The sequence below is a fragment of the Campylobacter sp. VBCF_01 NA2 genome (assembly GCF_027797205.1).
Classification (GTDB): Bacteria; Campylobacterota; Campylobacteria; order Campylobacterales; family Campylobacteraceae; genus Campylobacter_B.
On record NZ_CP115607.1, the window covers coordinates 976,962 to 1,034,632 of the forward strand.

Annotated in this window: 62 protein-coding genes and 1 tRNA gene (2 of these 63 cut by a window edge); 13 read left to right on the plus strand and 50 right to left on the minus strand. The window is 39.8% G+C overall.

Annotated elements, in window-relative coordinates; all coding sequences use genetic code 11:
* The 6 genes in view from napA to PF027_RS05060 are tightly spaced (at most 55 nt apart) and all read left to right on the plus strand, a layout consistent with a single transcriptional unit that may run on beyond the window.
* Positions 1-1,777, plus strand: the 3' portion of a protein-coding gene (gene napA / locus PF027_RS05035) for a nitrate reductase catalytic subunit NapA (RefSeq protein ID WP_270868046.1). It extends 1,001 nt beyond the left edge of the window; the window shows 1,777 of its 2,778 coding nt (coding positions 1,002-2,778); the start codon falls outside the window, past its left edge; its stop codon occupies positions 1,775-1,777.
* Positions 1,778-1,779: 2 nt separating this feature from the next.
* The gene (gene napG, locus PF027_RS05040; protein ID WP_270866451.1) at positions 1,780-2,520 is read left to right on the plus strand and encodes a ferredoxin-type protein NapG; all 741 of its coding nucleotides are present in this window, start codon (positions 1,780-1,782) and stop codon (positions 2,518-2,520) included.
* Positions 2,517-3,296: a quinol dehydrogenase ferredoxin subunit NapH gene (gene napH / locus PF027_RS05045; protein WP_270859415.1), complete on the plus strand. Its 780-nt coding sequence runs from the start codon at positions 2,517-2,519 to the stop codon at positions 3,294-3,296. Before napG ends, napH begins: the two co-directional genes overlap by 4 nt.
* Positions 3,293-4,012, plus strand: a complete 720-nt coding sequence (locus PF027_RS05050) for a nitrate reductase cytochrome c-type subunit (protein ID WP_270872380.1) — start codon at positions 3,293-3,295, stop codon at positions 4,010-4,012. Before napH ends, PF027_RS05050 begins: the two co-directional genes overlap by 4 nt.
* A 55-nt stretch (positions 4,013-4,067) precedes the next feature.
* Entirely contained in the window at positions 4,068-4,970 is a 903-nt protein-coding gene (locus PF027_RS05055; protein ID WP_270872381.1) for a WD40 repeat domain-containing protein, read from the plus strand.
* Entirely contained in the window at positions 4,967-5,305 is a 339-nt protein-coding gene (locus tag PF027_RS05060) for a chaperone NapD (protein ID WP_270859412.1), read from the plus strand. Before PF027_RS05055 ends, PF027_RS05060 begins: the two co-directional genes overlap by 4 nt.
* Before the next feature lie 50 nt (positions 5,306-5,355).
* Here the strand turns inward: PF027_RS05060 and PF027_RS05065 are convergent, their stop codons facing one another.
* The 42 genes from PF027_RS05065 to PF027_RS05270 form a co-directional block, all read right to left on the minus strand.
* Positions 5,356-5,781: a hypothetical protein gene (locus PF027_RS05065; protein WP_270872382.1), complete on the minus strand. Its 426-nt coding sequence runs from the start codon at positions 5,779-5,781 to the stop codon at positions 5,356-5,358.
* A 14-nt stretch (positions 5,782-5,795) separates the two neighbouring features.
* Entirely contained in the window at positions 5,796-6,185 is a 390-nt protein-coding gene (locus PF027_RS05070; protein WP_270872383.1) for a hypothetical protein, read from the minus strand.
* Positions 6,160-6,744, minus strand: a complete 585-nt coding sequence (locus PF027_RS05075) for a hypothetical protein (protein WP_270872384.1) — start codon at positions 6,742-6,744, stop codon at positions 6,160-6,162. The genes PF027_RS05070 and PF027_RS05075 overlap by 26 nt, the downstream gene beginning before the upstream one ends.
* Positions 6,745-6,889: 145 nt before the next feature.
* Positions 6,890-6,975, minus strand: a tRNA-Leu gene (locus tag PF027_RS05080).
* Positions 6,976-7,007: 32 nt separating this feature from the next.
* Positions 7,008-7,346 carry an ATP synthase F0 subunit C gene (gene atpE / locus PF027_RS05085; RefSeq protein WP_270859398.1) on the minus strand — a complete coding sequence of 113 codons (339 nt, stop codon included), beginning with the start codon at positions 7,344-7,346 and terminating at the stop codon, positions 7,008-7,010.
* 146 nt (positions 7,347-7,492) lie between these two features.
* Positions 7,493-9,010: a 2-isopropylmalate synthase gene (locus PF027_RS05090; RefSeq protein ID WP_270872385.1), complete on the minus strand. Its 1,518-nt coding sequence runs from the start codon at positions 9,008-9,010 to the stop codon at positions 7,493-7,495.
* An 82-nt stretch (positions 9,011-9,092) separates the two neighbouring features.
* A complete protein-coding gene (gene pssA / locus PF027_RS05095) occupies positions 9,093-9,830 on the minus strand; it encodes a CDP-diacylglycerol--serine O-phosphatidyltransferase (RefSeq protein ID WP_270859396.1) in 738 nt (245 codons plus the stop codon).
* Position 9,831: 1 nt separating this feature from the next.
* Complete coding sequence (gene ftsH / locus PF027_RS05100; RefSeq protein WP_270872386.1) at positions 9,832-11,769, minus strand: ATP-dependent zinc metalloprotease FtsH; 1,938 nt, start codon at positions 11,767-11,769, stop codon at positions 9,832-9,834.
* Positions 11,762-12,598, minus strand: a complete 837-nt coding sequence (locus tag PF027_RS05105) for a 50S ribosomal protein L11 methyltransferase (RefSeq protein ID WP_270859394.1) — start codon at positions 12,596-12,598, stop codon at positions 11,762-11,764. The genes ftsH and PF027_RS05105 overlap by 8 nt, the downstream gene beginning before the upstream one ends.
* A gap of 27 nt (positions 12,599-12,625) precedes the next feature.
* Complete coding sequence (gene hisA / locus PF027_RS05110) at positions 12,626-13,333, minus strand: 1-(5-phosphoribosyl)-5-[(5-phosphoribosylamino)methylideneamino]imidazole-4-carboxamide isomerase (protein WP_270872387.1); 708 nt, start codon at positions 13,331-13,333, stop codon at positions 12,626-12,628.
* Positions 13,333-13,944 (minus strand): imidazole glycerol phosphate synthase subunit HisH, encoded by a 612-nt coding sequence (gene hisH, locus PF027_RS05115; protein WP_270872388.1) that lies wholly within the window; start codon positions 13,942-13,944, stop codon positions 13,333-13,335. Before hisH ends, hisA begins: the two co-directional genes overlap by 1 nt.
* A gap of 2 nt (positions 13,945-13,946) precedes the next feature.
* On the minus strand, positions 13,947-15,737 hold the full coding sequence (locus PF027_RS05120) for a polysaccharide biosynthesis protein (protein WP_270872389.1): 1,791 nt from the start codon (positions 15,735-15,737) through the stop codon (positions 13,947-13,949).
* The gene (gene pglE / locus PF027_RS05125; protein WP_270872390.1) at positions 15,734-16,828 is read right to left on the minus strand and encodes a UDP-N-acetylbacillosamine transaminase; all 1,095 of its coding nucleotides are present in this window, start codon (positions 16,826-16,828) and stop codon (positions 15,734-15,736) included. The genes PF027_RS05120 and pglE overlap by 4 nt, the downstream gene beginning before the upstream one ends.
* A gap of 343 nt (positions 16,829-17,171) precedes the next feature.
* Positions 17,172-17,855: a tetratricopeptide repeat protein gene (locus PF027_RS05130; RefSeq protein WP_270870602.1), complete on the minus strand. Its 684-nt coding sequence runs from the start codon at positions 17,853-17,855 to the stop codon at positions 17,172-17,174.
* A gap of 222 nt (positions 17,856-18,077) precedes the next feature.
* A complete protein-coding gene (locus tag PF027_RS05135) occupies positions 18,078-18,674 on the minus strand; it encodes an acetyltransferase (protein WP_270872391.1) in 597 nt (198 codons plus the stop codon).
* On the minus strand, positions 18,661-19,266 hold the full coding sequence (pglC, locus tag PF027_RS05140) for an undecaprenyl phosphate N,N'-diacetylbacillosamine 1-phosphate transferase (protein WP_270872392.1): 606 nt from the start codon (positions 19,264-19,266) through the stop codon (positions 18,661-18,663). The genes PF027_RS05135 and pglC overlap by 14 nt, the downstream gene beginning before the upstream one ends.
* Entirely contained in the window at positions 19,259-20,386 is a 1,128-nt protein-coding gene (locus PF027_RS05145) for a glycosyltransferase family 4 protein (protein WP_270872393.1), read from the minus strand. Before PF027_RS05145 ends, pglC begins: the two co-directional genes overlap by 8 nt.
* A gap of 1 nt (position 20,387) precedes the next feature.
* On the minus strand, positions 20,388-22,559 hold the full coding sequence (locus PF027_RS05150) for an STT3 domain-containing protein (protein WP_270872394.1): 2,172 nt from the start codon (positions 22,557-22,559) through the stop codon (positions 20,388-20,390).
* On the minus strand, positions 22,552-23,679 hold the full coding sequence (gene pglJ, locus PF027_RS05155) for an N-acetylgalactosamine-N,N'-diacetylbacillosaminyl-diphospho-undecaprenol 4-alpha-N-acetylgalactosaminyltransferase (protein WP_270872395.1): 1,128 nt from the start codon (positions 23,677-23,679) through the stop codon (positions 22,552-22,554). Before pglJ ends, PF027_RS05150 begins: the two co-directional genes overlap by 8 nt.
* Positions 23,676-24,704, minus strand: a complete 1,029-nt coding sequence (locus PF027_RS05160) for a glycosyltransferase (RefSeq protein ID WP_270872396.1) — start codon at positions 24,702-24,704, stop codon at positions 23,676-23,678. Before PF027_RS05160 ends, pglJ begins: the two co-directional genes overlap by 4 nt.
* Entirely contained in the window at positions 24,701-25,720 is a 1,020-nt protein-coding gene (locus PF027_RS05165) for a glycosyltransferase family 2 protein (protein WP_270872397.1), read from the minus strand. Before PF027_RS05165 ends, PF027_RS05160 begins: the two co-directional genes overlap by 4 nt.
* A gap of 4 nt (positions 25,721-25,724) precedes the next feature.
* Positions 25,725-26,966: a glycosyltransferase family 4 protein gene (locus tag PF027_RS05170; protein WP_270872398.1), complete on the minus strand. Its 1,242-nt coding sequence runs from the start codon at positions 26,964-26,966 to the stop codon at positions 25,725-25,727.
* Between the two features lie 13 nt (positions 26,967-26,979).
* Positions 26,980-27,825, minus strand: a complete 846-nt coding sequence (locus PF027_RS05175; RefSeq protein ID WP_270872399.1) for a glycosyltransferase — start codon at positions 27,823-27,825, stop codon at positions 26,980-26,982.
* The gene (locus PF027_RS05180) at positions 27,826-29,271 is read right to left on the minus strand and encodes a lipopolysaccharide biosynthesis protein (RefSeq protein WP_270872400.1); all 1,446 of its coding nucleotides are present in this window, start codon (positions 29,269-29,271) and stop codon (positions 27,826-27,828) included.
* A 150-nt stretch (positions 29,272-29,421) separates the two neighbouring features.
* The gene (locus PF027_RS05185; RefSeq protein ID WP_270872401.1) at positions 29,422-30,540 is read right to left on the minus strand and encodes a DegT/DnrJ/EryC1/StrS family aminotransferase; all 1,119 of its coding nucleotides are present in this window, start codon (positions 30,538-30,540) and stop codon (positions 29,422-29,424) included.
* Positions 30,537-31,049, minus strand: a complete 513-nt coding sequence (locus PF027_RS05190; RefSeq protein WP_270872402.1) for an acyltransferase — start codon at positions 31,047-31,049, stop codon at positions 30,537-30,539. The genes PF027_RS05185 and PF027_RS05190 overlap by 4 nt, the downstream gene beginning before the upstream one ends.
* On the minus strand, positions 31,046-31,447 hold the full coding sequence (locus PF027_RS05195) for a sugar 3,4-ketoisomerase (RefSeq protein ID WP_270866096.1): 402 nt from the start codon (positions 31,445-31,447) through the stop codon (positions 31,046-31,048). The genes PF027_RS05190 and PF027_RS05195 overlap by 4 nt, the downstream gene beginning before the upstream one ends.
* On the minus strand, positions 31,437-32,447 hold the full coding sequence (gene rfbB, locus PF027_RS05200) for a dTDP-glucose 4,6-dehydratase (protein WP_270872403.1): 1,011 nt from the start codon (positions 32,445-32,447) through the stop codon (positions 31,437-31,439). Before rfbB ends, PF027_RS05195 begins: the two co-directional genes overlap by 11 nt.
* The gene (gene rfbA / locus PF027_RS05205; RefSeq protein WP_270862081.1) at positions 32,444-33,310 is read right to left on the minus strand and encodes a glucose-1-phosphate thymidylyltransferase RfbA; all 867 of its coding nucleotides are present in this window, start codon (positions 33,308-33,310) and stop codon (positions 32,444-32,446) included. The genes rfbB and rfbA overlap by 4 nt, the downstream gene beginning before the upstream one ends.
* 9 nt (positions 33,311-33,319) lie before the next feature.
* Positions 33,320-34,309 (minus strand): UDP-glucose 4-epimerase GalE, encoded by a 990-nt coding sequence (gene galE / locus PF027_RS05210; protein ID WP_270859375.1) that lies wholly within the window; start codon positions 34,307-34,309, stop codon positions 33,320-33,322.
* 44 nt (positions 34,310-34,353) lie between these two features.
* Positions 34,354-35,190, minus strand: a complete 837-nt coding sequence (locus PF027_RS05215) for a DNA ligase (protein ID WP_270877216.1) — start codon at positions 35,188-35,190, stop codon at positions 34,354-34,356.
* The gene (locus PF027_RS05220; protein ID WP_270877217.1) at positions 35,183-36,163 is read right to left on the minus strand and encodes a 3'-5' exonuclease; all 981 of its coding nucleotides are present in this window, start codon (positions 36,161-36,163) and stop codon (positions 35,183-35,185) included. Before PF027_RS05220 ends, PF027_RS05215 begins: the two co-directional genes overlap by 8 nt.
* 53 nt (positions 36,164-36,216) lie before the next feature.
* On the minus strand, positions 36,217-37,035 hold the full coding sequence (gene fabI / locus PF027_RS05225) for an enoyl-ACP reductase FabI (RefSeq protein ID WP_270866091.1): 819 nt from the start codon (positions 37,033-37,035) through the stop codon (positions 36,217-36,219).
* Positions 37,032-37,724, minus strand: coding sequence for a triose-phosphate isomerase (locus tag PF027_RS05230; RefSeq protein ID WP_270872406.1), 693 nt, complete (start codon positions 37,722-37,724; stop codon positions 37,032-37,034). The genes fabI and PF027_RS05230 overlap by 4 nt, the downstream gene beginning before the upstream one ends.
* Positions 37,721-38,932 carry a phosphoglycerate kinase gene (locus tag PF027_RS05235; protein ID WP_270869036.1) on the minus strand — a complete coding sequence of 404 codons (1,212 nt, stop codon included), beginning with the start codon at positions 38,930-38,932 and terminating at the stop codon, positions 37,721-37,723. Before PF027_RS05235 ends, PF027_RS05230 begins: the two co-directional genes overlap by 4 nt.
* Before the next feature lies 1 nt (position 38,933).
* Entirely contained in the window at positions 38,934-39,938 is a 1,005-nt protein-coding gene (gap, locus tag PF027_RS05240) for a type I glyceraldehyde-3-phosphate dehydrogenase (protein WP_270861938.1), read from the minus strand.
* Between the two features lie 81 nt (positions 39,939-40,019).
* A complete protein-coding gene (locus tag PF027_RS05245; protein ID WP_270872407.1) occupies positions 40,020-40,277 on the minus strand; it encodes a barstar family protein in 258 nt (85 codons plus the stop codon).
* The gene (locus tag PF027_RS05250; protein WP_270872408.1) at positions 40,277-40,711 is read right to left on the minus strand and encodes a ribonuclease domain-containing protein; all 435 of its coding nucleotides are present in this window, start codon (positions 40,709-40,711) and stop codon (positions 40,277-40,279) included. The genes PF027_RS05245 and PF027_RS05250 overlap by 1 nt, the downstream gene beginning before the upstream one ends.
* A complete protein-coding gene (locus PF027_RS05255; protein WP_333720325.1) occupies positions 40,704-41,267 on the minus strand; it encodes a DedA family protein in 564 nt (187 codons plus the stop codon). The genes PF027_RS05250 and PF027_RS05255 overlap by 8 nt, the downstream gene beginning before the upstream one ends.
* Positions 41,268-41,299: 32 nt before the next feature.
* The gene (locus PF027_RS05260; RefSeq protein ID WP_270861941.1) at positions 41,300-41,872 is read right to left on the minus strand and encodes a lipid-binding SYLF domain-containing protein; all 573 of its coding nucleotides are present in this window, start codon (positions 41,870-41,872) and stop codon (positions 41,300-41,302) included.
* Between the two features lie 19 nt (positions 41,873-41,891).
* Positions 41,892-43,445, minus strand: coding sequence for a ribonuclease Y (gene rny / locus PF027_RS05265; protein WP_270859364.1), 1,554 nt, complete (start codon positions 43,443-43,445; stop codon positions 41,892-41,894).
* On the minus strand, positions 43,378-43,995 hold the full coding sequence (locus PF027_RS05270) for a 5-formyltetrahydrofolate cyclo-ligase (protein ID WP_270869041.1): 618 nt from the start codon (positions 43,993-43,995) through the stop codon (positions 43,378-43,380). Before PF027_RS05270 ends, rny begins: the two co-directional genes overlap by 68 nt.
* An 81-nt stretch (positions 43,996-44,076) precedes the next feature.
* On the opposite strand from PF027_RS05270, the gene PF027_RS05275 reads away from it, so the two are divergent.
* From PF027_RS05275 to PF027_RS05300, 6 genes are all read left to right on the plus strand, one after another.
* Positions 44,077-44,664 (plus strand): TlpA family protein disulfide reductase, encoded by a 588-nt coding sequence (locus PF027_RS05275; protein ID WP_270872409.1) that lies wholly within the window; start codon positions 44,077-44,079, stop codon positions 44,662-44,664.
* Positions 44,664-45,527, plus strand: a complete 864-nt coding sequence (gene ftsY / locus PF027_RS05280) for a signal recognition particle-docking protein FtsY (protein WP_270872410.1) — start codon at positions 44,664-44,666, stop codon at positions 45,525-45,527. Before PF027_RS05275 ends, ftsY begins: the two co-directional genes overlap by 1 nt.
* Before the next feature lie 139 nt (positions 45,528-45,666).
* On the plus strand, positions 45,667-46,455 hold the full coding sequence (locus tag PF027_RS05285) for an ATP-binding cassette domain-containing protein (RefSeq protein WP_270877218.1): 789 nt from the start codon (positions 45,667-45,669) through the stop codon (positions 46,453-46,455).
* Positions 46,455-47,375: an ABC transporter permease gene (locus PF027_RS05290; protein WP_270868082.1), complete on the plus strand. Its 921-nt coding sequence runs from the start codon at positions 46,455-46,457 to the stop codon at positions 47,373-47,375. The genes PF027_RS05285 and PF027_RS05290 overlap by 1 nt, the downstream gene beginning before the upstream one ends.
* Positions 47,372-49,321: a tetratricopeptide repeat protein gene (locus PF027_RS05295; protein WP_270872413.1), complete on the plus strand. Its 1,950-nt coding sequence runs from the start codon at positions 47,372-47,374 to the stop codon at positions 49,319-49,321. Before PF027_RS05290 ends, PF027_RS05295 begins: the two co-directional genes overlap by 4 nt.
* 151 nt (positions 49,322-49,472) lie before the next feature.
* The gene (locus PF027_RS05300) at positions 49,473-50,096 is read left to right on the plus strand and encodes a hypothetical protein (protein WP_270872414.1); all 624 of its coding nucleotides are present in this window, start codon (positions 49,473-49,475) and stop codon (positions 50,094-50,096) included.
* 56 nt (positions 50,097-50,152) lie between these two features.
* Here PF027_RS05300 and rho read toward each other — a convergent pair whose 3' ends face one another.
* The 4 genes from rho to acpP form a co-directional block, all read right to left on the minus strand.
* A complete protein-coding gene (gene rho, locus PF027_RS05305; RefSeq protein WP_270859359.1) occupies positions 50,153-51,508 on the minus strand; it encodes a transcription termination factor Rho in 1,356 nt (451 codons plus the stop codon).
* Between the two features lie 64 nt (positions 51,509-51,572).
* Positions 51,573-52,508: an acetyl-CoA carboxylase carboxyl transferase subunit alpha gene (accA, locus tag PF027_RS05310; RefSeq protein ID WP_270870577.1), complete on the minus strand. Its 936-nt coding sequence runs from the start codon at positions 52,506-52,508 to the stop codon at positions 51,573-51,575.
* The gene (locus PF027_RS05315; RefSeq protein WP_270864609.1) at positions 52,508-53,722 is read right to left on the minus strand and encodes a beta-ketoacyl-ACP synthase II; all 1,215 of its coding nucleotides are present in this window, start codon (positions 53,720-53,722) and stop codon (positions 52,508-52,510) included. Before PF027_RS05315 ends, accA begins: the two co-directional genes overlap by 1 nt.
* A gap of 29 nt (positions 53,723-53,751) precedes the next feature.
* The gene (gene acpP, locus PF027_RS05320) at positions 53,752-53,985 is read right to left on the minus strand and encodes an acyl carrier protein (RefSeq protein ID WP_270859356.1); all 234 of its coding nucleotides are present in this window, start codon (positions 53,983-53,985) and stop codon (positions 53,752-53,754) included.
* Positions 53,986-54,102: 117 nt separating this feature from the next.
* Here acpP and PF027_RS05325 point away from each other — a divergent pair, with 117 nt between their 5' ends.
* Positions 54,103-55,083, plus strand: coding sequence for a helix-turn-helix transcriptional regulator (locus PF027_RS05325; protein ID WP_270872415.1), 981 nt, complete (start codon positions 54,103-54,105; stop codon positions 55,081-55,083).
* Between the two features lie 472 nt (positions 55,084-55,555).
* Here PF027_RS05325 and PF027_RS05330 read toward each other — a convergent pair whose 3' ends face one another.
* The 4 genes from PF027_RS05330 to gpmI all read right to left on the minus strand — a co-directional run.
* Complete coding sequence (locus PF027_RS05330) at positions 55,556-56,170, minus strand: hypothetical protein (RefSeq protein WP_270872416.1); 615 nt, start codon at positions 56,168-56,170, stop codon at positions 55,556-55,558.
* A gap of 127 nt (positions 56,171-56,297) precedes the next feature.
* A complete protein-coding gene (gene fabG / locus PF027_RS05335) occupies positions 56,298-57,041 on the minus strand; it encodes a 3-oxoacyl-ACP reductase FabG (RefSeq protein ID WP_270872417.1) in 744 nt (247 codons plus the stop codon).
* An 80-nt stretch (positions 57,042-57,121) separates the two neighbouring features.
* Entirely contained in the window at positions 57,122-57,280 is a 159-nt protein-coding gene (locus PF027_RS05340; protein ID WP_270870572.1) for a hypothetical protein, read from the minus strand.
* Between the two features lie 18 nt (positions 57,281-57,298).
* A protein-coding gene (gene gpmI / locus PF027_RS05345) for a 2,3-bisphosphoglycerate-independent phosphoglycerate mutase (RefSeq protein WP_270872418.1) crosses the window boundary here: on the minus strand, positions 57,299-57,671 show its 3' portion. The gene runs 1,094 nt beyond the window's last position; 373 of the gene's 1,467 nt are visible here — the last part of the coding sequence; its start codon lies beyond the right edge, outside the window; it ends in the stop codon at positions 57,299-57,301.

Consider the following 57,671-nt stretch of genomic DNA (forward strand, 5'->3'; position numbering starts at 1 on the left):
CGTAACACTATCATACCTTGGTATGAAAGCTGGCGACACGCTAGAAAATAAAAGCAATGGCAAAGCCGACGCTCACTGGCTAATCGGTTTTGAAGATTTCAAAAAAGCCTTAGAGCCTTATACACTAGATTTCGTTGCCAAACTTGCCAAAGGCGATGACAACGAGGATTTAGAAACTTTCAAGAAAAAACTTCAAGGCTTAGTTGATTTATATGTCGAAAAAGGCAGAAAAGTAGTAAGCTTCTGGACAATGGGTATGAATCAACACCAAAGAGGAACTTGGGTAAATGAGCAAAGCTATATGGTGCATTTCTTGCTAGGCAAACAAGCTAAACCAGGCGAAGGTGCGTTCTCACTAACAGGACAACCAAGCGCTTGCGGAACTGCTCGCGAGGTAGGAACTTTCTGCCACAGATTGCCAGCTGACATGGTCGTAGCAAATCCAAAACACAGAGAAATGACAGAAAAAGTATGGCAAATCCCTGCTGGCACAATCAACCCACGCCCAGGCTTCCCTTATGTAAAACTAATGAGAGATATCGAGGATGGTGCAGTTAAATTCGCTTGGGTTCATGTAAATAACCCATGGCACAATACAGCCAACGCTAACCACTGGATCAAAGCAGCAAGAGAAATGGATAACTTCATCGTAGTAAGCGATCCATATCCAGGCGTATCTGCAAAAGTAGCGGATTTGATCTTACCAACTGCTATGATTTATGAGAAATGGGGAGCTTATGGTAATGCTGAGCGTAGAACTCAACACTGGCGACAACAAGTATTGCCAGTAGGCGAAGCGATGAGCGATACATGGCAAATTTTAGAATTCTCAAAACGCTTTAAGATTAAAGATTTCTGGGGCGAGAGAAAAATCGATGATAAGCTAACCTTGCCAGATGTTTTAGAAGAAGCAAAAAAAATGGGTTACGATCCAGAAGATACTCTATTTGATGTATTGTTCGCTAACAAACGCGCACTTGAATACAAAGCAGATGATCCAATCATCGCAGGCTTTGACTGCACCGAAGTTTTCGGCGATAGCAGAAATGTCGTAGGAAGCGACGGAGAGGTATTTAAAGGCTATGGATTCTTCGTGCATAAATATCTATTCGAAGAGTATAGAATTTTCGGCGACGGACACGGACACGATTTAGCTGATTTTGATACATATCACAGAGTTAGAGGTCTTAGATGGCCAGTTGTCGATGGTAAAGAGACTCAATGGAGATTTAATACCAAATACGACACTTACGCTAAAAAAGCTAATCCAGACGGCGATTTCGCATTTTATGGTAACCAAGGCGCACTTCCGACAGGCGATATGAAAAGCGCAACCTCAGGCGATGAGAAAACTTCATTTAAAAACAAAGGTAAAATTTTCTTCCGCCCTTACATGGATCCATGCGAAATGCCAAGCGAAGAGTATCCGTTCTGGCTATGCACAGGTCGTGTGCTAGAACACTGGCACTCAGGCTCTATGACAATGCGTGTTCCTGAGCTTTACCGCGCTGTTCCAGAAGCTCTATGCTTTATGAACAAAGCAGACGGCGATAAAATGGGCATAGCTCAAAATGATATTGTATGGGTAGAATCAAGAAGAGGAAAAGTAAAAGCAAGAGTAGATTTTAGAGGTAGAAATGTTCCGCCTGTGGGTCTTGTTTATGTTCCTTGGTTTGATGAAAATGTATTTATCAACAAAGTTTGTCTAGACGCGACCTGCCCTCTTTCAAAAGAGACAGACTATAAAAAATGCGCAGTAAAAATTTATAAGGCATAATTATGGAAAGACGCGAAGTTTTAGGTTTATTAGGACTGCTTGTAGCAGGCGGAAGTGGATTTTGTGAATTTGCCAGAGCAGAGGATAAAATCCGTCTAAGACCGCCAGGTGCCCTTGATGAAAAAGAATTTATGAGCAAATGTATTCGTTGTGGGCTGTGCGTCGAAGCATGTCCATTTGATACACTAAAACTAGCAGAATTTGGCGATAGCGGAGTGCCAAACGGAACTCCGTTTTTCCAGCCAAGACTAACTCCATGCTATATGTGCCAAGATATACCTTGCACAGTAGCGTGCCCGACTAGCGCGTTAGATAAACAAAAAGTTAGCGAAAATGACAAATTAAATATCAACAAAGCACAAATGGGCGTTGCAGTAGTAGATCAGAAAAACTGCGTTGCATACTTTGGAATTCAATGCGACGCATGTTATAGAGCCTGCCCTGTCATGGATAAGGCACTATTTATCGAATACAAACGCAACACAAGGACAGAAAAACACGCATTTTTGCTACCTGTTGTAGATAGCGATTACTGCACAGGGTGTGGAAAATGCGAAAAAGCCTGTATAACCGAAAAAGCAGCCATTACGGTGCTACCACGAAATTCGGTTTTAGGCAAGGTAAATGACAACTATGTCAAAGGTTGGATCGAAGGCGATGACGCGAAGCTAAAAGACGCTGATAGCCAAATCAACTTAAATTTGAAAAAAGGTATTGATTACTTAAACGGAGGCGAGCTATGAAATACACACTTTTAAGAAGATTAGTTCAATTCCTAATCCTTGGCCTTTTCATAGCTGGAAACTGCTATGGATTTAAAATTTTGCAAGGAAATTTAAGTTCGTCAGTGCTTTTTGGAGTTATAAATTTAAGCGATCCTTTTGCCGTGCTTCAACTATTTTTGGCAAGTTTTAGCCTAGGTGCGCTTAGCATAGTTGGCGCGTTAATCATATTTGCGTTTTACGCTTTGATTGCGCCACGAGCTTTTTGCGGTTGGGTATGTCCTATCAATATCCTAACAGATTTGGCAGCTTGGATAAGAAAAGTTTTAAATATCCAAACCAAAATGTTTAGCGTCAGCAAAAACGCTAGATACTATTTGTTAGTTTTAGTCCTACTTTGTAGCGGATTGTTTAGTATAGCAGCCTTTGAGATACTAAATTTCGTCGGATTTTTCACAAGAGCGGTCGTTAGCCTTAGCGTTAGCGCATTTAGTATAGCCGCAATCATTGTGATATTTGAAATTTTCGCAGGAAATAGAATAATATGTTCCCATATATGCCCACTAGGGGGATTTTGGGCGATAGCAAGTAAATTTAGCTTAATTCGCATTTATCATAATGCAAACAAATGCACCAAATGCAACAAATGCAAGAGCGTTTGCCCTGAGGTTCAGGTACTAAAAATGGTCTCAAAAGAGAGTTTTAAAATCGATTCTGAGTGCATAAGTTGCGGTAGATGTGTCCAAATTTGCGATGATGATGCGTTAAATTTTAGCATACTAGGAGTAAAAAAATGAAAAAGAAATTTGCTTTTTTAAGCCTTGTTGCAGCTACAATTTGTTGTTTGGGTTTGAGCGGTTGCCAAGATGAAAAAGGCAAAGCGAGCTCAAATACAAACCAACCAGTAGCGCAAACACAAGCCGCCTCAGCACCTGCTACTACTAACGAAGTAAAAGCAGAAGCGCCTAAGGCAGAGGTAGCGCCAGCTGCTGCACCACAAGAGCCAGCCGCACCAGCGCCGGTTGTCGAGAAAAAGGAAGATATACCAAATTTAGAGCTTGCGCAAAGTCCTAAATTTAGAGAGGATTACACTAACGAAAACCTAACCTTGCCTACCTATGAGGTAAAAGGTGGCGCACCAGGCGAAAATATGGTATTTGAGAGAAGCTTCGAGAACGCTCCTCCGCTAATCCCACACACTTTGGACGATATGCTACCTATCACAGCCGAAAACAACATGTGCACCACATGCCACCTTCCAGAGGCTGCACAGGCTATGCAGATCAAATCAGTCCCACAAAGCCACTTAGCTGATTTGCGTGATGAGAATCAAAAGAGCCTTGATGGCGCACTTTCTATGGCTAGATATGACTGCGTTTCTTGCCATGTTATTCAAACAAACGCAACCGAGCTAGTTCAAAACAAATTTGAAGCAGATTTTAGTCGCTTTGCAGACTCAAATACTAGCTCAAATTTGCTTGACATTTTAAATCAGGGTGCTGATATCAAATAACCATTTTGTTGTGAGTTTGGATCTCCAAACTCACACAAAATTTACGAGGTAAAAAATGAAAAAATTATTCGTTGCTTTTATCTTTTTAGCAACCTTTCTTTTTGCAAATGACAAAGTCATAGTAGATGGCAACATCGCAATTTTAAAGCAAATGGATGAAAAAATCTATGCTGGCACGGACACCGGAAAGCTTTTTAGTATAAGCGGGAGCGATGAGAACGCTACTCTTGTTTTAGCTCTTCCGCAAGTCAAAAGCTATGTCGATGGAGATATCGATTCTAAGGTCATCGATGTCGATAAACTAGGTGAAAAATTTGCCCTTTTGATAAATGGCGATTATATGCACAAAAAACTCGCCGTGTATGAAAATGGCACGCTTGACACCTTTGATTTGCCGATAACTGGTATCAAAAGACTATTTTTGCTAGATAGCAATACTATCGTTTTACTAGGCGTAGGAAGCGAAATTTTATACTACGATATAGCCTCAAAATCGGTGAAATTTGAGCACAAAATTTCAGATTCGCCTTTTGGTGGCGTGAGCTTTGACCGCGAGAAAAATTTATTGCTTCTTTCAAACGAAGGCGGTATGATTTACTTTTTTGACACAAAAGAGAAAAAATTCTTACGCGAAAAAAGTATCCACAAAGACAATGTCTTCAATGTAGCCTTTGTAGGCGAGAGGGTGATAACTGGCTCAAACGACAAAACCTGCTACTACGAAAACGCAAGAGAGTCTAAGCTTTTCGAAACTGGCTTTATCGTGTATAGCGTGGCATTAAGCGAGGATTTTGGCGCATTTACGACACTTGATGGCATAAATATCATAAACAAAGCTGGAAGCATCATCAAAAAAATCCCTTATGATGGCGAAATCATAAACAACATGACATTTTATGGCGATCACTTAGTTGGCGCAGGATACGACAAAACAATTCATTTTTGGAGTTATAAATGAACATTTCAAGTGTGATAATCTACACAGATAATAAGACGAATTTGGACGAGCTTAGCGCTCTCGTGGCAAAGATAGAGTTTTGCGAAGTCGTGGCTGCACAAGATGGCAAAATCGTAGCGACTATCCAAACCGAGAGCCTAGATCAAGAGCTGGGCGCATTTAAGGCCATGCAAGCCCTAAAAGGCGTAAGCGATGTAGCTATGATATACTCATACCAAGACCTAGACGAACAAATCGACGCCGCGAACAGCAACAATATAGAAGAGATTATGCAAAAAATCGACGAAGAACCAGAAATCAAAAAAATCAAATACGGCGGTAGTTTAAATATCTAAATTTACCTCTTTTTAAAGGCCGAATTTGGCAGAATTTGGCCTTTTAAAATTTAGCGACAATCAGAGAGACCTAGTGTAAAATCCATGAAATATTCATTATCAAAATTATAAGTAAATGTAGCCTTGAAATTTTTATTTTTAATATCTGAATTGCAATATTGTTCTTTTACGCCGTTTTTAAAATTTTGTTTAAACAAATCAAAATCTTGCTCCACGAAATCCCGCCAAGAGATATTTTGCATATTTTGCACATCGTTTAAATCATAAAAATAAATTACTTTCTTTGTTTTTGGATTACACTCTATATTTGTTAAAGTGGTTGCATCATCTAGTCTGGTTGGCAATTTTGTCTTTATTTCATTTTGCAATCTGCAAATTTCCTCATCACCCATAAATTTTTGTTTAAACTGTATATATCCGAATTTTCCCAGCATAAAAGCCATAAAAAATATAACAATACTAAATAAATTTTTCATTTTTTCTCCAAATTTTATTTTTTAATAATGCTAGAAAATAAATTTTTAAAACAATAAACTATATTTTTTTGCCCCAAAACTACTATTTGAAGGACATATACTATACCAAACACTATCGCAGATGTTTTTACTCTACCCAAATAATACCTAGCACTTCCTCTATATTCTGTCAAAGACCAACGAATAAGAAAATAGCAGAAACATACAAACGCAACAAAATATAAAATCCTAAAAATATTTATCACAAAATTTTCATTAAGTTGTAAATTTGAAATTTTCTGCTTAAATTTTTCTGTTTTATCTAAAATTTTAAAATTTTCTTCTTTTTGAGTGTCGGCGACATTGATATATTTCGCTAAGTAATTTGTATCATTTTCTTTAAAATTCTCTTGTTTTTTGCGCACCTGCTCTTGTAAAAATCATAACGACAAACTCGCTCGCAAAAGCTAAAATCAGCAGATACCCCATATACTCCTCGCTCACAATACCCAAAGCAATAGCGAAAAATGGGATATAAAATAGCTTTTGAAGAAGAATTTCAACCATTTCTTTGTAAAAAAGAAAGCAAGTAACACCACATATTCCAGCGACGATAGAAATAGATAAGGCTGATTCTTGCGTTACTAAAATTGCGCCTCCTAGCAAGTTAGACCCTATGCCTGATGCTATGAAAAATGCAAATAGTTTTTTGCTACTTGCAAATTTGCCAATCATATAAATCACATAAATTCTACATAACCCCCCAATGAATAGAAAAAATTTACCTATACTCGTATCATCTGAATTTTCAAAAAACACTTTAAGAACCAAGCCGAAAATCAAAATCGCATTAGCAACTAAAAAATCTTTTTTAATTTTATAAAATTCATCTATTTTTGGAGTTTGCTTAGGTTTTATCGTTTGAAATGATTTTTTATTTTTTATTTCATACACAACATGGCCTTTTTTAAAAAATTCAGCCATTATACCCCCCCCCTTAAATTAGATTTAAACATTAAAACACATAAATTATATTTACATTATTGTTTTTTGACATAGGATAAAAATGTGATTTTTGTTTAATTTTGTTAATGGGTAAATTTGAAATAGTAAATTTGAATAAAATTTATGGTGCGACCAGCGAGATTTGAACTCGCACACGCGAAGCGCACTACCCCCTCAAGATAGCGTGTCTACCAATTCCACCATGGTCGCATGAGAAAGCCCGCGAAGATGCGGGCGAGTGATTACGCAGCTGCTTTTGTAAGAGCGTCTGTAACAAAAGGATTAGCGAAAAGCAAGATAAATGCGATAACAAGCGCATAAATAACTTGTGCTTCGATCATCGCTAGCGAAATATACATTGTAGTTGATAGTTTGCTAGCTACGCTTGGGTTGCGAGCGATACCAAGGATTGTTGCATTAGCTGCATTACCCATACCAACAGCACCACCAAGAGCGGCAAAACCAAGAACGATACCAACAGCGATTGCTGAGTATGATACGATTTGAGTATAAGCGCTAAGCTCCTCACCTGCGAATGCTGCGCCACAAAGCGCGAAAAGTAAAACCAAAACTTTTTTCATAAAAGTCTCCAAAATAAAATTTCAAAACGCCTTTCGGATCTGTCCCCTACTAAGAACATTTTGAGTGCGGTATTCTAGTGAAATTTTGCTTTTAATTAGTTTAAAAAAGTGGCAAAATTCGCCCAAATTTCGCCACTTTATGAATTTTATTTTTTCGAAGCTAAATATGTATTTAGTGCGCCGACATAGGCCTTGGCTGAGGCTAGCATTGTATCGACATCAAGCCCATGCCCCATAATCGCGCCAGTGCCCTCAAATTCGACCTTAACGGTTACTTTGGCAAGAGCATCTTTGCCTTTGGATACGGCCTTGACTTGATAATCTTTGAGCTCACCGCTAACCTTGCTTATGCGATCAATCGCTTTAAAAATCGCATCGACCCCACCATTTCCAAGCGCGCTATCGCTTAGCAAAATTTTATCATGATTTAGCGTAACAGCCGCGCTTGCGTGGCCTTTGTTGCAGCCATTTGAGCTAAGAAGCGCAATCTCGTAAGCTTTGGTTTTCGCACCCATAAATTCGTCATTTACAAGCTCTCTTAAATCCTCATCATAGACATCTTTTTTGCTATCGGCTAAAATTTTAAATTTCTCAAATGCTACTTGCAATTGCTCGTCGTCTAACTCGTAGCCAAGGGAGATTAATTTGTCCTTGAAAGCGTGGCGTCCGCTGTGTTTGCCAAGCACGAGAGAGTTTTTATCCAGCCCGATATCATCAGCCTTCATAATCTCGTAAGTTTCGCGGTGTTTTAAAACGCCGTCTTGATGGATTCCGCTTTCGTGCGCGAAGGCGTTTTTGCCCACGATTGCCTTATTTGGCTGCGGTTCGATACCTGTGATACTTGCGACCAAACGGCTTGAAGGATAAATTTCTTTGAAATTTATATCCGTATAAAGTGGCGAGAAATGGTCATTTCTGGTTTTTACGACCATTGCAATCTCTTCGAGCGCAGTATTTCCAGCCCTCTCGCCAAGGCCATTTATAGTGCATTCGACTTGGCGCGCGCCAGCTTCAATGCACGCTAGTGTGTTTGCTGTGGCAAGCCCTAAATCGTTGTGATTGTGCGCTGATACAATCGCTCTACCATCTATAAATTCGACCATTTCTTTAAAAATTGCGTAAATTTCATTTGGTAGGCGATATCCCACGGTGTCTGGTAAATTTATCGTAGTTGCGCCCACGCCGATAACCGCCTCGCAAATTTCCTTCATAAAGCCCACATCGCTTCTGCACGCATCCTCGCAACTAAACTCCACATCGTCTGTGAAAGTCTTCGCGTATTGCACAGCCGCAACTGCGCGTTTTATGACCTCATCAGGCTTCATTTTTAGCTTAAATTCCATGTGAATCGGGCTAGTGGCGATGAAGGTGTGTATGCGCTGAAATTTTGCCGGCGCAATAGCCTGCGCTGCGGCCTTTATATCGTTTTCGAGCGCGCGAGAGAGCGAGCAAACCCTAATCTTGCTAGTAGCCTTTGCGATTTGATTAATCGCGTCGAAATCCCCCGGACTAGCCGCCGCAAACCCAGCCTCGATAACATCGACGCCGAGTTTTTCTAATTGGAGTGCAAGGCGGATTTTTTCTTCTGTATTCATCGAAGCGCCCGGGCTTTGCTCGCCGTCGCGCAATGTCGTATCAAAAATAATAATTTTATTTTTATCCATAACCTACCCTTTCATTTGATAAAATTTGGCGATTATAGCAATTTTAGGCTTAAATTTAGTTAGAATTGATAAATTTTATTATTTAGTTCTCTTTGCTTTGTTTGTTAAATTTAACCCCGATAAGCGTTAGCCCCGCGCGCACGAGCCCATATCCTATGTATAGCAAAATGATAAATGCAGGGAATTCGAGCTTGAAAAGATACAGACACGAAAAAAACACCACAATGAGTAAAACCAAAATTTTAATCGCATTTGGCCGTTTTAAATTTATCTTTTTAAAGCTTGGGAAGCGGATATTACTAACCATTAAAAACGACAAAATTGCCATGCCAATGATAAATACGCCACCCCACACAGACGAAACCTCGTATTTGAGGTAAATCCCAATCCACACAGCAATCGTAATAGCCGCAGTTGGGATCGGCAAACCGATGAAAACATTTGGCTCGTAGGTGCCCACGGTGACATTAAATCTCGCTAGCCTCACAGCACCGAAAATCACATACAGCGCGCTAATTAGCGTGCCGACCTGCCCATAATCCTTGCCGATGACGAAATAAAACAGCACCGCTGGTGCCACGCCAAACGCCACTATATCGGCAAGGCTGTCAAATTCTACGCCAAATTTGCTTGTCGTGTGCGTGAGCCTTGCCACGCGCCCGTCAAGTCCGTCAAAAATCAAAGAAAAAATTATATACGCAATCGCGCTAGCATAATGCCCGTTTATCGAGGCAAAAATGCTTAGCATTGCCAAAAATATACTAGCCGCGGTGAAAAGATTTGGCAAAATATATACTAATTTTCCTCTTTCTTCTTCCATTTTACGCCTCTTCTTCTGGATTTTCTTTGGCTAAATTTCGCACCAAACGCGTCGGCAAGTTGTTTTCTTTTTCAAATTTATCGATAATCTCCACGATAACCTCACCAGCGACGGTCTCTTTTTCATACAGAGTTTTTACCATTTCCTCGATTGCAGGCGCATAAACTCGCAAGGTCTCTTTCACAGCTTTGTAGCGTTCATCGAGCTTTGTGCGGACATAGTTGTCGATTTTTACCGCTGTTTCCTCGCTGTAATCCTTAATGCTCTGACCACCGTTTAAAAACGAATATTGCTGTTTTTCAAGCACGATTAAGCCTAGCTCTTCTGTCATACCGACCTTGGCTGCCATAAATTTTAGCCAATCAGTCGCGCGCTGTAAATCATTACTAGCCCCGTCTGTAATCTCGCCTAAAAAGACCTCCTCAGCAGCTCGCCCAGAGAGTAAAACATCGATTTCAGCGAAAATTTCATATCTTTGGTGCAAAAATCTATTTTCAAACGGCGAATTTAGCGTATATCCAGCTGCGCCAAGCCCGCGCGGAACAATCGTAACCTTGCTAACTGGCATTGCGCCTTTGGTAAGCTCGGCGATGAGCGCATGACCGCTTTCGTGATAGGCGACGATTTTTTTCTCCACAGGATTTACGCGGCGCGATTTTTTTTCTAGTCCTATCGCCACGCGTTCGATTGCTTCGAGCAGATCTTTTTGCTCGACCTCTTTTTTCGCCTCTCGACCTGCCAAAAGCGCGGCTTCGTTTATGATATTTGCCAAATCCGCTCCCGCAAAGCCCACGGTAAGGCGCGCAATATCTTCGATATCGATATCGCGGGCAAATTTGACATCTCTCATATGCACCTTTAAAATCGCGATTCTGCCGTCATAATCAGGTCTATCGACCAAAACCTGCCTATCAAATCTACCCGGACGCAAAAGCGCAGCGTCAAGCGTCTCTGGGCGGTTTGTCGCTGCTAGGACGATGACTGGGCTAGACTCTGTGCCAAAGCCGTCCATTTCTGCCAAAAGTTGATTTAAGGTCTGCTCCCTCTCGTCGTTTCCACCGCCGATTCCGCCTGAATTTCTACTTTTTCCAATCGCGTCAATCTCATCGATAAAAACAATCGCGGGCGCCTGTTTTTTGGCTGTTTCAAACAAATCTCTAACCCTACTTGCGCCCACGCCCACAAACATCTCTATAAAGCTAGAAGCCGAAATCGAAAAAAACGGCACATCTGCTTCTCCTGCAACAGCCTTTGCAAGCAGTGTCTTACCTGTGCCAGGAGGGCCTACGAGCAAGACGCCTTTTGGGATTTTCGCTCCTAAGCTTATGTATCGCTCAGGGTTTTTGAGGAAATCGACTATCTCTTTGACCTCTTCTTTGGCCTCTTCGACACCGGCGACATCGCTAAATTTGACATTTGGCTTCTCTGCGCTCATTAAATTTTTCGAACTGCCGATTCCTAGCATACCGCTACCCATATTTTTTTGCATACGATTGGCCAAAAACATCCAAATTCCAAAGAAAATCACAAGCGGTAAAACCCAGCTAAAAAGCAAATCTGTGAGTAAATTTGTTTCGTTATATGCGCCATAAGGGATATTTCTGCTCTCTAAAATACTCACGAGCTCGTTATCATCGACCCTTTGAGCCACATACATTGTATCGCCACTTTGAGCTTTTATCGTGGTTTTGCCGATAGAAACCATTGAAATTTGAGCTGTTTTAAGCTGTGATTTTAGCTCTGAGTAGCTGACATTTCTAGTCTGTCCCACGCCCAAATTTCCAAGGGTCGCACCCTCGCCAAAACCGCCACCATTTGGGCTAATTGCCCTAAAAATCACAATTAAAATCAGCGCAAAAACCACAAACATACCAATAGGATTTTTGTTGAAAAAATTTCCTCCGCCGTTTTGTTGATTTTTGTTATTTTGATTATTCATTTTCACCTTTCTCATAAACAAAGCTACACCACTCGTTTTTTTGCTCCATTTTCACGAAGCGCAAATCCGAAAATGCAGATTTTATTCTATCTTTGTAATTTTCTAAAATTCCAGAAAGCACGAGGTGTGCGCCAGGATTTAGCGCGTTTTTCAAATCGCTGGCTAGTATCAAAATCACATCAGCGATTATGTTTGCTACGACTAAATCATATTTTTCGCCCGCTCCTGCGATACTTCCTGTCCAAATTTTATCCAAGCTCACGCCGTTTTTTTGCGCATTTTGCACGCTAGCATCAGTGGCTTGCTCGTCAGTATCGCACGCGCTGACATTTGCGCCAAGCTTTTTCATCGCGATACTTAAAATTCCGCTTCCACAGCCTACATCAAGGGCTTTTGCGCCCTCTTTGGTAATCTCGCTTAAAATTTGCAAACACATATTTGTGCTCTCGTGGTGCCCTGAGCCAAAGGCGAGTGCTGGATCGATTAAAATATCGATTAGCCCTGCCCTGCTCTCGCACCAGCTAGGGCGGACATAAAATTTACCCACCTCAATCGGTTCAACGCCCTTTTTATACTCGTTTATCCAATCTTGATTTTTCTTTTGCGAAATTTCGATTTCTAGCGAAATTTGCGCCCCTGTGGATTTTTGCAAGGCTTCTTTAAATTCGATTAGCGCGAATTTCACCATTTCTAGGCTATCCTCGTCGCGCACGATAAACTCGCCCTCGCGCTCTTCTATGCACGAAATCCCAAGCTCAAAGACAAAATCTTTAAAAAATTCCAAGCCATTTTGGCTCTTTACACTCATTTCATTATAAAATTCTTTCATCTCAAAACCTTAAAAGCCATTACGATATCACAAAATTTTAAACGCTTTTTCTAAATCTATACCGCCCTCGTAATATGCCTTGCCGACAATCACGCCTGCGATTTTGCCGCTGTTTTTGCACGCTAAAATGTCGCTAATGTCCTTCACGCCGCCACTTGCGATTGTATCAATCCCGCTAGCTTCGGCGATTGCTTCTGTGAATTCCACATTTACGCCACATAGCATGCCATCTTTACCGATATCCGTGCAGATTATCGCGCTAACTCCCGCTCCTGCGTAAAGCTTAGCCAAATCAGTCGCCTTAATGCTGCTCACATCTGCCCAGCCCTCGGTTGCGACCATGCCACCAAGCGCGTCGATTCCTACGACGATATTGTATTTTGGCGACATTTCTTTGACAAAATTTGGATTTTTTAGCGCAACTGAGCCTAAAATAAATCTATAAACGCCCAAATTTTGGTAGTCTTTTATGCGCTTTTCATCGCGGATTCCACCACCTACTTCGACTTTTAAATTTGTCGAATTTACGATTTTCTCAATCGTTTTGAAATTTATCGGCTCTCCCGCAAACGCTCCGTCTAAATCTACCAAATGCAGGTATTTCGCCCCCATATCTTCGAATTTTTTAGCTAATTCCCAAGGGGTTTTTGAATAAATTTTCGCACTCTCCATTTTGCCCTTGCTAAGGCGCACGGCAAGGCCCTCTTTTAAATCAATCGCAGGTAAAATTTCCATTATAACTCCGTGAAATTTTTAATTATTTTTATGCCATTTTCGTGGCTTTTTTCGGGGTGTGGCTGAAAGCCAAAGACATTTTCCTTGCAAACTGCGCTAGGAAATTCATACCCATACGCCGTCTTTGCTAGGATAAACTCTTCATCACAAAGCGCGTGATAAGAATGCACAAAATACGCATAAACCGAGCTTTTAAGCCCCGAATTTATGGGCGCCTCGCGCGTGAATTCTAGTGTGTTCCAGCCCATGTGCGGGATTTTTAAACTCTCGCTAAATTTGCTCTCATCAAATTTCACCACTTCGCCACTAATTATCCCAAGCCCCTCACTTGAACCAAATTCTGCGCTTTTGTCAAAGAGAAGTTGCATACCAAGGCAAATTCCCAAAAAATACCGCCCACTTGCGACAAATTCTCTTATTGCTTCATCTAAATTTGCGCTTTTTAGCTTAGCCATAGCTTCGCCGAAAGCTCCCACGCCAGGAAGTAAAATTTTGTCGCATTTTAGCAGTTTTTCAGGCTCACTCACTAACTCAAATTTCGCCCCACAAAAGCTAAGGGCGTTTTTCACGCTTCGTATATTTCCAGCACCATAATCAACAATCCCTATCAAAATCAATCCTTATTTAATTTATGGTCAAATTCCGGCACAATCTCTTTGAGTTTTGCGGCAACTTCGCAGTTTTCGGCATTTACAAGCTCTGAAATTTGCAAATTTAGCTTTTCTAAATCGTATTTTGTAAAGCTTGAAACAAAGATCGATTGATACTTCGTGCTTTTATCGTTTTCGTTGATCAAAAGCTCCTCGTAAAGCTTCTCGCCGGGACGAAGTCCTACAAATTTAATCCCAAGCTCCTCTTTTCCTGCTAACTGCAACATGCGTTTGGCAAGGTCTGCGATTTTGACAGGTTCGCCCATATCAAGCACGAAAAGCTCCCCGCCTTTGGCGATTGAGGCTGCTTGAAGCACTAACTGACAAGCTTCGCTCACTAGCATAAAATACCGCACGATATCAGGGTGCGTAACGGTAAGTGGCTCGTTTGCTTCGATTTGGCGTTTAAATTTCGGGATTACGCTTCCGCTACTTCCTAGCACATTTCCAAATCTCACAGCCACGATTTGAGTGGCTTCATCGCTCGAATTTAAGCTATAAAGCTCGCAAATTCGCTTTGTTGTGCCCATGATATTTGTAGGGCGCACAGCCTTGTCGGTGGAGATTAAAACGACCTTTTTAACGCCATGTTTTTTGGATAAATCCACGACATTTTTCGTGCCAAGGACATTGTTTTTCACCGCTAAATGCGGGTTAAATTCACAAAGTGGCACATGTTTATACGCTGCTGCATGCACCACGACATCAGGCTTAAATTCGGCAAAAATTTCATCGAATTCATCGCGATAAACGATATTTATCATTTTTAATTCGTTGCGAGGATCTGCGTTCGTGGCTTCGTTGATTTGATAAAGGTTAAATTCGCTATGCTCGACCATAATCAGCCGTTTTGCACCAAAATTCAAGCATTGTTTGCAAATCTCGCTTCCTATCGTGCCACCTGCGCCAGTAACCAAAACGACCTTGCCGTCGATGAAATTTTTAATCGCCTCTTTATCCAAATCCTTTGGTTTGCGCGCGAGCAGGTCTTCGATCGAAATGTCGCGGATTTTTTTCTGCTCGTTTTCTAGTAGCGAAAATAGCTTGATATCTTTTAGCCCATACGCGATTAGCTCGTCGTAGAGCTCTTTGAGATCTTCTGGGTGCAGCGAAAGTGCCACGATAGCGGTTTTGGCGCCACTTTCTTTTATCATTTCTGGGATTGTGCTTTTTGCGCGCACGACGAAATTTTCGCAGTATGTGCCCACTAGCTCTTTTCTGCCATCGACGACGCCCACAGGATAGTAGTTTATGTGGTGTTGGCGCATACCTTTTAGCACATGCACGGTTTTGCTAGTCGCTCCCACGACGACGCAGGGTTCGTTGGCGCTAGAATTTGACTTTTCGTGCAATAAAAACATGCGTTTTGAGATTCTTACGCCACTGATTAAAATAAAGCAAATCGCCGCGTCTATGGCAATCACAGAGCGCGGGAAGGGGTTGAAAATATTCTCCATTAAAAAGAAAATCGCCAAAAATGTCAAAGCCGTGAAAATGTGCGTGTAGAAAATTTTGCGCGCTTCGTAAAGCCCGAAAAATCGCCACGGCACAAGGTAAATTTTCATAAACCACAAATACGCAATGCGAATAGCGGTAATTAGGGTCGCGCTTAGTAGCAAGCCTTTGTAAAATTCGTTTGGGATATCGCCACTAAAACGCAAAACAAAGGCGATTGCGACGCTAAAAATCGAGATTAAAATATCTAAAATCAGAAAAAATGCAAAGCGTTTGAGCTTGGTCGGTCTAAAAATCATAAGCTTTTCTTTACAATCTGGACGACTTTTGCGACCTGCTCGTCGCTCATATCGCTTCCGCTTGGAAGACAAATTCCGCGACTAAATAGATCCTCGCTCGTGCCATCGACCACACTTAATGCGCCTTTGAAAACTGGCTGCATGTGCATTGGCTTCCATAGCGGACGGCTTTCGATATCGGCTTTATTGAGTGCGTCGATTACGCGTAAGTGAGCATTTTTTTCTTTGAAAACTAAGGTTGTAAGCCATCTGTTTCCGCGTGAATTTTCGATTTCTGGCATAAATTCGGCGCAGTCTTTTAAAAGCTCACTATAAAGTGCGAAAATTTCTCTTTTTCGCTCGACGCGTTTTTCCAAAACTTCCATTTGTCCCACGCCAATCGCGCCTAAAACATTGCTTAATCGGTAGTTATAGCCATAATCCAAATGCTCATAATGCAAAAGTGGCTCTCTGGCTTGCGTGCTATAATACCTTGCTTTGGCGATTAAGGCTTCGTCGCTCGAAATTAGCATTCCGCCGCCACTTGTGGTGATGATTTTGTTGCCATTAAAGCTTAGCGCACCACACGCGCCAATCGTGCCAAGGGCTTTGCCCTTGTAAAATCCGCCAAGCGCCTCGGCTGCGTCCTCGATAACGGCGATATTTTCATTTTCGCAAATCTCCATTATCTCGTCCATTTTCGCAGCCTGTCCGTAAAGGTGGGTTGGGATTAGGGCTTTTGGTTTTTTGGGTGCTAGTTTGATTGCCTTTTTTAGAAGCTCGGGGCTTAGATTCCAGCTTTCGTCGCTGTCGATTAGCACAGGGACGCAACGCTCATAAAAGATCGGATTAAGGCTCGCCATAAAGGTAAAAGTAGAACCAAGCACCACATCGCCGTCTTTTATGCCTAGCGTTCGCAAGGCTAGATGAAGTGCGGCTGAGCCAGCATTTAGCGCGAGAGCTGATTTCGCGCCAGTGTAATCGCAAACTGATTTTTCAAATCTATTAACATACTCGCCAAGTGGCGCGATGTAGTTGCTTTCAAAAACTTTTTTTATGTATTCTAGTTCGTTTCCGCCCATATTTGGGGGGCTTAAAAATATTCTTGCCATTTTCTCTCTTTCGATGAAATTTATAAATTTAGCCTAATTTTTAGGCGATTTGCAACCAAAAAATTGCAAATTTAAAAATTTAAAAGGCGTTATTTTACCACTTTTAAATAAATTTATGATTTTTATTTTTGCTGTTTTGTAAAATTTGCAAATTTATAAATTTTGCTTTTTTAAACCGGCAATTTGTAAAAATTCTCTAAGAGTTAGTCGTATGGTGAGCCCTCGCTCACCAAATTTTTGCATTTATTAAATTTTAGGCTTAATGGATAAAACGAGGATTTAATTTTATCATTTTAATCATTAGGCGGGCAAAAGCCCACCCTATGATAATATTGTCTTAAATTTAATACCCCATTCTTCGCAATACTCTTACCTGATTGCAGGCGCTCTCTGCTACTGAGAAATCTTGATTACTATCTCCGATTGAGAGTTTATTTTTTAGATTACAAGACATCTGGTAAAATGCGATAGCCATTGAAGGATTTTTCTCTACCCCTTTTCCCTCTTCAAACATAAGTGCATAATTATTACACCCCACAGGGTCGCCATTTTTGCAAGCTTTTCCGTAAAAATTATAAGCTTTATTGTAATCCTGCTTTACACCTTTTCCAATTTCATACATAACCCCAAGATTGTTGCAACCATATAATGGATTAAGATCGCAACCTTCTTCATAAAATTTGATAGCTTTTTTATAATCTTGCTCTACTCCGTTTCCGTCTTCATACATAATCCCAATATTCATACAACCACGAGCTTCATCATCATCGCAAGCTTCTTCGTAAAGTTTATAGGCTTTTTTATAATCTCGCTCTACACCATATCCATACTCATACGAATATCCAAGAGCATTGCAACCCCTAGCGTAACCGGCATCGCAAGATTTCTCAAACAGTTCATTGGCTTTTTCATGATTTTTTTCATCATAACGGGCTTTCATTCCTTGTTCAAAATAATCTTCTCCGCTACCAGAAAATATCCAATAACCAACCAATAATACCAAAATAGCGATAATGGCTTTTTTCATACTTGCTCCTTTAAGTGCAATTTACCTTGTGATTTTAACAAAATTTGACTTAAAATTTTTGATAGTATCGTAGGGTGGGCATTTTCGCCCACCAAATTTTTGCATTTATTAAATTTTAGGCTTAATGGATAAAATAAGGATTAAATTTTATCATTTTAACCACTTACTTACTCATTAGATGGGTAAGATTACCCACTTTACGATATTCGCAATGACGACAAGCTAAATTTTCAAATTTCTTTTGATTATTTTTGCTGGGACACCGACGGCTACGCAATTTTCGTCGATGTCCTTTATCACTGCACTACCTGCACCGATAACGCAATTTTTGCCGATTTTAATCTTTTGAATTACGCTCGAACCCAAACCGATATGGCTAAATTCTCCCACTTCCACGCCACCTGCAAGGGCAGAATTTGGGCTGATATGAGTAAATTCGCCAATCACACAATCATGCTCTATCACACAAGCTGAATTTAAAATCACCCCGTCGCCGATAATTGCGTCTGCATTTACCACGACATTTGGCATGATAACCACGCCACGCCCGATTTTAGCTGAGCTTGAAATCACGGCAGTTTCATGGATAAGTGTGGCGATTTCAAAACCTGTTTTGCTGACTTTTTTTTGTAAATTTGCTCTTATTTTATTATCGCCGATTGCGATTATAACTGGAAATTTTGGTAAATCATGGCTAAATTTCAACTCGCCGTTGTCGTCTAAAAAAACGATTTCTTTATAACCTGCGCTTTTTGCGACATCTGCCACGACCTTGCCATGACCGCTCGCGCCGTAAATATAAATTTTAGTTTTTTCCATTAAATTTCTCCGTTGTCGCCATGCCGTCTTTATTAACGCCGTCTTTTTTGATAACTTTTTTTATGGTTAAGAGCGCGATTTTAAGATCTAGTAAAAAGCTTAAATTTTTAGCGTAAAAGCTGTCGAATTCAAACTTTTTCGCCCAGCTAATGGCATTTCGCCCATTTACTTGCGCTAACCCCGTTATGCCCGGTCGCACGCTGTGGCGAAGTTTTTGCTCTTCGTTATAAAGTGGCAGGTATTCTACGAGCAAAGGTCTAGGTCCGATGAAGCTCATATCGCCTTTTAGGACATTGAAAAGTTGCGGAAGCTCATCAAGGCTTAGAGCGCGGATTTTTTTGCCGTATTCGTTTAGGCGCAGTTCGTCGCTTAAAAGTTCGCCGTTTTCGTCCCGCTCGTCGCTCATAGTTTTAAATTTGTAAATTTTAAAAATTTTTTCATTTAATCCCGGCCTGGATTGCGTGAAAATCGCACTTTTGCTTATGTTTTTGCGGATTAGACAATATGTTACAATCATAAGTGGCGAAGTCAAAATTATCAAAAAAAGTGCGCCAAAAAAATCCAAAAATCGTTTGAAAAATGCCCTATACATCGATAAATTTCCTATAAATTTCAATATATTTTTTCGCTATGATTTTCTCATCGTAGTTTTCAACCACCATTTTGCGCCCAGCTTGCCCCATTTTGCGCGCCAAACTCTCATCATCAAGTAGCGTTTCAATCTTTCTAGCCAAATCGCTCGCGTTTCTAACCTTGCAGATTAGCCCATTTACGCCGTCCTGCACAGCCTCGATACAGCCACTCACATCGCTTACCACGCAAGGCCTACTCATACTCATAGCCTCCAAAACGGTGCGCGGGAAGCCCTCTTTGTAGCTTGGAAGCACGAAAATATCGCACGCCTTATAAAGCGCCGCCACATCATCTCTCCACCCTAGCCAAACGACATTTCCCGAGCGCAAAAACGCCTCGTCAGCCGAGCTTTTATTCCCCGCAAAAACATCGCCTGCGAAGACAAAACAAGCGTCTTTTCGCTCTTTTAAAATTTCAGCGGCTTTGTAAAATTCAGCTATTCCTTTATGCCACAGCGCACGACCGCTCATTAGCACGATTTTTTTACCCTTTGTAATCTCAGGCAGGCTCGCGCGCTCGTGAGCAAATTCAGCGAAAATTTCGCTATTTACGCCGACACTTTTAATGCGAAAAATTTTATTCTCGCTAATAAGTCCGCGAGAGAGCATATAATCCGGATCGCTATCATTGACAAAAATGCAACCCTGACTTTGCGCAAACGCCCTTTTATAGAGCATTTCAATGCTAAATTTGACTATGCGAGATTTAAGGTCAGTGTCGATATAAAAGCTTCCTAACCCCTCGACTAAATTTAACACACGCGAAATTCCAGCCTTTTTGGCCGCAAATGTGCCAAAAACATTTGATTTGTGCGCCGAAGTTTGCAAAAAATCCAAATTTAGCTCTTTTAAAATTCTAGCTAAATTTGCCGTATTTTGCGATACTTTGAGCGGATTTAGACTAGCTTTGTCTAAATCATAATTAACACTAATAAATTCTTTTTCCAAATCCTTAGTATAATTTCCGCGTGGCGCTATCGCAAAAACCTCGTGACCAAGACGCTGTAACTCCCGCATAATGGGCGTTCTGAAAAAATAAATGCTCATATCCGAGTGTGAAAGGAAACCAAATTTCGCCATTTTATTTCTTTAATCTATAAACTTTCACAGCTGGGCTTATGACCACAGGCTCGAAAAGATCGCTTTTGTAGCGTTCTAGCACAAAAAGCTGAATATAGGTCGAATTTAGCATTTCTCTATCAAGCAGCAAAAATCTGCCATAATCCTTCATATAAATTATCGAAAATTGCGCCGAACTATCGACTTTGATCTCTTTGACTTCGAGTTTGCCACTAGCATTGTGGCTGGTTTCGAAAAATGTATTTATCGGAAATTTATTGCCCTCAGCCTCTATGCTAAGCAAGTTATTTGCGATTTTGATACCATTATCCATAGTTATACCGCTCTCATCTTGCCAAAACCTTTCGCTAGCAATGAAAATTTTATCTTTTTTCATTTTGCCTGTGGTTATGTCGATGTTCGAAAACTGCGACACGGTCGAGAGTATGCTCATCATGCGATCTGGCAAGACATAATAAATATCGCGAGTTTTGGTTGGTGTTTTGAAATCTGGCAGGCTTAAATTTAGCAAAAACGCATTGAAATCATCGAGCTTGTAATCGGCTAAAATTTGCTTTATTTTATTTGGAAATTTCTCGGTGAAATTTCGCTCTGTGTATTCGACATCTACGCGCGCCATGTGCGCTGAGCTGTATTGATCAGCCAAAAGTGCGAAACTTACCGGGTAGTTGTCGTTGCCTAGGTGCTTACCTCCGTCGACTAGGGTTTTGACATCGGAATAATACCTTATGACATAGCCATAATCCCACCACGCAAGCGCGTAATCCTCGCGATCGGCGATAGTTTTGAGCTTGTCTAAAACCTCAACCTCGCTTTTGAAAAAGACAGTCTCGACGGTGTAGGCCTTGATGTGTTGCCACGCTGGATAAAGTGCCAAAATAGTTAAGGCCAGCAAGATAATACGACCGGCAAATTTTGGCAGATTTAGCCGTTTTACCGAAAAATACAAAATATACCCAAAGCTTAGCCCCATTACGCCCACAGCATAAATGGTAAATCTAAGCCCAGCTTTGTTTGCTGCAAAGCCCAAAAGCAAAAGTGGCAGTGAGAGCAAAAACTCTTTGTGCCTAAAACACAGCACCGCGTATCCCACGCACGCCACCACGAAGACAATCACGCTCGAACTAATACGGCGCATAAAGACCTCTTTTGGCACCAGACCGCTTTCTTGGATAGTTTGATTGACATTAAAAAAGTGAAAAACCGTGTCAGGATTGTCCGCAAGTGAGCGGAAAATGTAAAATTTGGCCTGAAAAATAATCGGATTTAATCCACCGCAATAAACAAAAATCGCAAAGACCAAAATTCCCACGCCAAGCAAAATTCTAAAATTTACAATCTCTTTTTTGTAAGCAAAAAGATAAAAAATCGCCAAAAAAAGCAAAATTTTGATATATAAATAATAAAAACAAATCGCTAGTAAAAATATAATTATCGCTTCGTAATTCACCAAATTTTTGCGCGCAAAAATCAGCGTGTAAAGCACTAGCGCGCCTAACATCATCGCATTTAGCGAAAAGCTAGACGGATACCACCACAAATAAAAAATCCCAAATGCGCCTGTAAAAAACAGCGCCCTAGCATCGCCCTTGGTGCAAACCCTGATAAACGCCCACAAGATAAACATCGGCAAGACGATATTTAGCATATCGGTATCATAATACCCAGCCATTGTGCGGTTGTAGTAGCTGTTTGCCACGCAAGCAACTAGCGCGCCGATAAATCCAGCCCTAAGGGCGCGGAATTCAGCCGAAATGAGCAAAATCGGCACGACGATAAGCGATGAAAAAACAACCGGCATATACAAAAATAGGGTTTCTAGCGAAAATGGCGTAATCTGCGCTAATAATGCAGTTAGCTTGGCTAGGGGAAAATCAATGTAACTTAAATCATTTTGCTGATGAAATCCAGCCAAATAATCCCTCGTTCCCTCAGCAAACGCGTAGCCGTCGTTTGTGTTGATCATGATTTGATTATTCCACGAAAGTATGTGAGAGTATTCACTCGCCCACTGCACCCAATACAGCCTAAAAATCACGCTCACGCCGTAAGCTAAAACAATCAAAATTAACAAATGTTTGGAGAGTTCAAAATTTTTGATAAATTTAAAAACGCCACCTTTTTGTTGTGGCAAATTTGCCCCATTTTGCGTGTTTTGCGCGCTATTATTCACCCCTATATCCTTTGTCGATTTCTTCAATTTTTAAGATTAAATCTTTGCTTATCTTTTTTTTGTCAAAAAAAGCGGCTCTTATTTTAGCCTTTTTTTCATAAATTTTTACAAATTCAGGCTCATCGATCGCTTTTTGCATAGCTTTTATCGTGCCCTCTTCGTCATTTACGCTAACTAGTACGCCCCACTCATCGTCGCCTAAAAGCTCTCTTGCGCCACTTTGATGATCGCTTGAAATGACGAGTTTTCCACACGCCAAAGCTTCGATTAGTGCGTTTGAAAAGCCCTCAAAAAGGCTAACGAAAACAAAAGCATAGCATTTTGACATATATTTATAAGGATTATTATCAAAACCGAGCAGTTTTACTCTATTTTCTAGCCCAAGCTCGTTTATTAAATTTTGCAAACTCTCACGCAACACGCCATCGCCTAAAATCAGCAAATCTTTATCACAATTTTTAAGCTTTGCATAAGCACGAATCAAAAGCTCGTGATTTTTCCCAGCATCAAGTCTGCCAACGCTTAGGAAAAACGGCTTTTCATAATTTATGCTCTCTTGCGATTTTTGCGCGATTTCGTCTAAATTTAGCGCATTGTATAAAACGCCCATTTTAGCGGGATTTATGCCAAAATTATCGCGCAAATCGGCCAAATTGCCAAGCGAATTTGGATAGATAAAATCGGCCTTCGGATAGAGCCAACGAAGTAAAAATTTGCTGATTTTTGATTTTAAATTTGGCTCTTTGTAAAGCACACTTGGCGTCGAACACTCGTTGATGATGAGTGGTTTTTTATCTCCAAAAATTCGCGCAAAACCAGCCACATAACAAGGGCGATTCATCCAAACAAAATGAATATCAATGCCTAATCTTTTGCATAAATTTTTATATTTTAGCCCTAAAAATGGTAGTTTGATTAGCTTTTTTAAGCCGTTTTCAAAAGGGGCTGATTTTTCTATGAAATGCACCTGTACCGAATTTGGAATTTCATAAAAAATCCTATCGTTCATCAAAATCAAATGCACTTCGTAAGCCTTGCAAAGCTCGGGTAAAAGGTTGCTCACAACCCGCTCAGCCCCACCACCAGCCATAGAATAAATAAATACGCTCAGTTTTTTCATCGTTTAATCACTTTTTGAATTAAATTTTTCCATTTTTCATATACGATTTTAGAATCAAATTCACTCTTTCTCTCTCCTGCTTTTTGGCAAAATTCTAGTCTTAGTTTTTCATCACTCATTAAAATTTCAAGTTTTTTAGCAAATTCGGCGGTATCGTTTATACCAGATAAAAATCCATCAACGCCGTCTTTTATCAAATATCTTGGGCCACTAATGCAATCTGTTGCAATCCTAGCACAATCAAAATAAATTCCTTCTATAAGTATCATAGGGAAACCTTCGCTTAAACTTGTAAGCGCTACTATTTTTGCTCTTTTATAAAATTTATCTATCTCTTTTGTAAATTTAATAATCTCCAAATTCACGCCATTTTCTTTGGCTAGTTTTATACACCTATCTCGTTCGCTACCATCTCCACAAACAACGATTTTATAAGAATTTCTCACTTTTTCATCGATCAAACAAAAAGCATTTATCAAAAAATCAAGCCGTTTGTTTTTATCGATTCTTGACGGAAATAAAATAATATTTTCTTTTTCAAATTTTTCGTCCGAAATATCCATAAAAAAAGGATTTGGTATGATTTGAGATTTTTTTATTTTGTAAAAATCATAATCAAATTTGCTCAAAAATGTGATAAAATCAGCTCTTTTATATGCTAAAAAAATTAGTGGTTTATACAAAAAATGCACATAAGCCGTATGATTTGTATGCTCTGAAATGATGAGTTTTGCCTTTGGATTTAATAGAGCAATTATAAAATTCATATATCCGGCAAAGCCTAATATCAAATCAAATTTATTTTTAGAAAAATATTTTCGTAATTCACAATATGGTTTTACAAACTCTCCTGCGGTAAAATTCATAGTATCGCGTTCTATATCGCTAAAAAAACCCTCTCTATCATCATAAACATTTAAAACTTTGACATTAAATTTCATATCGATTAAAATATCATAAACAAATTTTGCTACTTTTACAGCACCACCATAAGAGTTTGTAGCTATCGCAAGACAAGCGTTCATGATTTTTTAGTCCTTAATAATAAATTTCTAGCAAAAATAGCAAATTTCGCCAAAGTTTTTGACATGGCACAAATACTTAAAATAACAGAATTTGGCAATCTTATCAAAATAGAAAGCATAAATTTTTTATATTTTTCCAAACTACAATCTTTAAATTCGCTACTTTTTGTTATCTCGCAAATTTTGCTTTTATACTCTTTTAAAGTTTGTTTTATGTCATTTTTATCAAAAGGGGTAGAGATAAAAAAATAGTGAAACATAACTCGCATACTATCCTTGCAAAATATTGTTTTTGCGTCATTAAAGCCTTGTTTAGTGAAAAAATTCGTCAAGCTTTCATTTACGATAAAATTATCTTTGAGCTTTAAAAATGCCATCTGTTTTCGTTCTAGATAATATTTATAAAATGCACCGTCTATTTTATAAATTTTTTCTGCAAAAAATGCTATTTTTGGGGTTATACATCTATCTTCGCCGTAAAATTTAACATCAATAGAAAATTCGACCTTATCATGTAAAGTTTTTTTGTATAATTTATTCCAAACAGAATTTAAAACTCTATCATATCTAGCGCTTAATATATCATTTAAATACTTTTTTTTATCTACAACGCCACTTTGCAAGCTATCTTTGTGGATACTTTCTATGCCGTCTCGTATAAAAATAGCATCACTTAAAACCAAATCTGCATTATTTTCGCTAGCGCCCTTATATAGGCCTTCTAAAAAATTTGGCAAAACCTCATCATCGCCGTCGATATGGCTTATGTATTCGCCTTTTGCTACTTCGTAACCAGCCTTTCTAGCACTTGGCAAACCGCCGTTTTCTTTATTTACGATTACAATTCTATCATCTTTAAATTTTTTAATTATTTGAAGCGAGTTATCAGTGCTACCGTCATTTACAACGATAATCTCTATGTCTTTAAACGATTGATTTATGACGCTATTTAGGCATCGCTCTATTTTTTCTCCAAGATTATAACAAGGAATAATCACAGAAATTTTTGGTTTCATAAATTTATTTTTCTCCATTGATTAGTTTATAAAATATTTTTGATAAATTCTCCACAAATGCCGCTTTGCCGAATTTTTTTATGGTTTTTTCTCTGATTAATCTATTATCAAATTTTATCTTGCCATCTAAATAATCTCTGCAAGCCGCAGCAATACCCTTATAATCCAATATATCAAAAATTCTACCCATATCATCATCTATATAATCTTCCACGCCGCCACATCTAGTGCTAAATACCGGCAAACCACACACAGACGCTTCTAGGGCAGATACAGGCAGACCCTCTTGGATACTTGTCATAACAAAAATATCTGCTCTTTGATATAAATCCTGCATTTTTTCTCTTTCTACTTCTCCGATTAATTCAACATTTTCGGCAATAGATGAATTTGCAATTTTATTTTCGAGTATCCCTATATTTTGCGAATAACCTTTATTTGCCTTATAACCAGCTATGATGATATGAAAATTTTTATCCGTAATTTTTTTCAATTCTTCCATAGAAGCTATAAATAAATCATAATTTTTGTAAAAAACATTTGCAGCAACGATTAAAAAAGTTTTTATATCATCTTCTTTTTTTTCTGCGAGTTTAAATTTTGTTTCATCTATCATATTGCCTATATAATACGGATTTATTTTTATATTTTGCATCATTACTTGTCTAATTTTGTCATTACTTATAGCCAAAAATGCGTCAGAATTTTCGATAGCTTTTGCCACATTATCACTTATGGTTGTCCCTAAAATTGGAAACGGAGCATGTTCTGCTACGACATAGGGCTTAGAAAATAAATTTGATAAATTCATAGCTATAACAGATAATTGATTTTGCGCCGAAAGACTGTATATAAGGTCAAATTTTTCAAATAAATTTTTATTGTATGCTATTTTTACGGCTTCAAACCTACAATTTAATATCGGAGATAAAATAAATTTCAAAAAATTACTATTTTTGCAAATTTTTGCCAAAGCTTGATTGTATTTTGGTATTTCATAAACAAAATCATAAATTTTAATTCCGCTGTCATTTTCTATAAAATTTACGCTCACTTCGTTTAAATGAAAAATATTTTTTATGCAATATAGCAAAATTCCGATGGTTTTTTCTCTACAATTCACAATCATAATTTCAAAATTATCTTTTAAAGCCGTTGCTTGTTCTTTAAAAAATATACCGGCTATTTTATTTTCTTTACTTGGATACCAAGGCGGTAATATCAACAATGTCGGTTTTTTACTCATTTTAGCTCCAAATTTAGAAAAAATAGTATTTTACAATACCTTTAAAAGTTTGCCATTTATAAATATTTGAAAACGCTAAATTTAAATATCTTTTTGCAATTGCTTTATCGTTTCTAGCATACGCACCAAATAGCAATAACCTTCGTCTATCTGCTATTTTTTTAAATTTTTCATCATAATCCCACTTTTGCAATACCTTTTCTACCCCTTCGACCATCTTGGCATAATTAGCCGTTATATTTGTGCCGTGCTTTCTATAATACGATAAATATTCATCGATATGGGCTATTTTGTATCCTGCATGTGTTATTCTAAGCCACATATCTAAATCTTCTATAATCATATTTTCATCATATCCGCCAAGTTTTTTTAAAACTTCGCTTTTTATCATCGCAGTCGGCGCTGAGATAAGATCAAATTCCAACAAAGTTTCAAAATCATACTTTTTATCGAATTTTAATGATATTTTATTTTCATAATTTTCATTAAATTCTATATGATTTCCGCAACACACGGCGACATCTGGATTTTCTTCCATAAATTTAACCTGTTTTTCTATTTTATCTAGGATAAATTTATCATCACTTGCGACCGCGCAAAAATACTTTCCATTTGCTAAATTTAAACCTTCGTTCAAGGTGGCACAAAGCCCTTTATTTGGTCTATGAATAAATTTAAATTTATACTCATCGGCAAGTTTTTGAATAATACTTACAGAATTATCCTTCGAGCCATCATCGATTACGATTAGTTCTATATTTTTATATGTTTGATTAAGCACGGATTTTATGCTATCACTAACATATTTTTCGTGATTATAGCTAGGGATTACAACACTAACAAGTGGCATATTTTGCATTTATTTCCTTTGAAATTTATTTTTAAATTTTATCATAATAAATTCAAGTTCTTCTTCTTTTAAAATTTTAAGAACCAAAATATAACTAAAAAATCCGACAACAACAGCGCAAATCAACCTTAGCATAATGTCATCTACGCAAATTTTAGCAACACTCATCAAACAAGCCATTATGATTGTAGATATAATGATTTTGCGAATATGCCAAAGCTGTTTTACCCCGCCAAATTTATAATTTTTAGAACAAATATATGAATTTATAAAAAAACATAAAAAACTAGCCGAAAATTTACCAATCACAATCGCTTTCAAACCAATCGGAAATGTAATAGCCATAGTTAAAAATATAATAGGCAATTTGATAAATTCGATTTTTAAAAAAAGATCGCTTCGCCCAATGGCAGTTAAAATATTTAAATTTAAACCAGAAATCGGCGTAAATATATATGACAAAGAAAACCAAAACAATAACTCTGCTGCCATTAACCACTTTTGCGTTAGCAAAATCAAAATAAATTCTTTTGAAACGACAGCCAAACCTACCATGACAGGAAATGTCATCAGCGAAATTATTTTTACCAAACGCTTAAAAACTTTCACCAATTCTTCTTTATTGTCCTGTAAAGATGACATTAAAGGAAAAGTAGTCGTTATAACGACACTACTAAGAGCACCGAAAATCGAACGAGGAAAGGCTTCACCCTGCGAATAATAACCTAAATCTTTTGTGTTGTAAATTTTTCCAATAGCTGTATTGTATATAGCATTTACGACAACAGCGATAAGACCGACGCCAACTAGTTTTGAGCCATAAGAGAATAGTCTGTTAAATGAACTTTTACTAAACCATGTTTTTGGTATCCAACCACCAAAATACCAATACAAAACAAAAATCAAAAAATTTTTAGTTAGCTCTTGCCAAATAAGCGACCACACGCCAAAGCCGTTATAAGCTAAAATAATTCCTAAAATTCCGGATATTATCACGGCTACTAAATTTATCAAAGCCAATGCTTTGAAATTTACAACCATTTGAAATCTTGCTATTTGAACCACGCAAAAAGCATTTAAAATGATATTTAAAAATAAAACTCGTTGTATCGTGGTTAGCTCTGGGACTTTATAAAATTCGCTTATAGCTGGTGCAGCAAAAAACAGCACAATATAAAAAACTAGTCCAATAGCTACATTAAATATAAAAGTAGTGGAAAAATCTTGCTCCGTGCAACCTTTTTTTTGTATAAGTGCTCTGACAAAACCACCTTCTATAAAAATATTTGCCAAACTAAAAAAAGCAACCAAAAGTGCTATTGTCCCAATATCATTTGGTGAAAGCAAACGCACCAAAATAATATTTAAAACAAATCCAATAGCCTGAACGCCAAATTTTTCCAAAGCATTCCACAAAATGCCAAATTTGGTTTTTTGAATTATGTTTTCTTGCAAAATTTTATTCCAAACTTAGAGTTGTTTTAATTTCATTTTGTAAATTCAATACAATATTTTCATATTTAATCATTTTTATAGTGTTTAAATCCCTTATGAATTCAACGATAAAATTTGGCAAAATTCTTTTTATAAGATCTTTTATATTCACTATTTTCCCCAAGAATTCAAAACTTCCACGACCTTTTGAATTTGCTCTTTTTCAAGCACACCGCTCATCGGCAAACTTAAAATTTCAGCGTGAATTTGCTCACTTATCGGATAACTCTGATTATTCCACTCTTTGTAAGCCATTTGCTTATGTGGCGGGATTGGATAGTGGATTAAAGTCTGAATTTCGTGTTTTGCCAAATATTTTTGTAGCTCATCGCGGTTTTTAGAACGAACGGCGAAAATATGCCAAACATGGCTTTTTATCTCTTTTGCATTTGTGCCAAACTCAAACGGCAAGATTAAATTTTCATTTTTTATATTGTCTAAATAAAAATCCGCCACTTCCCTACGAGCCGAAATTTCAGCGTCCAAATATCTAAGCTTCGCTCTAAGCATAGCTGCTTGGATTTCATCAAGGCGAGAATTTATGCCTTGGTATAAATTCTCATACTTTTTGTGGCTTCCGTAATTTGCAAGAGCCCTTATGGTATTTGCTAGGCTTTCGTCATTTGTCGTAACTGCTCCGCCATCTCCAAGTGCGCCTAAATTTTTACCCGGATAAAAGCTAAAACCACTTGCATCGCCTAAATTTCCGCTTCGTTTCTCGCCAAAATATGCTCCGTGCGACTGAGCTGAGTCTTCGACGACTTTTAGATTATATTTTTTTGCAATGCCTAAAATTTTATCCATTTCGCAAGTTTGTCCGTATAAATGCACAGGCAAAATCGCCTTTGTTTTTGGCGTGATTTTTTCTTCGATTTTATCTGCGTCGAGCAAATATGAGTTTAAATTTGGCTCGACTAAAACAGGCTTTAAATTATTCATAGAAATCGCTAAAATTGACGCTATATAGGTATTTGCAGGGACTATGACCTCATCATTTTCACTCATCACGCCCAGCTCTTTATAGGCTCTAAAAATCAAATTTAGCGCATCTAGTCCGTTTGCTACGCCAACGCAAAATTTGCTACCGCAAAATTTGGCAAATTCGTCTTCAAATGCTTCGCACTCACTTCCGTGAATATACCAACCACTATCGATAACTCGCTCACAAGCCTTTAAAAGCTCGTTTTTATACTGCGAATTTATCGCCTTTAAATCCAAAAATGGTATCATTTTTCTTCCTTTTTACAATCTTTACAAACTAAACTTTCATCGCATTTTTGCCCACATTTGCAGACATATCCTTTAAAACAAGCCGGATTTCCATACCAAAGCTCTTGTTTGCCGATATTTTTAGTTACCACGCTTCCAGCTCCGACCATAGCGTATTCGCCGATATTTACACCGCAAATTATAGTCGAATTTGCACCGATACTTGCGCCTTTTTGTATGGTTGTTTTCGCAAATTCTTTATATTGTTTGCTTCGTGGCAAAAAATCGTTTGTGAAAGTAACATTTGGGCCTATAAAAGCGTCATTTTCAATTCTCACGCCATCCCAAATTTGAACACCGCTTTTAATCGTTACATTATCGCCGATTTGCACATCGTTTTCCACAAAAACATTGAAATTTATGTTGCAATTTTTGCCGATTTTTGCGCCTTTTAAAACTACGCAAAATTGCCAAATATTTGTATTTTCGCCGATATTTTCGCTTTGGACTTCACTACTTTGGTGTATCATCGCACGACCTTTAAAAACTCATCATAATCTCTTATATAATCGCTCTCATCATAGTGTTCGCTAGCTAGCACCATAATCACACAATTTTCGCTAAAATCTTTCATCTCTCGCCAAATAAAATTATCAATAAAAAGTCCTAAATTTGGCTTATCTAGCCTAAATTCTTTTTTTTCTGTTCCGTCATCTAAAATAAATGTGCAAGCGCCACTTACACAAACGGCGATTTGTTTTAAATTTTTATGAGCGTGAAATCCGCGATCTACGCCGTTTTTATTACCATAAATATAATAAACTCTTTTTATATCAAACGGCACATTTTTATTTGCTTCAAGTGCTACCAAAAAGCCCCGTTCATCACCAAATTCTTTAAATTCTAAAATTTTACAACTACTTAGCATATTTTTTCACATACCATTCTACGGTTTTGATTATACCGCTATCAAAGGTTTCATCGGCTTTCCAACCAAGTTCCCCTTCGATTTTACTAGCGTCAATCGCATAGCGTCTATCGTGCCCTGCTCTATCTTTTACAAAAGCGATTTGCTCTTTATAGCTAATGCTTTTTGGGCAAATTTCATCTAAAATTTCGCAAATTTTATGTGCGATTTGCAAATTTGTTCGCTCGTTTCTGCCACCGATATTATAAGTTTCTCCGCCTTTGCCTTTATGAAAAGCTAAATCAATTCCCTTGCAGTGATCAAGCACAAAAAGCCAATCTCTTATATTTTTGCCGTCTCCATAAATCGGAATTTTATTGCCATTTAAAGCATTGCGGATTATAGTTGGGATTAGCTTTTCGTCGTGTTGCTTAAAACCATAATTATTCGAACAATTTGTAATAATCGTATCGAGCCCAAAAGTATGATGATAGCTTCTAACTATCATATCAGAACCCGCTTTTGAAGCAGAATACGGCGAATTTGGAGCGTATGGCGTAGTCTCGCTAAAATACCCGCTCTCGCCCAAGCTTCCATAAACTTCATCGGTTGAAATATGGTGAAATCTAGCACCCATAAATTCGTCTTTATACTTAAACGGCTCATCTAGCCAACACTTTTTAGCCGCGTCAATTAGCGTATGTGTGCCAAGCACATTTGTTTTGACAAAAACGCTAGGATTTTTTATAGAATTATCCACATGGCTTTCAGCCGCAAAATGAATAACGCCACTAAATTTAAACTCGCTAAAAAGCTCGTCAATAAGATTTCTATCGCAAATATCGCCTTTTATAAATTTATATCTTGGATTGTTTTCGCATTCACGCAAATTTTCTAAATTTCCGGCATAGGTAAGCAAGTCTAAATTTATAATTTTATAATTATCATATTTTTCCAAAAAATACGGCACAAAATTTGAGCCGATAAATCCGGCACAGCCTGTAACTAAGATATTTTTCATTTTTCGCCTACCAAATTTTTTAAATATCTGCCATACTCATTTTTAGAAAGCGATTTTGCGATATTTAAAATTTTTTCTTTATCTATCCAGCCGTTTGCATAGGCGATTTCTTCGAGACAAGCTACTTGCGTGGCTTGGTTATTTTGTATAGTTTGCACAAATGCACTTGCTTGCAAAAGTGTCTCATGAGTGCCAGTATCTAGCCATGCAAAACCACGACCCAGTAACTCCACGCTGAGTTTTCCGCGTTTTAAATATTCTTGATTAATGCTAGTGATTTCTAACTCGCCACGATCGCTAGGCTTGACATTTTTAGCAATTTCAACAACATCATTATCATAAAAATAAAGTCCGGTTGCAGCGAAATTTGACTTTGGATTTTGTGGTTTTTCTTCTACGCTTAAAACTTGTTTATTTTCGTCAAATTCAATCACCCCAAAGCGTTCTGGATCTTTCACATGATAGCCAAAAATAGTAGCACCTTCTCTATTTACGGCATTTTTTAGCAAATCGCTAAAACCTTGCCCGTAAAAAATATTATCGCCTAAAACTAGGCAAACTCTATCTTTGCCGATAAATTCTTCGCCGATTATAAAAGCTTGTGCAAGACCGTCAGGGCTTGGTTGGACTGCGTAGCTCAAATTTAGCCCCCAATCGCTTCCGTCGCCTAAAAGTTCTTTAAATTTGCCTATGTCTTGTGGAGTTGAAATCACCAAAATATCGCGAATATGAGCAAGCATCAAAACAGAAAGCGGATAATAAATCATCGGTTTATCATAAATCGGCAAAAGCTGTTTGCTAATGCTTCTAGTTATCGGATATAGCCTTGTCCCGCTACCACCGGCTAAAATTATACCTTTCATAAACTTTCCTTAAATCTTTCTTTCCCAATTTAGCGCACTTTGGATTATCTCGTCTAAATCCTCGTGGCATGGAACCCAGGTTGTTTGGAAACGAATTTTTGAAGCATTTGAGATTAGACAAGCTGGATCGCCCTCGCGACGCGGCGCGATTTCGACCGCAAAATCCACTCCACTTACCTTTTTGGCCTCACTGATGACCTCTTTGACGCTAAATCCAGTGCCATAGCCCACATTAAAGACATTGCTGTCGTTGGTTTGCAAGTATTCTAGCACCGCTAAATGCGCACTCGCAAGATCCTCGACATGGATATAGTCCCTGATACAAGTGCCGTCTTTGGTATCGTAATCATCGCCGAAAATATACATTTTGTCGCGTTTGCCAGTGATTGTTTGGGTTGCGATTTTGATTAGGTGAGTGGCGTTTGGATAGTTTTGACCAATTAGTCCGTCGCTTGACGCGCCCGCGACATTAAAATAGCGCAAAATTCCAAATTTAAAATCCTTGTTCGCAGCGGCTGTATCTTTTAGTATCCACTCGACCATAAGCTTGCTTTTGCCATACGGATTTATCGGAGCTTGCGGACTTTCCTCGGTTACTTTGCCGTTTTCTGGCTCGCCATAAGTCGCCGCTGTCGAGCTGAAAATGAAGTTTTTCACGCCGTATTTTTGGCAAAGCGCGATTAAATTTATCGCGTTTGCGGTGTTGTTTAGATAGTATTTTATCGGGTTTTTCACACTCTCGGCAACCTCGATAAATGCCGCGAAATGGATAATCGCGTCAAATTTTCCTTTTTTAAAAATTTCCTCGATTACTGGCAAATTTTCCAAATTTTCTTTGATAAATTCAAACTCGCCCACGCTTTTAAGCGCGTCGATTGCCTTCATTGAGCCTTTGCAAAGATTATCGACAACCACGATTTCATGGCGATTTGATTCTAAAAGTTGCTTTAAAACATGTGAGCCGATATACCCAGCGCCACCTGTAACTAAAATTTTCATATCATTTTCCTTTTAAAAAAATTTTTTGATTATACCCTAATTTGTTAAATTGCGGGTTTAAGGCGCAAAAATGTAGGAAATCTAGGCTTTTTTTCACTTGTTAAATTTTGGTATTGATAAGTGATAATAGTGCCGATTTTAGGGGGTTTTGCGCGCCACTCATCGCTCCAACCAGACCCTATTTTAAACTTCACTCCACTTTTTATATCCACGCAAGTTACAGAGCCCATTTTGCCCTTGTTTTTGCCATATCCTGGGTTTATGTGCGTGATTTTGCACTCGCTATCACGCATTTTTTTGTATTTTAGGATATTTGCACTGCGCCCGCTCTCATACAGCGCGTATGGATTTCGGATCACCAGCCCCTCACCGCCATTTTCTACGACCAAATTTAGCATTTCTTCGATTTGTTCGTGCGAACTAACCGGAGTTTGCGGGATTACGACCAAATTTTGCACGCCGTTTTTTTCGATGAAATTTGATAAAATTTTCATCTTTTCAAACAAATTTTTTCTCTCATTTGGCATATCAAAAATATAAAATTTAATCTCGCTCCAACGCTCATCTGGCGTGGCTTTGCTCACAATCGAAGCGATTTTTTCAAACTCCCCTCGCCTGCTCCAAAGCTCGCCTTCGATCATAAAATTTGGAAATCCTTTTGTCCAAGATTCGGGAGCATTTATGATTTTGCCCTTGCGTGAGCGAAGCGTCTTGCCGTCCCATACGGCGCGGATTCCGTCGAGTTTTTCGCTTACGACCCAGCCTGAGATATCCATACCTTTTTTGTATTCTTTCAGCAACATTGGGCGAAATTCATCGCCAAAAGCCAAATTTGCGAAAAATAAAAAAATACAAAAAAGCGTTTTTGCAAATTTATTCATTTTTAAATTTCTCAATCTCACGCGCGATAAATTCGCAAAAAATCTCGCTATATCCCATATCGGCGCAGTGTTTTTGCAGATACTCGCTCATCAAATTTAGATTATCCAAATAATCATTTAGCAAAATTTTGCCACGCAAAAGCTCGTATTTTAGGAAAAGCCAGTATGTATTTAGCGTGTCGCTCTGGCAGTATTCGTCGATTTTATCGCCCTTTTCGTCATAAAACAGCTCCAAAACCTGATCACCATGCACATCGTATTTGCCAGGCAGTCCCAAAGACGCGCACAAAAAGTCGAGTTTGAGCCCCCTAACAGAGCCAAAATCGCAAATATGATCGAGCAAATCAAGGTGAAAAACCCCGTCATATCGCGAGCGATAATTCGTCCATTTATCCTTGTTCGCAAGCTTATCATCAGTGCAAAAATACTCGCTGGCGCTGATATTATGCACCATTGCGCGCACCATAATCATCGGCAAATCAAAACCGCGCCCGTTGAAGCTTACAAGGCGTGGATTGTGCGAGTTGATAAAATCGATAAATTTTTTGATTTTGCCCTTTTCATCGTCTGCTTGCAGGGTGCTTACACGCACAAATTTGCCAAATTCATCAGCCAAAACCGCGCTGATACTTACGACTTTGTGGAAATTTATAGGCAAAAACTCGCTTCCTGTTTTTTCCTTGAAATGCGCCATTGCCGCGATTGAGAGCTTTTTGTGGTTTAAAATTTTGCTTTTATCATCGTTAAAAATCGGCTCATCGCCGTAAATTTTAGGCAGAGTGTTTGAGACGCTATCATTTTTGCTCTGAATTTTCGCATCAATTCCAGCAAGCAAAATTTTGGCATATTTTTTTTTGTCAAATTCATCATAGCACTCATCAATGATTTCTTTGTCTAAAATTCGAAGCAAAGCCGCAGTATCAAGCACAGTTTCGCAATCAAAAACGCAAATGTAAGATTGTTTTTTATTCATAAATTTTCCATAAAATCAAGCTAGTTTATCCGCCAAAACGGCGGATAAAAGGATTAGTTTTTATCAATCGCTAAGATTGTGTTGCCCTCGTCATCGGTGGCGATGTCGCCCATGCCCATTATGTTGTAACCGCAATCGACATAGTGGATCTCGCCCGTAACTGCGCTGGCAAAGTCGCTAAGCAAATACGCGCCACTTTTGCCGACTTCGAAGATATCCACATTTCGTTTGAGCGGGGCATTTTTTTCGTTGTATTTTAGGATTAGGCGGAAATCGCCGATACCACTAGCCGCGAGAGTTTTAATCGGACCCGCTGAAATCGCATTTACGCGAATTCCGCGCTCACCCAAATCATGCGCTAGGTAGCGAACCGAGCTCTCTAACGCTGCTTTTGCTACGCCCATGACATTGTAATGTGGGACAAATTTCACGCCACCAAGGTAGCTTAATGTCAAAATCGCTCCGCCGTCATTTAGCAAAGGTTCGACTGCATTTGTAAGCGCAATCAGCGAATAAACAGAAGTTTGCATAGCGACATTAAAAGCCTCTTTTGTAGTGTCGATAAATTTGCCATCAAGCGCCTCGCGTGGGGCAAATGCCACAGCGTGAAGCACGAAGTCAAATTTGCCAAAATCTTTTTCTAAACTCGCGCGTAAATTCGCCAAATGCTCGTCGTTATTGATATCTAGCTCATAGATTTTATCGCTTCCAAGCTCCGCTGCAATCGGCTCGACGCGCTTTTTCAAAGCGTCATTTAAAAATGTAAAAGCCAGCTCTGCTCCCTGCTCGTGGCAAATTTTCGCAATTCCATAAGCGATAGATTTGTTGTTTGCAACGCCGACGATTAGCCCTTTTTTACCTTTTAGTATCATTTTGCTTCCTTGATTAGATTTATGAAATTTTCTGCTTCCCAGCTAGCCGTGCCGACCAAAACGCCGTCGCAACTTGAAATTTGCGAAATTTCGGCGATGTTTTTGAGATTTACGCTTCCGCCATAAAGCAAAGGCGCCTTTGTTTTGGTGCGCAAAAAGCTTAAAATTTCATCAATTATCGCGCTCGTGGCTGTATTTCCCGTGCCAATCGCCCAAATCGGCTCGTAAGCAATGACCAAATTTTGGTAATTTAAATCGATTTTTTCAAGCTGAGAGGCTAGAAATTCCTTGGTTTTACCCTCTTTATACACAGCCTCGTTTTCGCCGATACAAAAGATGATTTTATAGCCCTCTGCCTTTGCGAATTCAAATTTTCGCGCGATTAATTCGTCTGTTTCGCCCAAAATTTCGCGTCTTTCGCTATGTCCGATTAAAACGCAAGAAATGCCAAATTCACCCAGCATTTCTTTGCCGATTTCGCCTGTGAAACTGCCGTTTTGGCATGGATAGAAATTTTGTGCGCCTTGGATAAATTTGTGATTTCCCAAATTTAAAGCCACACTTGGCGGAAATACCAAAATTTCGTGCTTTGATAAAATTTCATCGCCTAAATTTGCATTTAAAATTTCGCAATAGCGCTCGAAACTAGCCCTAGTGTGATTGCATTTTAAATTTGCGGCTAGTATCATTGCTCGCTATCCTCGATAGTTAGGACTTTTACGCCAGGAAGCTCTTTACCCTCGATTAGCTCCAAGCTAGCCCCACCACCTGTGGAGATAAATGTCATATCATCGGCGTTTCCGGCTCTTTCGACCACATCGGCTGTATCGCCACCGCCCACGACGGTCGTAGCGTCGCTATCAGCGATGAAATGCGATATACGCATACTTCCGCGCGCAAATTTATCGATCTCAAACACGCCCATAGGGCCGTTCCACCAGATAGTTTGCGCATCATCAAGCGCCTCTTTAAAAAGCGCCACCGTCGCAGGTCCGATATCTAACCCCATCCAGCCAGCTGGGATTTCTTGAACCGTTACGCGCTTCATAACAGAATCTTGCGAGCAAGCAGGGGCTGCGATAGTATCGACTGGGATATAAATTTTAACCCCTAATTCCTTGCCTTTGCGCAAGATATTTTTGGCCTCTTCAATCAAATCCTCTTCTAAAAGCGAATTTCCGATATCGTATCCGACGGCCTTTAAAAATGTAAAAGCCATACCGCCACCGATGATGAGTTTATCGACTTTTGGGAGTAAATTATGCAAGGCTTGGAGCTTGCCACTGACCTTGCTACCGCCAGTTACAGCGACGAAAGGTCTGGCTGGGCGTTTAATCAAATCAGCGGCGAATTTAATCTCTTTTTGTAGCAAAAATCCAGCCGCTTTGTGCTCGTTGTCGAAAAACTTCGTCACAGCCTCGACGCTTGCGTGCGCTCTGTGGCATACGCCAAATGCGTCATTGACATAAAATTCACCATAACTAGCTAATTTTTTGGCTAATTCAGTATCGTTTTTGGTTTCGCCTTTTTCGAAACGCAAATTATCTAGTAATAAAAGCTCGCCCTTTTTTAGCTCGCTAACTGCCTTGCTAGCGCGCTCTCCTACGATATCATCGACAAATTTGACCTCGCGATCAAGCAATCTGCCAAGTCTTTTTGCCACAGGGCGAAGGCTAAATTTCTCCTCGTAGCCGTTTTTTGGGCGACCAAGGTGGCTTGCCAAAATCACGCAACCACCATTATCCAAACAATAGCGAATCGTAGGGATTGATGAGCGGATTCTGCGATCGTCTGTAATATTGCCAAACTCGTCCATAGGCACATTAAAATCGCATCTGATAAAAACTTTCGCGCCGTCTGTGAAATTCAAATCCTTAATATCTAAAATTTGGCTCATTTTAACCCCTTTTTGACGCTGCGAAAACCGCTAAATCAACCAATCTGTTACTATAACCCCACTCGTTGTCATACCAGCTTAGCACTTTGATTAAATTTCCGCCAATCACCTGCGTGCAATCGCTCGCCACAGCTGTCGAAAATGTCGAAGTGCAAAAATCGCTTGATACGCGTTTGTCATCATCGACGACCAAAATTCCCTTCATTGCGCCATTAGCGTATTTTCTAAAAATTTCATTTAGCTCGTCAGCTGTGGTCTCTTTTTTGGTTGAAACAGTCAAATCTACCATTGAAACGTTCGCTACTGGCACGCGCACAGCTTGTCCGTGCATTTTGCCTTTAAGTTGTGGCAAAATCAGGCTGATCGCCTTGGCTGCGCCTGTCGTAGTCGGTATGATATTGCACGCTGCCGCACGACTTCTGCGGAAATCACGGCTTTTGACATCGACTAGGCTTTGGCCGTTTGTATAAGCGTGGATTGTGGTCATTAAGCCCTTTTCGATACCTAGCTCATCGTCTAAAATTTTAGCCACAGGGCCAAGTCCGTTTGTGGTGCAGCTAGCGTTTGAAATCACGCTCTCGCCTGCGTAGCTTTCGTGATTTACGCCGATTACATAAGTCGGAGTGTCGTCCTTAGCAGGGGCGCTCATAACGACAAGTTTAATGCCGTTATCCAAAAATGGTTTGCATTTTTCTGTGGTTAAAAATGCTCCCGTGCATTCTAACACAACCTGGGCACCAAGCCCCGCAAAATCGAGCTCGCTAGCGTCTCTGGTGCTATAAACTCTGATTTTTTTGCCATCTACTGCGATGTAATCGTCGTTTATGATTTCAACTTTTTTATTAAATTCCCCATGAACTGTGTCATATTGAAGCAAGTATCTAGTAAGGTCGCGTTTAGCGGTATCGTTGATAGCTACTAGCTCCACATCATCGCGATTTAGCGCGATTCTGGCTGCACATCTGCCGATGCGTCCAAAGCCGTTAATTGCAATTTTTGTTGCCATAATTTTTCCTTAAAATGAAATTTTAAAAATCTCATAATATTACAAAAATTTGGGTTAATTAACGGTAAAATGGATTAAAATTTAGCTGTTTTTGACGCTAAATTTCACGCCACTATCAATAAAAACACTTAGCAAAATTTCATAAAATTCGCCAAATTTATCTTTTAAAATTTGGCCGTTTTCTATGATAAATTCAGCATCGTTTCTCTCGGTTAGTGCGTCATAAAGTGCGTCTAGATTTGTAATGTAATCAGGCTCGAAATTTAGGCGTTTGGCGATGAATTTATAAAGTCCAGCTTTGCTTTTTACTTTGGTTGCGTCGATTGTGATTTGCTTCATTATTGCACCCTCTCAAAGCTCTTGTAATGGTCTTTTGTGTAAAAAATCAGGCCGTCGTTTGAAAATACTAGCCGTTTTTTACCCCTAGCACCACCCTTGTAATCAATATCAGCCTCTGTGTAAATTCTGCCCTTTTTAGCTGGGAGTGCGCGCTCGTAATTTCCAAACCTATCGCCACCAATCGATTTATCCTTCGCGTATGCGTGCAAATCGCCACCGCTCCAACCAAGGGCGTTTGCCTGCTTTTTGGTGATGAAATTTGAAGGCAGTTTTCCGTGCGCTTTGATATGCTCGCTCACGCACTCTTTGCTAATGCAAAGCTCGCTATTTTGGGTTTGCGTGCCCTGAAAAATAGAATTTTTAGCATAAAATAGAAAAAAAGCTAGTGCTAAAACCCCGAAAATCAGGGCAAAATTTAGAAATTTTTTACTCACTTTTGATTCTTTTTTTGGTTGCAAATTTAAAATAGCAAATTATCGCTGCTACAACCAAAGCTAGGATTAGTGGCGCGATATAAGGTTTTTCTTTGATATGAGAGTAGATTTCTTGGACAAAATCCCCAGCATAAAAGCTCAAAAGTCCGATGATAAGCGCCCAGACAAGCGAACTAACCGCGTTTAAAATGCTAAATTTCAAAAACGAGTATTTTGTGATACCAATGGCGATTGGAACTAAGGTTTTTAGCCCATAAATGAATTTTTGGATTAAAATTATCCTATCGCCGTATCGTTTGAATAAAATTTGCGACAAAGCCAAATTTCGGCGCTGTTTTTTTAGGTATGGCATGATATCTTTTTTGTTGTAGCGACTGACCCAAAACAGCCCCGTATCGCCCAAGAAATTCGACACGCAGGCTACGGCTATACAAACCCAAATATTAAGTTCGCCTGTAAAGCTTAAAATTCCAGCAGCCACCAAGGCGATAAATCCACCGCCCAAAGTGTATAAAAAAAGTAGTAAATATCCCCAAGTATGGAGGTTTTCAAACATAGAATCCATGAAATTTACCCGCTTAATCTAGCCTAAAAATTTCGCCCTAAAACCTGCATTAAAAGCCTGTATTCTTGTGTGGAAGTATCGAAAGCCACGCTATTTTTGGTCTCTATGACAGAGCCACCTAGGCTTACTCCGGCGAAAAATCCACCCTTGCTTGTGAAAACATACATATCTTTATTTATCATATCAAGTCTGCCAGAATCCGCGCTGTAATTGCCAACCACGGCTGTCGCGTCGCCTGAGAGGGTGATTTGGGATTTGCGCATTTTATTTATCATAGCCTCACTCATCACGAAAATTACCAAATAATTATCCTCATAGCCTATTTGAAGCCCAATACTAGCGTTTGAAATATCCACAGCGCTTACCTGACCGCCCTTATAGACGATGACGCCCTCGCCATACATTCCGCCTATGATAAAGCCTAGCTTTTTCACACTTGGGAAAATCAGCACAGCCTCGGCTTCATTAGCTAGGTATTTATACGCAGAGTTGCTTTTCATCACAGACGAATACGCACCCGCGCTATTTATCAAAAGCTCGTCCTCTCCAAAAAGTGCGCCCACAAAAAGCAAAAGTGAAAGTATGATTTTTTTCATTTTTTATCCTTAGTTAAATTTATTTAGCGATTTCGACTGCGCGCAGTTCGCGTATGACATTGACCTTGATTTCGCCCGGGAATTGCACCTTGTCTTGGATTTCTTCGGCGATCTCTTTTGCGATTAGCACAGCCTCATCATCGTTGATTAATTTTGCATTGGCAATTACGCGAATTTCGCGTCCAGCGTTGATTGCATAAGCTTGTTTTACACCGTTTTTACCAAGTGCGATTGTCTCTATATCATTAACCCTTTTTAGGAAGCTCTCCAATACTTCACGCCTTGCCCCAGGTCTAGCTGCACTTAGCGCGTCAGCTGCGCACACAGCGGCACTTTCTACGCTTGTAGCCTCCTCGTGTCCGTGGTGAGCGAAAATCGCATTAATCACGACTGGGTGCTCTTTGTATCTGCGACAAACCTCTGCGCCCAAATCCACATGCGAGCCCTCGTATTCGTGTGTAAGAGCCTTGCCGATATCGTGCAAAAGTCCGGCTCTTTTGGCTAGTTTTGGATCGCCACCTGTCTCAGCTGCGATAATTCCTGCTAAATGCGCTACTTCAAGCGAGTGCGCAAGGGCGTTTTGACCATAGCTCGCACGGAATTTTAACTTTCCAATAAGTTTTAAAATTTCTGGGTGCAGTTTGCCAATGCCTAGATCCATAACGATATTTTCGCCCTCTTCTAAAATGCTTGATTCGAACTCATCGCAAACTCTTTTATAAATATCCTCGATTCTAGCTGGCTGAATTCTGCCATCTTCAATCAAAAGCTCGATTACGCGCACAGCGATAGCCCTGCGGTAAAGATTGTGCGAGCTAACGATAATCGCATTTGGCGTATCATCGATGATGACATCTACGCCCAGCGTCATTTCCAAGCTTTTGATATTGCGACCCTCTTTACCGATAATTCGGCCTTTTAGCTCATCGTTTTTGATATTTACGACATTTATTAGGCGTTCAGCCGCAAACTCACCAGCAAAACGCGAAGTCGCCTGAGCGATGATATAATTTGCCTTTTTTCTAGCCTCTTTTTTCGCCTCTTCCTCGTGTTTGCGCACGATATGAGCGATATCTATGCGTGATTGTTCCTCGACCTTACGCAAAATTTCATCTCTTGCCTCACTTTGCGTAAATCCAGCCACACGCTCTAAAACTTTCAGTGATTCGGCTAGTTTTTCCTCGTAATTTTTCTTTAAATTTACGCCCTCATCGTAGAGAAATTTAGCTTCATTTCTAGCATTTTCTACATCTGCTTTGCTGTTTTTAAGCACCTCTTGTTCGGTTAAAAGAGCCTGTTCTTTTTTGTTCAGTTCGTTGAATTTTTGGTTGTAATCTTTTTGGAGATGATTTGACTTTTCCTCGTATTTCTTTTTAGCCTCTAATTCAGCCTCTTGGACTGAAATTTTAGAATCCCTAAGCACGCCCTCGGCTTCGAATTCTATGGCTTTTGCCTTTGCTTTTGCTTGTTCAATCAATACATCGTAATTTGCGTTATTGATTTTTCTAGCTACCCCATACCCTATGCCAGCGCCCACCGCAAGAGCGCACAAGGCGATTAAGATCTCTATCATATTTTCCTCTTTTAAAGTAATTTTTGCTCGGAGTAATGTAAAAATCACCTACCACATCGTGGCTCAAAGATAAAATTTCATTTGTGAAACAATCCTCTAAGCTCACAAAAACCACGGCAGGTTTGTGTTTTAGACCTGAAAAAAACATATCATAATATCCTTTACCATGTCCTATTCTAGCGAGCCTTCCATCTACTCCAACCACTGGAATAACCGCTAGATCCACCTTGCCAAAATAGCCGTTTTGAGGCAGTGTTTCACGCAACCCAAAATGCGATTTGACAAAAGGAAGTCGCAATTTTACCATTTTTAAATTAATATCCGTTATAAGTGGAAGATAAAATTCGCATTTTTTACCCATTAAATTTTTCAAAAACAAAATTTCGGGCTCGTATTTTAGTGGCAAAAAAATTAAAATTTTGCGCGCACCAAGAGCGCGGATTAAATTCGCAATGCGCCTAGAAATGATATACGAAGTGCATTTGGCTGAAATTTTGGCACGAAATTTAAGCCTAGATTTGCAAATTTTCCTAAATTCATTTTTTTCCACGATTTTAACTTTGTATTAAATTTTAACGGCTATTTTAGCAAGTTTAAGTATAATTCCACATCAAAATTTACAAGGCAACAAATGAAATTTAAAATTTTACTAGCTCTGCTTATGGGTTTTTTCGTCCTTGCTGGGTGCGAGAAAAAGGACGAGCAAAGCGCAAATAGCGAGCCAGAGATAACCCAAAGCGCCGAAAATGAAAATATCCCCACAGAAAGCACTATTGGCACCAATTACACTGCGCCGTTTTCGCTCACATTTACAAATAATCAAATTTTAAATATGCAAAAAAACAAAAATGGTTTTAGCATAGAAAATGGTGGCAAAACCACGCTTTTTGCCTTTTTTGCTTCGTGGTGCGATGCCTGCACAATCCAAGCAAGTGCGCTTAATGCACTCGTAGAAAAATACGGCGATAAGCTCGATGTAGTGGCTGTTTTGATAGCTGATGAGATTTCATTAGACGAGCTAAAAGAGTATGAAAAAAAGGTAAAAGCCAAATTTAAAATAGCCTACGGCGAGGCAAATGATTTTTTCACAGGCACGCTTGGAGGCATTTCAGAAATCCCGTATTTGGTGGTTTATGACAAAAAAGGCGAGTTTAGCGCTCAATATTTCGGCTTAATTCCCGAAGAAATTTTAACACTCGAAATGGAGAAAATTTTATAATGTTTAATTTTTTTAAAAAAGGTCTTAGCAAGACGATTGAGGCTATGAAGGAGGCCCGCGGCAAAAGCAAAATTTCAAAAGATGTGCTTGAAGAAATGCTTTTAGAAGCCGATGTGGATTATGAAATCATCGAGGAAATTATATTTTATCTCCCGCCTAACGAATTCGTCGAAAAGGGCGATTTGAAGCGTGTAATGAAGACATATTTTATGTATGAACACGAGAATTTCACCCCTGCTAAGCCTTATGTCGAGCTAATCCTTGGCGTAAATGGCGCAGGCAAGACAACCTCTGTCGCAAAGCTGGCAAATTTATACAAAAAAGCTGGAAATAGCGTGATTTTGGGCGCGTGTGATACATTTAGGGCGGGCGCAGTCGAGCAGATAAAACGCTGGTCGCAAATCATAAATGTCCCTATCATCGCTACCGCGCAAGGCCACGACCCTGCGGCTGTGGCTTACGATACCATTAGCTCAGCCGTCGCCAAAGGGCTAGATCGCGTGCTAATCGATACAGCCGGCAGACTTCAAAACCAAAAAAACCTAGCAAACGAGCTAGAAAAAATCGTGCGTATCTCAGCCAGAGCCTGCGAGGGTGCGCCACATCGTAAAATCATCGTACTTGATGCGACACAAGGAAACAACAGCGTAATCCAAGCCAAAGCTTTTAATGAAATCACCAAGCTTGATGGTATTATCATCACCAAACTCGACGGCACGCCAAAAGGTGGCGCGCTTTTTGGGATTGCGCGCGAGCTAGAAATCCCGATTTTATATGTCGGCGTGGGCGAGAGTATGGACGATTTGATCAAATTTAACCCAGATGAGTTTGTCGATACCCTAGTCGATGGACTTTTTGAATAAGAAATTTCACTTTAAATTTGCAAATTTATAAAAAACTAAATTTGCAAATTCTTTTTAAATTTAGTCAAATTTAACCCCAATGTAAGTGCGTTAAGAATATAATCTGACTTTGTTAAAATTTCAAAATTTAGGTAGAAAAATGCAAATTTATGCGGATAATTGCACCCTCTCATACGGGAAAAATCCTATTGTATCAAAACTAAGCTTCCGCGCTAATAGTGGCGAAATGGTAGCTGTAATGGGGCCAAGTGGCGTGGGCAAATCCACGACTTTGGGTCTGTTTTTTGGCGAAGCAAAATGCGAAAATGGCGAGTTTGGAATAAACGGCGCGCCAAATTTAGACCAAAATATAATCTCGCTGATTACGCAAGATGATATTTTGATAAAAGAATTTAGCGTTTATGAAAATCTCAAACACTACGCCAGATTGCACGGTGTGGCATTTTCGCGCATTGACGAAGTGATTAGTAGCCTAAATTTGGGCAAGGTGCAAAACAGCCCAGTATATAAAGGCGGTAAATGGGCGATTAGTGGCGGTCAGCGCAAAAGAGTAAATATCGCAATGGAAATGCTTTTATCACGCAATGAAATTTTCTTTGCCGATGAGCCAACCAGCGGGCTTAGCACCGCAGGCAGTATTCAGGTTTTGCAAAGCCTTCGCGACATAGCCGACGGCAAAAGCATGAACGCCCCAAAAATCGTCATGGTGATAATTCACCAGCCAAATTTAGAGATGATAAAGATGTTTGATAAAATTTTGCTTTTTGAAGAAATCAAAAAGGAAAATGGCAAAAAACCAACTAGCCTAGCAACGACGAAATTTATGAGCTTGGCAGAGTTTTTTAGCGAGCATTTAGGTTGCGATTATGCGGGAGCTGATACGCTCGAACTTCACAAAAAATACAATGAATTTTTAAAGAGTATATGATGAAAGATATTTTAAATTTCACCCAGATTGAGCTTCTTCGAAACACCCTACGCAACGCCAAATACTTCATCTTTGGCGTGGTTGGCGTGGCGTGGTTTTTGGGGTATTTTATCGCGTGGATTTTCTCTCACAGCGATAGTTTCATAGACAACGACCATTATGTGGATTATCTCTTTTTTATCGCCATTTCTGCGGCGTTTTTGGGGATTTTAAAGGGCATTTATGACATTTACGGCGACAAAGAGTTAATGCGTAAATTTAGCCGTAGCGGGCTTAGTTTGTATAAATTTTTCGCTGCGAAATTTAGCGTCGCGCTGATAATTGGCATTTTTCAGTGCTATTTGCTCACAATCTCAGCCAAATCCATGCTCCAAATCCCAGAAGGCGTGCTAATTAGCACAAACTGGCTGATTTGCTCGTTTATTTTCATTTGCTCTTACGCTATGGCTCTGGTAGCTTCATGCCTCGTGCATAACGACAAAATGGCATCAATCAGCCTTGCGATCTTGCTCGTGCCTCAAATCATGTTAAGCGGGCTCGTGCCTTACGACAAACTTCACAAGGCGATATTTTTATGGCAAAGTGACTATGAGCGTATGCCGCCACCTGCTATCATCATGCCCATACCTGTGGGGTTTGAGGCGCTTGTAACGGCAAATTATAAAATGCTAATCGACGAAAACGGCAACTACCAAAATATGAACAACTCCCTAAAAGCCACGATTATCACCGATGAGGACAAATCAGGGATTTTCCGCTCACACAAAAGCGCATTTGGCGTGAGTATGTGGATATACGACCTGCTGTTAATAACGATTTTATGCGCGTTTTACTTCATCTTAGCGCAGAAAATTTTTATCTTTTTAAACACACCGAAATTTAAAAAATCAAATTTGAAATTTAATAAAGGACAAATATGAAAAATTTTGCCAAATTTTTATTTGTTTGTGGCTTTGCGTTTGGCTTTGCGAACGCTAACGACGCTGAGTGCCTAGGTGGGGATGCCAAAGAGTGCTTCGCAAGCGCGAAAGCCTACGAGCAAAGTGGAGATAACGCAAAGGCGCAGGAATTTTACCAAAAAGCCTGCGAGCTAAACTATGCCGTGGGTTGCAACAAGGCTGGCGCGATTTTTGCCTCAAAGCAAGAAAACGAAAATGCAAAAACGCTATATCTCAAAGCTTGCGATCTAAACCACCACGAAAGTTGCGTAAATTTGGGCGAAATTTACGAAAACGAGGGAAATTGCAACAAAGCAAGTGAAATTTACAAAGATACCTTTGAAAACAAAAAATTTAAACCCGCCCAGGCAAAATTTGAAGCCCTTGTTGGCAACGAAAAATGTATGAGCGACGAGATAAAAAGGCAAAAAGAAGAGGCTCAAAAAGAGATCGATGCTAAAATCAAAGCCCTAAAACCACTCGAAGCCTTGGAAGATAAAGCATGCGAGCCAGGGGACGGCAGGAAATACTACCTACAAGGCATAAACTACGAAAACAACCAAACCGTAAGCGAAGCTGTAATGCTAAAAGTCTTTCAAAAATCCTGCGATTGTGGCGAGGCGAAATCTTGCGATGAAGTGGCAAATATCTATATGAAAAACTACAACAATTTATCGAGCAAAGACAGAGAAACCGCGCTAAATGCTACCAAACGCGCCTGCGACGGAAATATCGTAACAGGCTGCCAAAAACAAATCGTCGCAACCGAGCGATCTATGGGGATTTTCGATATCAAAGACAGACAAGAAAAAGAGCGTAAAATCGACGAGCTAAAAGAAAAAATCATAGTTTTAACCGCAAATCACGAAAAACTTTGCAAGGCTGGAAGTGGGCTAGAAAACGCGCTAAATTGCCATTGGTTGGCTGATTTTTATCTCTCAACCGACAGAGATCACGAAGTAGCCGAAGCTGCAAGGCTATATGATAGAGCGTGCGGGCTAGATATCAACGGCAGCTGCTACATGGTGGGCAAAATCTACCTAGACGGCCACAATAGTCGCACCAACCCAGACGATACGATAAATGTGGATTTTGGTAAAGCAAGAAGTTTTTACCGCAAGGCTTGCGATGCGGATGTCAAAATCGCATGCAAAAATTTAGGCGCGCTATACACACTTAGCGAATTTGAGAAAGACTGCGACGCAAACAGCTCTGATGCGTGCTTGCAAGCAGGCAAAATGCACGCACGCGGAAACGAAAGTGAGAGATATTTCCAATACATTGCGCCAAATTTAGCCAAAGCACAAGAATTTTACAAAAAAGCCTGCGAGCTAAACAACTACGAAGCGTGCAATATCTGGGGTATGAACGCAGCAGAAATCGAATACAAAAAAGAAAGCTACAAATATGACGAAGCCAAAAATGCGCTTTTTAAGGCGTGCGATAACGGTGTGCAAAAAGCGTGCGCAAATTTAGAAAAATGGGTCGAACTTCGGGATTTGGAGAATTCTTGCGAAAAAAATAATGTCGAGGATTGTTTGAAACTTGCTAATTTATACTGGAATGGATATGGACGCAACTCATATATGACTAGAATTAAACCTGATAACAGAAAAGCGACAAAAACCTACAAAAAAGCTTGCGAGTTAGAAAATACGAGTGCTTGTTATTACGCTGGAAATATTTATTACAAAGGCGATGTCGCAAGACAGGATTATGATATAGCAATGGAATTTTACAAAAAAGCTTGCGATGGCGAATTTGCTTTGGCTTGCAGAAGTTTGGGTGCCATGTATTATGATGGCGTAGGCGTAGAGAAAAATATGGCAAAAGCTGCCGAGTATTACGGCGAGGGGTGCGATCTGGGCGATAATTCAGAGCGATACAACTCATGCGAAATGTATAAAAAAGCAAAAAATGCGAAATAAAATTTATGGGCGAGTTTTACTCGTCCATAAAAATTTAATATAATTTTCCAAATTCCAAGTACTACGCGTAAAATTTATGTATTAAGCTTAAATTCAGCAAATTTTAACGGGGGGGGCTATAATCACTCTTTATTTTTTCTAAGGAGTTTTTATGGAAGATGAAAAAATCATAGTTATCAATCAAGGTAGTGGCAATACGGCTGGAATTTTGGCTATCGTATTTGCTATTTTAGGAATTTTCTTTTTAGGAATTTTATTTGTTCCGCTTGCTCTTGTTTGTGCGATTATCGCTACGATTAAGGCGATTAAAGGAGTTGCTTCAAAATTAGTTGCGATTATTTCTTGGATATTAATCATTATCGCCTTTGCTACTTCACCAATGCTACTAGGTATGCTTAGCATTGGGATGACTAGACAAGAAGTAAAAACAACACCAATTGGACTTGCTTACTCGCAAGAGTTTGAAACTGCACTAAAACAGATAAGAGATGATTTTTCTTTGCGTGGAGAATTTAGGGATTTACAATCTATGACCACGGTTAGACATTTTAAAGATGAAGCATTAAAACAAAAACTTGAAGTAGGCAAACCAATAGAATATAGTGTAGGCTTGAAATCAAAGGGGCAAATAGAATTTTGCGCTCAGATGGTTTTGAAAGAAAGTGGCAGTAAATACATTATAGAAACAAAAAATATAAATGAAAATAAAGACATTTGCAGAGAACTACATAATGCCGAACTCTATAAAAAACTAAAAACTTTTGAAATAAATTAAAATTGTAGAAGATAAAATAAAAATTTTGCTTTTGCTTTTGTGCAAAAGCAAAATTTCTACTGCTCGTTCATAATCGATAAAAGTTCTGCGTTGTTTTTGGTTTTTAGGATTTTTGGGTATAAAAATTTCAGTGCCTCGACATCGTCCATAGTAGAGACCACAGAACGAATAGCCCAAATTTTCTGCAAATTTTGCGCACCTTGGAGCAACTCTTCTTTTCTCGTGCCTGATTTTGTGATATTAATCGCTGGGTAAATTCGGCGATCGCTGATATTTCTATCTAGGATAATCTCGCTATTTCCGGTGCCTTTGAACTCCTCGAAAATCACATCGTCCATACGAGATCCAGTTTCAATTAGCGCAGTCGCCACGATAGTAAGCGATCCGCCGTTTTCGATATTTCGCGCCGCTCCAAAAAAGCGTTTTGGTTTGTGAAGTGCGTTGGCATCGACACCACCGCTTAGCACCTTACCGCTAGCTGGGGTTACGGTGTTGTAAGCGCGCGCAAGGCGAGTAATGCTATCGAGCAAAATCACCACATCTTTGCCAATTTCGACGGCGCGTTTTGCCTTTTCGATCACGAGTTCAGCCACGCGCACATGGTTAAACGCAGGCTGATCGAAAGTCGAGCTAAACACCTCACCACGCACACTGCGCTCCATATCGGTAACCTCTTCTGGTCTTTCATCTACCAAAAGCACCAAAAGCTCGACCTCTGGGTGATTTCTCGTAATTCCGTTTGCCAGCTCCTTCATAAGCTCAGTTTTACCTGTGCGAGGCGGAGCTGTGATGAGCGCACGCTGACCCTTGCCAATCGGCGTAAAAAGATCTAGCACACGACCAGTTAGCTTCATTGGATCGTATTCGAGCTGTAATTTTTCAGTTGGAAAAAGCGGAGTTAGATTATCAAAAAGCGGTCTTTCTCTGGCTTCTTGGATTGATTTGTAATTAATCGCTTCGATTTTTAAAAGCGCGTAATATTTCTCTTGATCTTTTGGTTCTCTGACCTGTCCTGTAACGATATCGCCCACACGAAGGGCAAATTTGCGAATTTGGCTTAGGCTGACATAAGCGTCATTTGCGCTGTCGCTAAGGTTTGAGTCGATTCCTCGCAAAAAGCCGTATCCCTCAGGCGTAACCTCTAAAATTCCAGTAAATAAAATAAATCCGCCCTGTTTTGTCTGCATGCGAAGTATCTCAAACACGAGCTCTTGGCGGCGAAATTCGCGAGAATTTTCCACACCTAGCTCATCAGCGATTGCGACAAGGTTTTCTAAATCCATAGCGCGAAGCTCTTCGATTTGATATCCCTCTACTGGGACATGAGTTTTAGCATGAACTTTTTTCGTGTGATTTGGTGCTTGTGGGGCGGTTTGGGTTTGTTGGGTTGAATTTTCCTTAGTGTTTTCCATTGTTCCTCTTTGAAATTTGAAGATTTAAAATTTGGCGGTAAAAGGTAGCTGTAATTATAAAATTTTATTCCTTAAACGCACCAAATTTTAGAATTTTTTGTTGTCTGCGAGTGATAATCTCATCAATTGAGAGATTTGCTAGCTTGTCAAGCTCGGCTAAAACATAGTTTCCTAGCAGTTTTGCTGTACCGTCTCTGTCCCTGTGAGCGCCCATTTTAGGCTCTTCGATGACATCGTCGATTAGATCAAGCTCTTTTAACTCCTCAGCGGTAATCTTTAACGCTTTTGTCGCTGCTTCGCTTTTTTCTGGATCGTTCCACAAAATCGCCGCACAGCCCTCTGGCGAAATAACTGAAAAGATTGAGTTTTGTAGCATTGCTAATTTATCAGCTACGCCGATAGCTAGCGCGCCACCGCTTCCGCCCTCGCCGATAACTACGGCGATTGTTGGAGTGCGTAGATTGCTAAGTTCGTATAAATTTCGTGCGATTGCCTCGCTTTGTCCGCGCTCTTCGGCGCCGATTCCAGGATATGCACCCGGAGTGTCGATTAAAAATAAAATAGGCAGATTAAATTTTTCGGCTAATTTCGCCACTCTTAGAGCCTTGCGGTAACCTTCTGGGTGAGGCATACCGAAATTTCGCTTTAATTTGTTTTTTGTGCCACGACCCTTTTGTTCTGCGATTACGACGATTTTGCGTGTGCCGATGATACCTAGGTAGCACACAATCGACGCGTCATCGCGATACGCACGATCGCCGTGGATTTCGTGAGCGTCTTTTAAAAGCGCTCTGATATAATCAATCGCATAAGGACGATCTGGGTGGCGGGCTAGTTGCAAGCGTTGGTATTCGCTAAGATTTTTGTAAATTTTAGCGACCTCTTTTTCTAAATTTTTGTTTAAAATCTCAACCGCGTCCTCATCGCCACGAATTTTTGCGTTGGCGATATCATCATCTATTTGTTTAATAGATTTTTCAAAATCAAGATAACTTGCCATTATTTCACTCTTTTGAAGATTACAGATCCATTTGTGCCACCAAAGCCAAAATTATTGCTCATAACGCAATCAATCTGTGCTTTGCGCGCAGTATTTGGGACATAGTCCAAATCACACTCTGGATCTTTTGAAATTTGATTGATTGTAGGAGGGATAATTCCACTTTCCATAGCTAGTAGGGCAACCGCTGCCTCGATCGCACCAGCTGCTCCAAGACAATGCCCGATTTGACCCTTTGTCGAGCTTACAGCTGGGACATTTGCGCCAAATAACTCTTTTAGAGCTGCTGTTTCGTTTCTGTCATTTACCGCAGTAGATGTGCCGTGAGCGTTGATATAATCAACCTTTGGCTCGCCAGCCATTTTATAGGCCTTTTTCATAGCGCGAAGCGGACCATCAAGCGTAGGCGAAGTAATATGATACGCATCACCGCTAGAACCATATCCGATAAGCTCGCCATAAATTTTAGCCCCTCTTGCAACTGCGTCCTCGTAAGTCTCTAAAACAAGCGCAGCTGCGCCCTCTCCCATAACAAAGCCATTTCTCTCCCCGTCAAACGGTCTGCTTGCATGCTCAGGATCGTCATTTCTAGTAGAAAGTGCCTTCATAGCGGCAAATCCACCGATACCGACAGGGCAAATCGCAGCCTCAGCGCCAACGACTAACATTTTTTTCGCTTCACCGACTTGGATAGTTTTCGCCGCCTCAATGATAGCGTGAGTAGATGCCGCACAAGCTGTAACACTGGCTAAATTTGGACCTTTGAGATTGTGATAAATAGAAATAAATCCGCCTAGCATATTTACTAGTGCAGACGGGATAAAAAATGGAGAAATTCTCCTAGGACCACGCTGCAAACAGACATTTGAGTTGATCTCAATATTCGGCAAACCACCGATTCCAGCGGCTGAGCTGATACCAAACTCATCAGCGTCAAATTCGCTAAATTTAGCGTCCTGCATAGCCTCTGTGGCAGCTTTTAGTCCTAGTTGAATAAATCTATCCATTTTCTTGATCTCTTTGCCGTCTTCGACAACCACGCTAGGATCGAAATCCTTAACTTCGGCTGCTATGCTAACTGGAAATTCGCTCGCATCAAAAAGTGTAATCTTGCCTACTCCGGTTTTTCCGCTGCAAATGTTTTCGAAACTACTTTTTTTATCAAGGCCAAGGGCTGTAATCATGCCAATTCCGGTTACTACGACTCTTTTCAAGATCAATTCCTTAAAATTTAAAATTTAAATTATTTATTTAAGCTTTCTACATAGCTTACGACATCGCCGATTGTTACTAATTTTTCTGATTCGCTATCTGGAATTTCGATGCCAAATTTCTCTTCCAAAGCCATTACTAGCTCAACTACATCTAATGAATCAGCGCCCAAATCTTCGATAATTTTTGCTTCTGGTTTTACTTGATCAGGTGCAACGCTAAGTTGCTCCACAACTACATCTCTTACATCTTCAAATGCTGCCATTTGGAACTCCTTTAAAAAAATAACTCGTTATATTATAATAAGTTTGCTTAAAGTATCGAAATTTAAACATTTTTACTATAATACGCGCCCTGACATTATAAAAATTGGAGTTAAATTTTGAGTAAAGATAGCTCGGTCAAACGCGTGATCGAAATCATATATGATTTGCAAAAAGGCAGTGTGCTAAATCTGGCGAATTTAGCGGATAAATACAGCGTCAGCGAGCGCACGCTAAGGCGAGATTTGGAGGTCATCAAAGAAATTTTTGGCGATATTTTCGTGCATTTAGGGGGCGGAAATTACCAAAGCTCACAAAAAGCGATTTTTGAAAATATGCTAAATTCGAGCGAATTTTTTATGCTTAAAGAAATCATAAAACTCTTTCACAAATCCAGCCTAGAAATTTCGAAAAATTTAAGCAAATCCATGCAAGATAAAATTTTAAAAAACCTAGATGAGAGCCCATATATCTTTAAACACAAGCCTTACGAGGAAATTTTTGCTAGGCGGGAAGTGTTTAAAATTTTAGAGCGCGCGATAACTTATAAAAAAGAAATTTCGTTTAAATACACAAACGCGGGCAAAATTTCACACTTTACAATCCAGCCGTATAAAATAATGTTTATGGAGCAAAATTTCTACCTCGCAGGACTGCAAAAACGCCCGCACAAGCACGCGCATGTGATTTTTCGAATCGCGATGATGAGCGAGGTCAAATTTAGCGGGCACGAATTTAAGCGCGACCAAAATTACCTAGATTTTTTGCATTTCATAAACTCGCCATGGGCAAGCTATTCGCCGAATTTCAGGGCGAATTTAATCAAAGTAATTTTGCAAATCCCGCAAGAGCACGCCAAGTATTTTAGGCTCAAAAAATTCTACCCTACCCAAGAAATCATTTGCGAAAACGATGACGGGAGCATAAATGTCGAATTTAGCGTGACAAATTTCGCCGAAATTTTAAACATCATCAAGCAGTGGCTTCCGCGCATAAAAGTCCTAGCCCCACGCAAGCTAGAAGGTATCGTAAAGGGCATAGCTAGGGACTTTTATGAGAATACACACGGAAAACTCCCGCCACAAAAGCCAAATTCCTAGCCAAATTTAATGACAAATTCAGGCTAAATTCCCTGCGCAAATAGGCGAAATTCTGTTTTATTTCTACCCCCAAACTACCGCCCTAGCGAGCATATCAGCCTAGTCCAAACAAGCAAGATCAAGGAAAAAAACTTATAAAACCTTACCTAGGATTTTAAATAACTTTAAGGCGCGCAAAACTAGCACGCATCATAAAATTTCAACTTTGCGAAAACTAAATTTGAAATTTAATCTTTGCATTTTAAACTATAAATTTTGCACTTTAAGCGGCTCAGGAAACAAGCCTGATTCTGGTTATGAGCCAGATGAGATACACAGTCTCTAAAAGATTTAGCAGATCTTTATAGTTTGTTAGCGCGCCGTTTTTTGCCAAGTGGCGCTTTCTTGGTCTCCTTTTTCGCTCATTTTCGATATGCTCGCTAGGGCGGTATCAAATCTCGAATTTCGCCCTATTTCGCAAACCTGCGCGAGGTTAGATTTCAATCATCGTTTTAGCGTTGATTTCAGACAGACTCAAATCAATCTCGCTTAAAAGCGTGGCTAGCTCGTCTTTTTGCGCGATCGCTTTTTCCAAAGTAAGTGGCGAGATAATCTCGATTTTATAGGCATCGCGGAAGCTTTTTAGAGTTTGTTCGATAGTATCTTTTGGTAAGGTGTTTTTGGCTGTGCCATAGATAGATTCTAGCGTTTTTTGCGCCTTTTCCTCGGTTTTGGCTTCCTCTTTTTCCTTGATTTTCGCCGCCTCATCAAGGCAAGCAATCATCATAGATAATTCATCGATCCAGGCGCTCACAATGCCCTTGTATTCGATAGCCTCGATGATAGACAGCTCTTCTTTGCCGATTTTAATGGTGTTTTGCACATTTGCCTTGGCAACTGCACCTTTGAGCGCGCGTTTTTTCTTGCGCAAATCCGCCCTGCTATCCAGCACGCCATTGGCGTATTTTAAGAAATCTTGCGGAGTTTGGTTGCTAGCATTTACCAAAACGCCATTTATTGCGACTTTGGCTAATTTGTAATCCCCACCTTGCAACTTTTTATCAATCAACTTAATCTCGGCCAACGCTCTTGTGAGTGAAATTTCCATTTTTTGCTCCTTGTTTTTGATTTGGAGCAATTTTACATGGATTTTTTGTCATATTGTGTCAAAAAATAAAAATGTAGAATTTTAAGAAGAAAATTTAAAATTTTGCCGAAAATTCGGCAAAATTTGGTTACATATAAAGTCCGCCGTTGATTTTGAGCACATCGCCGGTGATATAGCTAGCATAATCGCTAAGCAAAAACGCCACGCCGTGCGCCACATCTTGCGCGCTTCCGAAGCGTTTAAGCGGGATATTTGCCTCGTAGTTCGCTCTGACCTCATCGCTTAGAGCGTCTGTCATATCAGTAGCGATAAAGCCCGGTGTCACGCAGTTAAAGCGCACTCCGCGACTCGCACCCTCTTTGGCGAAACTCTTGCTCATCGCTATCATGCCACCTTTGCTCGCACTGTAATTCACCTGCCCTGCGTTGCCCATTTCGCCGACGATTGAGGCGATATTTACGACTGCACCGAAGCGTTTTTTGCTCATCACTTTTAGCGCCTCGCGTGAGCCGATGAAAGCCGAGGTCAAATTCGCGTCGATTACGCCGGTGAAGTCTTCGAGCTTCATACGAAGGGCTAGTTTGTCGTTTGTGATACCTGCGTTATTGACGAGGTAGCTTAGCTCGCCGTCGCACTCGATTATCGCATTTATCGCTTCGATAAATTCAGCCTCGTTTGTCGCGTCAAATTTCACCACAGCGCCCTCGCCTCCGTTTGCCCTAATTTCTTCTAAAAGCGCGTCAGCTAGCTCAGGCTTTGAGCGGTAGTTGATCCACACTTTAAGCCCCATACTAGCTAGCACTCTTGCGATATCTGCGCCGATTCCTCTACTTGCACCTGTGATTAAGACATTTTTTCCACTAAATTTCATTTTTTATCCTTTTTTGAAAAATTTGCGCATTATAGCGGGTTATCGTAAATAAAGCATTTTCGCTCTTTATTTGAAAAATTTCAGCGCCAGATTATGTATAAAAATGCAAAAATCACAATTACGGCAAATATATTGCTCATATCATAGCCTAAAAAATTACCCCAGTTTTCATAAGGTATATGAATATCCCAGAATTTCGCCTCCAAGCCAGATATGAAGTTGTCAATCAAATTTTGCATTTTTACCCTTTTACAATCTTAAAACAGCGCCTCGTCCATTTGCGCTGGAATTTCAAGCCCTATTAGCTTTAAAATAGTTGGCGCGACATTGCTAAGTCCAAAACCCTGCTTTAACTCACTCACGCCCTGCGCGCTTACGAAGCAAAACACATCAAAAGTCGTGTGGTTTGTGAGAAGCTCGCCCTGTGCCCCTCGCATTTGCTCGCAGTTGCCGTGATCTGAAATTTGCACATAAGCGTAATCAAATTCCTTTGCCTTAGCGTAAATTTTACCCAGACACTCATCTACCGCCTCGACTGCCTTAACCGCAGCGTCGAAGTTGCCCGTGTGGCCAACCATATCGCCGTTAGCGAAATTTACCACGATAAAATCCTCGCCCCCCTCGATACCC

Bases quoted from the DNA above. Each gene is read 5' to 3' on its own strand.
- napG (WP_270866451.1), top strand. From the start codon at position 1,780: ATGGAAAGACGCGAAGTTTTAGGTTTATTAGGACTGCTTGTAGCAGGC.
- napH (WP_270859415.1), top strand. From the start codon at position 2,517: ATGAAATACACACTTTTAAGAAGATTAGTTCAATTCCTAATCCTTGGC.
- PF027_RS05050 (WP_270872380.1), top strand. From the start codon at position 3,293: ATGAAAAAGAAATTTGCTTTTTTAAGCCTTGTTGCAGCTACAATTTGT.
- PF027_RS05055 (WP_270872381.1), top strand. From the start codon at position 4,068: ATGAAAAAATTATTCGTTGCTTTTATCTTTTTAGCAACCTTTCTTTTT.
- PF027_RS05060 (WP_270859412.1), top strand. From the start codon at position 4,967: ATGAACATTTCAAGTGTGATAATCTACACAGATAATAAGACGAATTTG.
- PF027_RS05065 (WP_270872382.1), bottom strand. From the start codon at position 5,781: ATGAAAAATTTATTTAGTATTGTTATATTTTTTATGGCTTTTATGCTG.
- PF027_RS05075 (WP_270872384.1), bottom strand. From the start codon at position 6,744: ATGGCTGAATTTTTTAAAAAAGGCCATGTTGTGTATGAAATAAAAAAT.
- atpE (WP_270859398.1), bottom strand. From the start codon at position 7,346: ATGAAAAAAGTTTTGGTTTTACTTTTCGCGCTTTGTGGCGCAGCATTC.
- PF027_RS05090 (WP_270872385.1), bottom strand. From the start codon at position 9,010: ATGGATAAAAATAAAATTATTATTTTTGATACGACATTGCGCGACGGC.
- pssA (WP_270859396.1), bottom strand. From the start codon at position 9,830: ATGGAAGAAGAAAGAGGAAAATTAGTATATATTTTGCCAAATCTTTTC.
- ftsH (WP_270872386.1), bottom strand. From the start codon at position 11,769: ATGAATAATCAAAATAACAAAAATCAACAAAACGGCGGAGGAAATTTT.
- PF027_RS05105 (WP_270859394.1), bottom strand. From the start codon at position 12,598: ATGAAAGAATTTTATAATGAAATGAGTGTAAAGAGCCAAAATGGCTTG.
- hisA (WP_270872387.1), bottom strand. From the start codon at position 13,333: ATGGAAATTTTACCTGCGATTGATTTAAAAGAGGGCCTTGCCGTGCGC.
- PF027_RS05120 (WP_270872389.1), bottom strand. From the start codon at position 15,737: ATGATTTTTAGACCGACCAAGCTCAAACGCTTTGCATTTTTTCTGATT.
- pglE (WP_270872390.1), bottom strand. From the start codon at position 16,828: ATGGCAAGAATATTTTTAAGCCCCCCAAATATGGGCGGAAACGAACTA.
- PF027_RS05130 (WP_270870602.1), bottom strand. From the start codon at position 17,855: ATGAAAAAAGCCATTATCGCTATTTTGGTATTATTGGTTGGTTATTGG.
- PF027_RS05135 (WP_270872391.1), bottom strand. From the start codon at position 18,674: ATGGAAAAAACTAAAATTTATATTTACGGCGCGAGCGGTCATGGCAAG.
- pglC (WP_270872392.1), bottom strand. From the start codon at position 19,266: ATGTATAGGGCATTTTTCAAACGATTTTTGGATTTTTTTGGCGCACTT.
- PF027_RS05145 (WP_270872393.1), bottom strand. From the start codon at position 20,386: ATGGCGAAATTTGGTTTCCTTTCACACTCGGATATGAGCATTTATTTT.
- pglJ (WP_270872395.1), bottom strand. From the start codon at position 23,679: ATGAAAAAACTGAGCGTATTTATTTATTCTATGGCTGGTGGTGGGGCT.
- PF027_RS05160 (WP_270872396.1), bottom strand. From the start codon at position 24,704: ATGAACGCTTGTCTTGCGATAGCTACAAACTCTTATGGTGGTGCTGTA.
- PF027_RS05165 (WP_270872397.1), bottom strand. From the start codon at position 25,720: ATGAAACCAAAAATTTCTGTGATTATTCCTTGTTATAATCTTGGAGAA.
- PF027_RS05170 (WP_270872398.1), bottom strand. From the start codon at position 26,966: ATGAGTAAAAAACCGACATTGTTGATATTACCGCCTTGGTATCCAAGT.
- PF027_RS05175 (WP_270872399.1), bottom strand. From the start codon at position 27,825: ATGCAAAATATGCCACTTGTTAGTGTTGTAATCCCTAGCTATAATCAC.
- PF027_RS05185 (WP_270872401.1), bottom strand. From the start codon at position 30,540: ATGATACCATTTTTGGATTTAAAGGCGATAAATTCGCAGTATAAAAAC.
- PF027_RS05190 (WP_270872402.1), bottom strand. From the start codon at position 31,049: ATGATACACCAAAGTAGTGAAGTCCAAAGCGAAAATATCGGCGAAAAT.
- PF027_RS05195 (WP_270866096.1), bottom strand. From the start codon at position 31,447: ATGCTAAGTAGTTGTAAAATTTTAGAATTTAAAGAATTTGGTGATGAA.
- rfbB (WP_270872403.1), bottom strand. From the start codon at position 32,447: ATGAAAAATATCTTAGTTACAGGCTGTGCCGGATTTATCGGCTCAAAT.
- rfbA (WP_270862081.1), bottom strand. From the start codon at position 33,310: ATGAAAGGTATAATTTTAGCCGGTGGTAGCGGGACAAGGCTATATCCG.
- galE (WP_270859375.1), bottom strand. From the start codon at position 34,309: ATGAAAATTTTAGTTACAGGTGGCGCTGGGTATATCGGCTCACATGTT.
- PF027_RS05215 (WP_270877216.1), bottom strand. From the start codon at position 35,190: ATGAATAAATTTGCAAAAACGCTTTTTTGTATTTTTTTATTTTTCGCA.
- PF027_RS05220 (WP_270877217.1), bottom strand. From the start codon at position 36,163: ATGAATAAAAAACAATCTTACATTTGCGTTTTTGATTGCGAAACTGTG.
- fabI (WP_270866091.1), bottom strand. From the start codon at position 37,035: ATGATACTAAAAGGTAAAAAAGGGCTAATCGTCGGCGTTGCAAACAAC.
- PF027_RS05230 (WP_270872406.1), bottom strand. From the start codon at position 37,724: ATGATACTAGCCGCAAATTTAAAATGCAATCACACTAGGGCTAGTTTC.
- PF027_RS05235 (WP_270869036.1), bottom strand. From the start codon at position 38,932: ATGAGCCAAATTTTAGATATTAAGGATTTGAATTTCACAGACGGCGCG.
- gap (WP_270861938.1), bottom strand. From the start codon at position 39,938: ATGGCAACAAAAATTGCAATTAACGGCTTTGGACGCATCGGCAGATGT.
- PF027_RS05245 (WP_270872407.1), bottom strand. From the start codon at position 40,277: ATGAAGCAAATCACAATCGACGCAACCAAAGTAAAAAGCAAAGCTGGA.
- PF027_RS05255 (WP_333720325.1), bottom strand. From the start codon at position 41,267: ATGTTTGAAAACCTCCATACTTGGGGATATTTACTACTTTTTTTATAC.
- PF027_RS05260 (WP_270861941.1), bottom strand. From the start codon at position 41,872: ATGAAAAAAATCATACTTTCACTTTTGCTTTTTGTGGGCGCACTTTTT.
- rny (WP_270859364.1), bottom strand. From the start codon at position 43,445: ATGATAGAGATCTTAATCGCCTTGTGCGCTCTTGCGGTGGGCGCTGGC.
- PF027_RS05275 (WP_270872409.1), top strand. From the start codon at position 44,077: ATGAAATTTAAAATTTTACTAGCTCTGCTTATGGGTTTTTTCGTCCTT.
- ftsY (WP_270872410.1), top strand. From the start codon at position 44,664: ATGTTTAATTTTTTTAAAAAAGGTCTTAGCAAGACGATTGAGGCTATG.
- PF027_RS05285 (WP_270877218.1), top strand. From the start codon at position 45,667: ATGCAAATTTATGCGGATAATTGCACCCTCTCATACGGGAAAAATCCT.
- PF027_RS05290 (WP_270868082.1), top strand. From the start codon at position 46,455: ATGAAAGATATTTTAAATTTCACCCAGATTGAGCTTCTTCGAAACACC.
- PF027_RS05295 (WP_270872413.1), top strand. From the start codon at position 47,372: ATGAAAAATTTTGCCAAATTTTTATTTGTTTGTGGCTTTGCGTTTGGC.
- PF027_RS05300 (WP_270872414.1), top strand. From the start codon at position 49,473: ATGGAAGATGAAAAAATCATAGTTATCAATCAAGGTAGTGGCAATACG.
- rho (WP_270859359.1), bottom strand. From the start codon at position 51,508: ATGGAAAACACTAAGGAAAATTCAACCCAACAAACCCAAACCGCCCCA.
- accA (WP_270870577.1), bottom strand. From the start codon at position 52,508: ATGGCAAGTTATCTTGATTTTGAAAAATCTATTAAACAAATAGATGAT.
- acpP (WP_270859356.1), bottom strand. From the start codon at position 53,985: ATGGCAGCATTTGAAGATGTAAGAGATGTAGTTGTGGAGCAACTTAGC.
- PF027_RS05330 (WP_270872416.1), bottom strand. From the start codon at position 56,170: ATGGAAATTTCACTCACAAGAGCGTTGGCCGAGATTAAGTTGATTGAT.
- fabG (WP_270872417.1), bottom strand. From the start codon at position 57,041: ATGAAATTTAGTGGAAAAAATGTCTTAATCACAGGTGCAAGTAGAGGA.
- PF027_RS05340 (WP_270870572.1), bottom strand. From the start codon at position 57,280: ATGCAAAATTTGATTGACAACTTCATATCTGGCTTGGAGGCGAAATTC.